Source organism: Variovorax paradoxus (genome assembly GCF_009498455.1).
In the GTDB taxonomy this organism is placed as follows: domain Bacteria; phylum Pseudomonadota; class Gammaproteobacteria; order Burkholderiales; family Burkholderiaceae_C; genus Variovorax; species Variovorax paradoxus_H.
The window spans coordinates 5,283,416-5,341,086 of record NZ_CP045644.1; the positions used below are offsets into that span (position 1 = coordinate 5,283,416).

Here is a 57,671-nt window from a genome sequence, read left to right on the forward strand (position 1 = left end):
CGCGCCTCCCGCATCGCGCGCGCGCGCGCTGTCGGTCGGAAAGTAGGGCGACGCTTTCTGGTTGAACGACTGCACGCCCAGCGAGGCATTCAGGCGCCACGACAGGCGATCGCTGCGCCCGCTCCAGTCGACCGGGAAGGCCACGCTCACGAAGCTCTGCGGACTGAAGTAGCCGCCTTGCCCGAAGGTGTAGTAGCTCAGGTTCTTGTCGTAGCCCATGAGGCCCAGGTTCATGCCCAGCGTGAGCTTGGAACCCGGGTTGTTGACCAGGTGCAGGTAGGCGCCGCCGCCGGTCTCGAAGCGGCTGTTGCTCGCGACGTTCTTGCCCGTGATGCCGTGCATCGCGGCATAGCCGTACACGCCGTAGGTGCCGTCGTCGTAGCCGATGTCGCCGCGCACGCCGGTGGCGACCACGCCGCCCCAGCGCTCGTTGGTGCGCTGGTCCTTGGCGCCCGCGAACGACAGCAGGCTGTCGGTGACCGCGCGGCGCGACACGTCGACCTTGGCGTTCCACGAATCGCCGAACGAGCCGGCATACGACACGTTGCCGACCACGTTGGTCTCGGGAAAGCCCAGCGGCGTGGTGCCGATGCTCGCGCCGAAGTTCTTGCCTTCGTAGCCCACGCTCAGCCCGACGCCGGCCGCATTCTGCTGGCCTGCGCTGGTGCCGGCCAGCAGGCCGTTGATCGCGGCACCGGGGCCGCCCCCGAAGCGGCTGCCCGTGGCGTAGTCGACGGACGGCGTACCCGCATCGAGCACCGTCGGCGTGACGCCCACGACGACCTTGCCTTCGCCGACCGGGAAGCGCGCCTGGATCGGAATCTGGAAGTCCGACAGCTGGCTCAGCCCGGCTTCGCCGGCGCGGTTGCGGTAGACGGTGCCGGCGGTCAGGTCGATCGAGCGCTGCGCCTGCAGTTCGCGCAGTTCCGCCGCCACCGTGTCGGCGGGCGCGGCGGTGCGCAGCGGCGCGTTCCAGCCCGAAGCGGACGTGCCGGGAACCGGCAGCGGGGCGATGCCGCCGGCCTGCGCGTACGGATAGGTCGGCGAAGGATAGGCGCCGGCCGGCGCGTTCGCGACCGGGTACTGCTGCACCGGCGTCGCGATGTAGGCCGTGGCCTGCGGCGTGTTGCGTGCCTCGGCGTTGGCGTTGCGCGATGACGCCGTGCCCGCCGCCGTGCGTCGGCCCTTGCTGCCGGTGGCCGGGGCCGGCGCCGCGCCTGAGGTCCAGGGCAGCGCACCCGGCGCCGCGCCTGCGACCGGGTAGCCAGGGCTTGCGGGCGCGGCGGCATAGGCCGGCGCCGCCGCATAGGCCATCGGCTGCATGCGCGGCTGCGCAAAGGGATTGCCGCCCGCGCCGGGATGGCTGGCCGGCACGACCGCGCCTGGCGCGCCGCCCGTCATGCCCGCAAACGGATTGGCCGCGGGCAGGCCCGCCGGCGCCGCGCCGGGCATGCCGCCCGTGGCCACGCGACTGTCGGCTTCCACGGCGGCGCGCAGGTACTGCTCCGCCTTGCGGCTGTCGCCGGCATTGCGGTAGACGCGGCCCGCGGCGGCCAGCACACGCGACTGGTCGGGCGCCTGCTTCAGCGCGGCCATCACGTAGTTCTCGGCCTCGCTGTGCTGGCGCAGCGCGCTGGCGCTGGCGGCCGCGGCGAGCAGCGCGTCCAGGTCGGTGGGGCTGCGCTGCAGCACGCGCTGGTAGAGCGCCAGCGCCTGGGTTTCGTCGCGTGCGGCCGAATACAGGCGCGCGAGCGCCGCAAGCGCGCGCGGATCGTCCGGCCGCTCGGCCAGCACCGGGGCCATGGCGTTGTAGGCGGCCTCGAGGTTGCCGGCCTCGCGCAGCGCATCGGTCTGGCGCAGCGCGAAGGCGATGCGCAGGCTGTCGAAGTCGCTGCGTTGCGCGGCGGTCATGCCGGCAGGCTGCAGCTGGCGCAGCACCGCCGACAGCTCGACGTCCTGCTTCGTCTTGAGCAGCACCGATGCATAGAGCAGCCGGTCGCCGATGCCCGGGTTGGGGCTGCGCGCGAGCAGCTGGCGGCTCATGGCGAGCGCGCGCGGCGCATCGCCGATTTCCGCATACGCGCCGGCGAGCTGGCCCCAGATTTCGGCGGGCATGTCGCTGCTCAGCGCCGCCTCGGCCTGGCCGAGCACCTGCCGCGCGGCATCGACCTGGCCCTGGCGCGCCAGCGCCTGTGCGCGCTGGGCCTGCGATTGCGCCCAGAGCCGGCGCTGCAGGGCCGCCATGTCGCGCGTTCTCGAGGCGGCGGGAATGCGCTCCAGGTACTGGATGCCGCCGGCCGCGTCGCCGGTCTCGGAGGCGAGCAGGGCGCTCGCGTAGAGCGCGTCGGGCATGTCGGGCTGCGACATCAGCAGGCCTTCCATCACGCCGCGCGCCTCGGCCACCAGGCCCTGGCGGCGGTAGATGTTGGCGAGGTCCAGTCGTACCCACGGGCTGTCCGGCGCGGCGAGCATCGCGTCTTCGAGCGTCCGCTGCGCACCGGCGGCGTCGCCGGCATCGGCCTGCTGGCGAGCCTTGGCGCGCGCCTGCTCGACCTGGATGTCGCGCAGGCCGCCGAGCTGGCCGGCCTGTTCGGGCGGGAGCTGGCGCGCCAGCGCGAGCGCGTCGTCGGCGCGGCCCTGGCGACCGTACACGGCGATGAGCCCGCGCAGCGCCTGCGCATTCGACGGCTTGCTGTCGAGCACGCGCTTGTAGCCCTGTTCGGCCCGCGGCAGGTCGCCGGCGGCGGCGCGCAGGTCGGCCAGCGCGATCTGGCCGACGCTCTCGCGCGGGTCGATGCGCACGGCGCGCTCGAGCAGCGCCTGCGCGCCGCGCGTGTCGTTCTTCTCGCGCGCCGTGCGCGCCTGGCCGACCAGGCTCCAATAGGTGGCGCTTTGCAGCGCCGAATTCCACTTGCTGCCGCCCGCGCCGCGTGCGGCGCGTTCCAGCAGTTCCTGTGCTTCGCCGAAACGCTCCTGACGCAGCCGCACCAGGCCCAGGCCGCCCAGCGCTTCAGGGTCGTCGGCCTTCGCGCGCAACGCCTGCTGGAAGCGTTGTTCGGCGGTGGCCGGGTCGCCGCGGTCCAGCGCGCGGAAGCCTTCGCCGAGCGGCACGCCGGGCGAGGCGGCTGCGGCGGCCTTGCCGGCGGTCAGCGTTTCCAGGCGCGCCGACACGGCGGCATCGTTCGGGTTGCTCGCCAGATAGTCCTGGTAGAGCGCAATGTCGGGCGCGCGCGCATCGAGCCAGATGAGGGCCTGGCGCCAGCTCGCGCGCGCGGCGGCGCCCACGGTGGGTTGCTTCGCCAGCTCCACGAGGCTGCGGATGCCTTCGCGCCGTGTCGATTCGCTGTAGGTGCGCAACTGGGCGAGCGCGAGCTTGTAGCTCGCGTTGTCGGGCTGGTCCTTCACCAGCTGCTCGATGCCCTTGCGCGCTTCGTCGGCGCCTTGTGGCGTGGCGCTGAGCACCTGGTAGTACTCCAGCGCCAGCGCTTGCGGCGGCGGGCGGTTGTCGAACTGACTGCGGTACAGCTCGACCGCCTCGGCGCTGCGGCCCGCGCGGGCCGCAGCGCGGGCACGCTGCAGCGTGCTGCCCTGGCCGGGTTGCTGGGCCTGCTGCTGCAGGCGCGCGATGCGGCCGTCGTTCGGGTGCGCGGTGCGCAGTCGCGAGATCCACGTGCGCGCTGGCTCGGCATTGCCGCGCGACAGCTCGACCTGCGCCATGCCGTACATGGCATCGGCCGACTGCGGATCGACGCGCAGCAGCTTGCGCCAGCTTTCCTCCGCGAGGTCCGCGCGCCCTTGGGCCTGCCAGTAGTTGCCTTGCTCGACGAGCGCAGCGCTGGCGCTCGCCTGCGCCCGCGCGGGGTCGCTCGCGCAGACCGCTGCGAGCAGGCCCAGGCAGGCCATCCATTGCGCGGCGGGAATGCGTCCCGGGCCCCGGCGCAGCGCCGGTGGACACAACGGCTTCATGCCGCTCGGGTGGATCGACATAGCAGTCTCCAGGAGGTTTGCAACTGGCCGTCGCGATCGAATTCGTAACGGCCGTCGAGCCAGGCCTGGCCGAAGACCGCCAGCACCTGCTCGTAATACGGCAGCGGCGGGGTTGGCGCCGCCGGGGAAGATGTTTCGGCGCGACCGCCCGGCAGCCGGGCCGATTCGGTGGCCAGCGCCTCGGGCAGCTCCTGCGCCTTCAGGTACGGCAGCAAGGCGCCGCCAAAGCCAGCCGGGCCCGTGCCGCGCCCGGCGCCGGTGGCGGTGTCCACCGATTCGGGCATGGGATGGCGATCCGCAAGCAGTTGGCGCGGGCCGTTCAGGCGCTGCAGCAGCGCCTTGCGCTCGGGGGTGCGCGGCGACAGCATGCCGGCCCAGAGGTAGACACGGATGGCGTCGTAGCTGCCCACCGTGCCTTTCTCCGGATCGGCGACGAAGGCGTTGGCCGTTTGCGACCAGGCACACCAGTCCGGCGCGAAGCCCTTGGGCGCCACGGCGTCAAGCATGCGCACGGTGTTGTCCGCCACTTCGCGCCACGGGCCGCGCGGGTCGGCCTGCTGAAAGTAGCGCAGCAGCTGCAGCGGCATGTAGCTCGGGTTGAGCCGCCACAGTGGCCCGCTGGCCACCGAGGCAGGCCACGGCAGCAGCATGCGGCCGAGTCCCGGCAACGCCACCACTTCGTCGCGCATCACCAGCGCCAGCAGGCTGCGGCCGAGCTTCGCGTAGCGCGGCTCGTTCCAGAGGCGGCCGGCTTCCATGAGCGCATAGGCGATCCACAGGTCGGCGTCGGAGGCGGCGTTCGCATCGAGCACGCCCCAGCCGCCGTCTGCTTTCTTGCCCCACTGCCAGGCCGGCAGCTGGGTGGCCAGGCTGCCTTGCGCGAGGTTGGCTTCGGTCCAGGCGAGCACGCGCGCGAAGGTCGGCTTGTCGTTGTGAACGAGCGCGAAGAACAGGCTGTACGACTGGCCTTCGGAGGTCGATTGCTGCTGCGGCGTGTGGAAGTCGATCACGCGCCCGTCGCGCTGGATATGCCGCGCGGCGAAGGTGGCCCAGTCGGAGGCGGGATGGCACGGTGCGGCGGCCGGCGCTGCCGAGGCGGCGCGCGAGGCGGCCCAGCCCAGCGCGGCTGCCGCGAGCAGGGGGCGTCGGCCGATGTGCGAGGGGGATGGCGGTGCGGTGCGTGTCATGGGCAACCTCCTCAATGCAAACGGCGCCGCGCCCGCAACTGCAGGCTGGCAAACGCCACCGCCGCGGTCAGCAAGGCCAGCGCCACGACCAGCCCGGCGAGCAGCAGCGGGCTGCGCGACAGGTTCCATTTCAGCCAGGCGATCGGCGGCAGGCTGCCCACGTAGTAGGTGTCCTGGCCGAGCACGCTGTGCACCTGCGCGTCGCGCACGATGGTCATGCTGCCCTGCACGCGCTTGAGCAGGTCGGGCGTCATCAGCGCAGCCAGCAGGGCTTCTTTCGAGGCCGCGCTGGTGACGGCGGCGACCACGCTGCGCCCACTGCGCAGCGGCGACTCGAAGCCCGCCAGCACCGCGTCGCGGCCGTCGTCGCTCATGGCGATCTGCATCGCGCCGGGCAGGTCTTCGCGCTGGCGCGCCCCGATGACGAAGTCGACGGCGGTGTCCAGCCAGCTGTTGAGTTTCAGCTGCGGCGACGTGCCGTTGCGCTGCAGCGGCATGTGGGCGGACCACTGCGCGAACAGCGGCTGGTTCTGCAGGTTGCCGATCACCAGCAGGTCCTTGTCGGCCCACTGCGCAACCTCTGCCGGGCGCCCGACCTTCACGCGCAGCGCGGGGTAGCCGGTGGCATGCCCGATCTGCCCGAGCAGGCCCAGGTAGGTTTCGGTGTCGGCGGCGTCGGGCGCGTTCGGCAGGATGACGGCCGTTTCCGAAAGGTCGGCCATGCGCGAGAACGGAAAGCCGCCGTTGGCGTAAGCCGCCAGGTCGGGCATCGCGATGTAGTGCGCAAAGCCCGACACGTCGATGGTCGAGGTCGGGTCGATCGCGCCGCGCACGTTGTCCAGCAGCGGCTGGCACCGACCGCCCGAGGGTTCGAAGTAGTAGTGCAAACGCAGCTGGCTGCGCGGGCCCAAGGCCAGCGGCGGCAGCATGACCTGCCGGTTTTCGGCCACCGTGCCGTCGGGCATGACCTTCACGGCCAGCGGGTTCCACCAGCGGTCGCCGGCCGGGTTGGCCGCGCGCAGCGGCAGTGCGCCGATGAAGTTGTTGTCGACGTTCACGTTGAGCGTCGACTGGTCGGGCCGCACGCGCGGCGTGTAGCGGTACTGCAGGTCGAGCGGAATGCCGCGGCTGCGCCAGGTGAAGAGGTCGGGCGGCAGCTGCAGGTTCACGCGCACCACGTCGGGCGTGTAGCCCGACACCGAGAGGTCGGCGGCGGCGGTGAGTTCGCCCAGCTGCAGCGGACGGTCGCTCGGCACCCAGCGCGGTGCGTCGTAGGGCTTGCGCGGCGGCGGCTCCTGGAACGCGCTGATGCCGGTGCGTTCGCCCGAGAACGCGCGGCTGTTCAGCGCCAGCGCCGCCGCGGCGGTGCGCAGCTCGGCGGCGTCGCGGCCCATCACCAGCAGCAGCTTCGACGCCGCGTCCTGCGGGTGGTCGACCACCGCCAGCGCCGGGCCCTGCACGGCCGGCAGCGCGAGGTTGGCGATGCGCGTGTCGGGCAGCACGAAGACCACGGCGTGCCCGGCCGGCAGTTCGCCGCGCGTCACCGGGAAGGTGGCGCCGCGGTAGTCGGCGAGTGCGCCGAACCAGGACGACACGATGCCGGCCGCCTCGAGCAACGGCGGCGATTCGGCGTCCCCGAACACGAACGGAATGCGCGCGCGCCGCACGTCGCGTCGGTCGAAGAAGGGCTGCGGCAGCGTGGCCAGGTCGCTCGTGAGCTTGAGCGGCGACACATTCAGCCGCAGCGTGCTCGACGCATCGATGCGCGCCCACAGGCTGGTGTGGGCCGGGTCTTCGCATTCGCGCGTGTAGTGCCCGACCAGCTCCACGTTGATGCGGTTGAACTCGGTGATCAGGCGCCGGTCGATCGGGATGTCCTGCGTCTGGGGCTTGCCGGCCTCGGCGCGGCTCACCGGCAGCGTGGCGACGAGCACGTCGTTCACCGTGACCTTCAGGTGCGAGAGCTCGGGGATGAGCGACGGCGAGTAGGCGTAGTTGAGCTTGAGCGACGCGGCGGTGACCAGCTCGTCGGCGCGCACGTTGAACGGAATGCCCACGGTGCCGCTGATGCCGCGCAGCTGCACGGCGTAGTCGATGCCCAGCTGCGTGAGGTTGAGCTCGCGCACCGCGCCGCCGGGGGCGGCCGCGGTCGCCACCGGCGTGGCCGGCCGTGCCGGTGCGGGTGAAGGGGCCTGGGGCTGTTGCGGTTGGGCCCACGCGCCGCCCGATGCCGCGGCAGCCAGCGCGAGCGCCACCAGGGTGGCGCCGCGGCGCGATGCCGGCCGCGGAAGGGTCGCCATGCCGCCGGGCACATGCAGGGAGGTCGTCACACAGGGTCCTTCGCTTCGACAGGCGGCTTCGGGGACGAAGCCGCGGAGGGGCGCAGCCGGGAGGTGGCGGCGCGGTAGTAGTGGGCGAACATGTTGCGAAAGCCCGTCGCGCTGATGCGCACGAGGTGGCTGAGCACGCGGTGAATGCCCACGCGCGGGTAGTTGCCCCAGCGCGCGGCCCAGATGTCGGCGCGCGCCATCGTGCATTGCACCAGCGCGCGTTCCTGCACGAGCGTCATCGGCGCAAAGCGCAGGCCCAGGCGTCGTCCGCTGCTGAAGCGCACAGTGGCGGCAAAGCGCGACTCGGTCTCGCCGCGGTACAGCGCCACCCCCACCTTCGCGTCCTGCGCGAGCGGGACGTCGGCCGGCAGCGCGATGCCCAGGCCGCCGCTGGAAAAGTCGAAGGTGCTGCAGCGCATCGAGGTGCCGTCTTCGAGGTACAGCGTGGCCGGCACCTCCAGCGCCACGCGGTGCGCGCTGCGCACCTGGCGCGACTCGTTGGCCGCGGCCACGCAGGCGCCCAGGATCATCAGGTTGTAGACGGTCCAGGCCAGCGTGAGCCACACGGTCGCGATGTTCTGCGGATCGACCCAGGTCAGGCGCCAGACGCCCGCGCACACGCCCAGGAAGTTCAGCATCAGCAGCACCAGGCTGGCGCGGGCGATCTGGGTGTCGAAGTACGCCTCCTGCACCAGGCCGCCCTTGGCCGTCACGTTGAAGCTGCCGAGCTTGGGGTTGATGAGCGCCACCAGCGTGGGCCGGAAGATGTACCAGGCCAGCACCGCCTCGTAGACCTCGTTCCACAGCAGGTAGCGAAAGCGCCCCTGGATGCGGCTGTTGGTGAGGTTCGCATGCAGGATGTGCGGCAGCGCGAAGGCGAAGATCATCGACGCCGACGCGTGGATCACGCTCGCGCCGAAGAACAGGTAGGCCAGCGGCGCCGTGAGGTAGATCAGGCGCGGCAGGCCATACAGGAAGTGCAGCATCGCGTTCAGGTAGCACAGCCGCTGCGCCCAGTGCAGGCCACGCCCGAACAGCGGGTTGTCGATGCGGAAGATCTGCGCCATGCCGCGCGCCCAGCGGATGCGCTGGCCGACGTGGCCCGAGAGGCTCTCGGTGGCCAGCCCGGCCGCCTGCGGCAACGCCAGGTAGGCGGTGTTGTAGCCGCGGCGGTGCATCTTGAGCGCGGTGTGGGCGTCTTCGGTGACGGTCTCCACCGCGATGCCGCCGACCTCTTCGACGATGGTCCGGCGCAGCACCGCGCACGAACCGCAGAAGAAGGTCGCGTTCCACAGGTCGTTGCCGTCCTGGATCAGTCCGTAGAACAGCTCGCCTTCGTTGGGCACGCGGCCGAAGGTGTCCAGGTTGCGCTCGAACGGGTCGGCCGAGAAGAAGTAGTGCGGCAGCTGCACCATGCCCAGCTTCGGGTCGCGGCCGAACCAGCCCATGGCGATCTGCATGAACGAGCGCGTCGGGATGTGGTCGCAATCGAAGATCGCGACGAACTCGGCCGTGGTGTTCTTCAGCGCCGCGTTGATGTTGCCGGCCTTCGCATGGCGGTTGTTGTCGCGCGTGACGTGGGTCACGCCGAGCTCTTCGCAGAACGCGCGGAACTCCTCGCGCCGGCCGTCGTCGAGCACGAAGATCTTGATCTTGTCGCGCGGCCAGTCGATCGACTGGGCCGCCAGCACCGTCGGGCGCACCACCGAGAGCGGCTCGTTGTAGGTCGGAATGAAGAGGTCGATGGTCGGCCAGAGCGCCGTGTCTTCCGGGAGCGGGACCGGCTTGCGCTCCAGCGGCCAGGCGGTCTGCACATAACCCAGCAGGAGCACCACGAACGCGTAAAGCTCGGCCATCAGCAGGCCCACGCCCAGCACGAGGTCCAGCAGGTTGTCCATGTACATCGTCTCGGTCACGCGCCAATAGGTGTAGCGCGAGGACACGACGACCGACAGCACGATCATCACCAGCCCGGCAAAGCGGCCGCGGAAGCGGTTCGTCACCAGCGCCGCGGCGAAGATGCCGACCGACAGCACCAGCTGCTGCTCGAAGGTCATCGGTGCGATGACCAGCGCCGGCAGCACGGCCAGCGCCACGAGCCAGCCCAGCAGGCGCACCGGCCACAGGCGCAGGAAGCCGGGCGCTTCGCGCGGCACGTAGCCGGTGTCGCCGGTATTGCTTTTCATCGGGTCGGTTCCTGGCGTGGCGCAAAGGCCTGCGCGGACGAGGGCAAGGGCGAGGCAAGGCGCGCGAGGAGCCGCTCGGCGATCACCGACACGTCCTCGGCCGCCTGGCTCAGGGGCGCGTAGTGCCGCACGGGCAGGGCCGAGGCGAGCGCCTCCGACACCGAGGCGTCCAGGTGCAGCACGCCGAGCAGCTCCTGCTGCAGGCGCGCGCGCAGCATCGCGAAGACGTCGTGGTTCAGGCGCCGGCCGGGATCGACCTGGTTGATGACATAGGCGCTGCCGCGGTAGCCGGCGCGGGCGCGGCAGTACTTGTCGACCATGCGCTCGACGATCGGCAGCGTGGCGAACGAGCCGGCGTCGGCGAGCACCGGGATCACGCAGACGTCGGCCGCACGCAGCGCCTGCTGCAGATAGACGGTGGGACCGGGCGGCGTGTCGACGATCACCAGCATGTCGGGCGGCAGCCCGAAGCGCGCCAGCGTGTCGCCCAGCCAGCCGGGGCGGCGGGACAGCTCGTGCTCGAAGCCGATCAGCCGCTCGTCGTCCACCGTGCCGAAGGGCAGCAGCACCACGCCGCCGTGCGCGGGGCACATCGCCTGCGTCCAGGGCAGCTGGCCGGCCGCCGCAGCCAGCAGGCCATCTTCACCGCCGTGGTGCGGGTCGTTCGCCACATGAAAGCGCAGCGCGTTCTGCGGATCGAGGTCGATGGCCAGCACCTGGCGTCCGCGCGCCGCGAGGGTGGTGGCGAGGTTCGCGGCAATGGTCGTCTTGCCGACACCGCCCTTGGAGGAAATGACAGGGATGACGACCATCGTCACGTCGGCCGGCGCCAGCGTGACATGGGACCCGGCGGCACCGCGGTGCGCGCGGGCTCCGCGAGCCGGGCAAACAACGCCTGCAGTTCGTTCGGCGCAGGGCCGGCAGCCGCGGAAAACAGCGGCGCCACCGGCGCGGCAAAGGGCGCCGGCGGAACGGACGGAGCGGGTGGCATGGGCGCCATCGCGGGCGCCGCCGCCGGCGTGCGATCGATCGGCCCGCCCGAGAGCAGCGGCCAGGGGCTCGCGGCCTGCGCCTGTGCCTCGGGGGGCTCGAACTCCTTGTACGCGTGGGCGTCGCCGCCGAACTTGCGAAACAGGCCGGCGACGTCTTCGGCAGAGCGGTCGTCGGGGTTCATGGCGAGCTCCTCGCGAGGCGCAGCGCGACGACGGGGCCTGCCGGCGCATGGCGTTCGAGCGCCGTCACGCGCAGCGAGGGCGGCATGCGCTGGGCGTCGAACCAGGCCTGGTAGACGCCTTCGAAGAAGCCGCTGCTCCAGCCCAGTGCCTCGGGGCCGAAGGCCATGGCCAGGGGGCTGCACGCGTGCGTGATGGCGAGGCAGTCGGCCTCTTCGCGCAGGCTGCTGAAGCCCCAGTCGATGCCGTCCCAGCGCGCATTGAACTGCGACTGCAGGTCGGCCAGCGTGTCGCACGGGGACACGGGCAAGGCGTTGGCCACGCGCTGGCCGATGCGGAAGAAAAGCTGGCGAATGTCTTCAGGCGGCAGACCGGCACTCAGTTCGGCGGCTATGCCCCGGTTGAATGCCAACCACTGTGCGCTGCACGCGCGCCGTTCGTAGTGCTGAAAAACGGGCTCTGCGATGTCCATATCGGGGCATTGTGTTGGAGCTGTTAATAATCGACAACAAATGTCGAACGGCGTTCACAATCGGAAACCGTTTAACTCACCCCTACGCAACACCTGCCGCGCTGGATCTTGGGAAAAGCGAATTTTTGTGCGCCGCTCAGGCGAGCGCGGCCATCAGTTCGGTCTCGATGGCCAACTGCGTCTTCTGGCCCTGCAGCTCCGGCCCGCTGATCAGGAAGGTGTCTTCCACCCGTTCGCCCAAGGTCGTCACCTTCGCCAGTTGCAGGTTCAGGTGATGCCGCGCGAGCACGCGCGCCACCGAATACAGCAGCCCCGCGCGGTCGCTGGCCGAGATGCTGAGCAGCCAGCGCTGCGCCTTGTCGTCGGGCACGAGGCTGATGCGCGGCTTGATCGGAAAACTGCGCACCCGGCGTGACACGCGTCCCATGCTCGGCGCGGGCAGGGCGCCGGCCTCGGTGAGCGTTTGCGCCAGGCCCGTCTCGACCATGCTGATCAGGTCGCGGTAGTGGTCGGGCTGGAAGGTTGTCACCACCTGGAAGGTGTCGAGCGCATAGCCGTTGCTCGTGGTGTGGACCTTGGCGTCCAGGATGCTGAACGACGACTGATCGAAGTAGCCGCAGATGCGCGCGAACAGGTCGGACTGGTCGGGCGTGTAGACCACCACCTGCAGCCCTTCGCCCACCGGCGACAGGTGCGCGCGCACGATGGGCAGCGCCTTCGGGTCGATGGGCACGTTCTTCGGCGGCACGAAGCGCGAGAGTTGCTTGGCGTGCCAGGCGATCTCGGTGGCGTCGTGGCGCATGAAGTAGCCGACGTCCAGCGTGTCCCACAGCGCCTTGTGCGCCTCGAAGCGCTGCGCATGCAGGGCGAGCAGCACCAGCGCCTCGCGCTTGCGTGACTCGACCTCGGCGTCGGGATCGGGCATGCGCCCGCCGAGCGCGCGCAGCGTGAAGCGGTACAGGTCTTCGAGCAGCTTGCCTTTCCACGCATTCCACACGCGCGGCGAGGTGCCGCGGATGTCGGCAATGGTCAGTAGATACAGCGCGGTGAGGTAGCGCTCATTGCCCACGCGCTTGGCGAAGGCGCCGATGACTTCGGGGTCGCTCAGGTCCTGCTTTTGCGCGACCTGGCTCATCACCAGGTGTTCGGCCACGAGGAACTCGATGAGCTTCGCGTCTTCGCGTGCGATGCCGTGCTGCTTGCAGAACCGTTGCACGTCGCGTGCGCCGAGCGTGGAGTGATCGCCGCCGCGGCCCTTGGCGATGTCGTGGAAGAGGGCGGCGACGTAAAGAATCCAGGGCTTGTCCCAACCGGCCGCGAGCTGCGAGCAGAACGGGTACTCGTGCGCATGCTCGGCAATGAAGAAGCGGCGCACATTGCGCAGCACCATCAGGATGTGCTGGTCGACCGTGTACACATGGAACAGGTCGTGCTGCATCTGCCCCACGATGCTGCGGAACACGCGCAGGTAGCGCCCCAGCACCGAGGTCTGGTTCATCAGCCGGAAGGCATGCGTGATGCCGTAGGGCTGCTGCAGGATCCGCATGAAGGTCACGTGGTTGACCGGGTCGTTGCGGAACTTGCTGTCCATCACGTGGCGCGCGTTATACAGCGCGCGCAGCGTGCGCGCCGACAGGCCCTTCACGCCGATGGTCTTCTGGTACAGCAGGAAGGTCTCGAGCACCGCATGCGGCTCGCGCTCGTAGAGGTCGTCGCTGGCAATCTCGATGAGGCCGGCGCGCTCGTAGAAGCGCTCGTTGATGGTCGTGGGCTGCTCGTCGATGGGCTGCAGCCGCTCGGAAATGTTGAGCAGCAGGATCTGGTTGAGCTGCGACACCGCCTTGGCCGCCCAGTAGTAGCGGCGCATCAGCGCTTCGCTCGACTTGCGCTGCGACTCGCTCTCGTAGCCGAAGCTCGCGGCCACGGCGGTCTGCAGGTCGAACACCAGCCGGTCTTCGCGGCGGTTGGCAATCACGTGCAGGCGGGCGCGAATCAGCGAGAGCAAGGCTTCGTTGCGCTTGATCTGCTGTGCCTCGAAAGGCGTGGCCAGACCGTTTTTCGCCAGGTCGTCCCAGCGGCTGCCGAAGCCGGCGGCCTTGCTCATCCAGAGGATGGTCTGCAGATCGCGCAGGCCGCCCGGCGATTCCTTGCAGTTGGGTTCGAGCGCGTAGGGCGTGTTGTCGAACTTCTGGTGGCGGTGCCGCATTTCCTGCGACTTGGCCACGAAGAAAGCCTGCGGGTCGATGGCCTGCGTGAACTGGCGGCGAAAGGACGCAAAGAGCTTCTTGTCGCCCGTGATGAGGCGCGACTCGAGCAGCGAGGTCTGGACCGTGATGTCCTTGGCGGCCTCGTCCAGGCACTCGTCGAGCGTGCGCACGCTGGAGCCGATCTCGAGGCCGGCGTCCCAGCACTGGCCGATGAAGGCCTCGATGCGCGCCGGGTCGATGCCGCTGTCCTGCCCGTCGGGCGGCAGCAGCAGGAGCACGTCGACGTCGGAGTAGGGGAACAGCTCGCCGCGCCCGAAACCGCCGACCGCGGCCAGCGCGAAGGCGTCGCCGAAGCCGGCTTCGTTCCAGAGCGCCGTGAGTGTCTGGTCGGCCAGCGCCGAGAGCTGGCGCAGCACCGTGTGGACGCTGCGGGTGGGCGCGCGTGCGAAGCGCAGGGTGTCGAAAAGGGCGAGCTTTTTCGCGCGATAGGCTTCGCGCAGCATTGCCACGTCGATCTTGGCTGCTTCGATCACGGCGGGGGCGCGCTTGGGCGCGTCAGGTTTTGGTCGAGGTGACGAAGGCCGGCAGCGGCGGGCTGCCTTCGGAAAGGGTCAGCACCTCGTAGCCGGTTTCGGTGACGAGCACGGTGTGCTCCCACTGGGCCGACAGCGAGTGGTCGCGCGTGACGATGGTCCAGCCATCGTACTGGCCGCCCTTGAAGTCTTCCTTCACGTCGCGTTTGCCGGCGTTGATCATCGGCTCGATGGTGAAGATCATGCCGGGCTTGAGCTCTTCCATGGTGCCCGGGCGGCCGTAGTGCAGCACCTGGGGTTCTTCATGGAAGCGCTGGCCCACGCCGTGGCCGCAGAACTCGCGCACGATCGAGAAGCCCTGGCCTTCGGCGAACTTCTGGATCGCATGGCCCACATCGCCCAGGTGAGCGCCAGGGCGCACCTGCAGGATGCCGTGCCACATGGCTTCGAAGGTGACGCTGCACAGGCGCTTGGCCGCAATGGAGGCGTCGCCGATCACGAACATGCGGCTGTTGTCGCCGAACCAGCCGTCCTTGATGACGGTGACGTCGACGTTCATGATGTCGCCCTTCTTCAGGGGCTTGTCATTGGGGATGCCGTGGCACACCACGTGGTTCACCGAGGTACACAGCGACTTCGGGAACGGGACGCTGCTGGCGCCCATGTAGCCCACCGTGGCCGAGGTGGTGCCCTGCTTGACCATGTATTCGGCGGCCAGCCGGTCCACGTCGTTGGTCGTGATGCCGGGCTTGATGAAGGGCGTGAGGTAGTCCAGCACCTCGGAGCCGAGGCGGCAGGCGACCCGCATGGCTTCGATGCCTGCGGCGTCTTTGTAGGTAATGCTCATGCCCCGAATTATCCCATTGACCCGGCTAAAATCCCGGGTTAACGCGGATGACCCCAGTCAGCGGCCCTCCGCCCAGATTCCTTGATTCCCAACGCGGCCCCCAGGCCCCCCATCGACCGTGACGCAGCCCGCATCCCAAGCCCTTCCTGTCGTAACCCTGTTCGAGGGCGGCAGCGCACTCAGCGATTTCCGTGCACGGCAGCTGCTGCCGAAACTGCAGGCCATCGAGCCGCGCATCGAGGGCATTTCGGCCCGTTTCGTCCACCTGGTGGTCACTGATGGGTCGCTGGATGCGGCCGACCGCGAACGCTTTGCCGCGCTCCTGACCTACGGCGAGCCCTTCGAGGCCGTGGCGGCCAAGGCGAGCGCCTCGGTCGTGGTCACGCCCCGCCTGGGCACCGTGTCGCCCTGGGCTTCCAAGGCCACCGACATCGCCCACAACTGCGGCCTGGCGCTGCGCCGCGTGGAGCGCGTCACCCAGTACCACCTGAAGCTCAAGGCCCCGCTGATCGGCAAGGCCCCTGTGCTCGAGGGCGACGCCCTGGCCGCCGTGGCCGGCCCGCTGCATGACCGCATGACCGAATCGGTGCTCGCCGCGGTCGAGCAGGCGGCCAGCCTGTTCAGCGAACTGCCGGCCCAGCCGATGGCGCAGGTCGACGTGCAAACCGGCGGCCGCGACGCCCTGGTGGCGGCCAACACGGGCTTCGGCCTGGCGCTGGCGGAAGACGAAATCGACTACCTCGTCGAAGCCTTCACCCGCCTGGGTCGCAACCCCAGCGACGTCGAGCTGATGATGTTCGCGCAGGCCAACAGCGAGCACTGCCGCCACAAGATCTTCAACGCCAACTTCACCATCGATGGCGTGGCCCAGCCCCAGAGCCTGTTCTCGATGATCCGCCACACCGAGAAGCAGAACCCGCAGCACACGGTGATCGCCTATGCGGACAACGCCTCGGTCATGGAAGGCGCGACCATCGAGCGCTTCATTCCCGTCGAAGGCTCGCAGAGCTATCAAAAAGATAGCGCTCTGAGCCACGTGCTGATGAAGGTCGAGACGCACAACCACCCGACCGCCATTTCCCCGTTCCCCGGCGCCTCGACCGGCGCGGGCGGCGAGATCCGCGACGAAGGCGCCACCGGCCGCGGCTCCAAGCCCAAGGCCGGCCTGACCGGCTTCACGGTCTCCAAGCTCTGGCCGGAAGAGGGTCATTACGGCAAGCCCGAGCACATCGCCAGCCCGCTGCAGATCATGACCGAGGGCCCGCTGGGCGGCGCCGCGTTCAACAACGAATTCGGCCGTCCCAACCTCCTGGGCTACTTCCGCGAGTACGAGCAGGCCGTGGCGAGCGACCTCGACACCGTGCAGCGCGGCTATCACAAGCCCATCATGATCGCGGGCGGCCTGGGCAGCATCGACGCCACCCAGGCCAAGAAGATCCTGTTCCCGGCCGGCTCGCTGCTGATCCAGCTCGGCGGCCCCGGCATGCGCATCGGCATGGGCGGCAGCGCCGCCAGCTCGATGGCGACCGGCGCCAACGCGGCCGAACTCGACTTCGACTCGGTGCAGCGCGGCAACCCCGAAATCGAACGCCGTGCGCAAGAGGTCATCAACCACTGCTGGCAGCAGGGCGCGGCCAACCCGATCCTGGCGATCCACGACGTGGGCGCGGGCGGCCTGAGCAATGCGTTCCCCGAGCTGACCAACGACGCCGGCCGCGGCGCGCGCTTCGACCTGCGCGCCGTGCCGCTCGAAGAATCGGGCATGGCGCCCAAGGAAATCTGGTGCAACGAAAGCCAGGAGCGCTACGTGCTGGCCATCGCGCCGGCATCGCTCGAACAGTTCAAGGCCTTCTGCGAACGCGAGCGCTGCCCGTTCTCGGTGGTCGGCGTGGCGACCGAAGAGCGCCAGCTGCTGGTGGCCGACGAAGGCGCCGCAGTCCAGCCGGTCGACATGCCGATGGACGTGCTGCTCGGCAAGCCGCCCAAGATGCACCGCGACGTCAAGACCGTGGCGCGCAGCTTCAAGCCCCTCGACCTCACGGGCGTCGACCTGCAGAAGGCCGCCATCGACGTGCTCGCGCACCCGACTGTGGCCTCGAAGCGCTTCCTCATCACCATCGGCGACCGCACCGTCGGCGGCCTGACGCACCGCGACCAGATGGTCGGCCCGTGGCAGGTGCCCGTGGCCGATTGCGCCGTGACGCTGGCCGACTACAAGGGCTTTGCCGGCGAGGCGATGAGCATGGGCGAGCGCACGCCGCTGGCTGCGCTCGATGCGCCGGCCTCGGGCCGCATGGCCGTGGCCGAGGCCATCACCAACCTGCTGGCCGCGCCGATCGAGCTGTCGCGCGTCAAGCTGTCGGCCAACTGGATGGCGGCCTGCGGCGAACCCGGCGAAGACGCCGCGCTGTACGAGACCGTCAAGGCCGTGGGCCTGGAACTGTGCCCGGCGCTGGGCGTGTCGATTCCGGTCGGCAAGGATTCGCTGTCGATGCGCACGCAGTGGAAGGACGATGGCGAAGCCAAGAAGGTCACGTCGCCGGTCAGCCTGATCGTCACCGCCTTCGCGTCGCTGGCCGACGTGCGCGGCACGCTCACGCCGCAGCTTGACGCGACGGAAGACGACACCACGCTCGTGCTCATCGACCTCGGCCGTGGCCAGCACCGCATGGCCGGCAGCATCCTGTCGCAGACGCTCAACCAGAGCGGCGACACCGTGCCCGACCTCGACGACCCGGCGCAACTGGTCGCGCTGGTCAACGCCGTGAACGCGCTGCGCGCCGACGGCAAGATCCTCGCGATGCACGACCGCAGCGACGGCGGCCTGTTCGCCACCGCCTGCGAAATGGCCTTTGCCGGCCATGTGGGCGTGGCGCTGAATGTCGACATGCTCGTCACCGAAGGCGACGGCATTTCCGACAGCCGCATGGAAACCGGCGACGCCAAGAACTGGGCCCAGCAGGTCAGCGCGCGCCGCGAAGAACTCACGCTCAAGGCGCTGTTCAACGAAGAGCTGGGCATGGTGCTGCAGGTGCGCACGGCCGAGCGCAACGACGTCATGCAGGTGCTGCGCGCCCACGGCCTCAGCGCGCACAGCCATTTTGTCGGCAAGACGCGGCCCGCAAGTTCCACGATGGACGCCGGCAAGGGCAAGCTCGAAGTCTGGCGCGATGCCAAGTCGGTGTTCAGCGCCAGCCTGCACGACCTGCACCAGGTGTGGGATTCGGTCAGCTGGAAGATCGCCCGCGAGCGCGACAACCCGGCCTGCGCCGATGCAGAGCACGCCGCCGCCGGCGTGCCGAACGACCCGGGCATGCATGTGTTCCTGCCGAACGCACAGCCTGCAGCGCCGGCCATCCTGCAATCGCGCCCCAAGGTCGCGATCCTGCGCGAGCAGGGCGTCAACTCGCATGTCGAGATGGCGTATGCCTTCACCGAAGCCGGCTTCGAGGCCTACGACGTCCACATGACCGACCTGCAGACGGGCAGGGCGGACCTCGCCAACTTCAAGGGCGTGGTCGCCTGCGGCGGCTTCAGCTACGGCGACACGCTGGGCGCCGGCATCGGCTGGGCGCGCAGCATCACCTTCAACCCGAAGCTGGCCGAGCAGTTCAAGACCTTCTTCGGCCGTGACGACACCTTCGGCCTGGGGGTGTGCAACGGCTGCCAGATGTTCGCCGAGCTGGCCGACATCATTCCGGGCGCCGACGCCTGGCCGCGCTTCACCACCAACCAGAGCGAGCGTTTCGAGGCGCGCCTGTCGATGGTCGAGGTGCTCGAGTCGCCCAGCATCTTCTTCGCGGGCATGGCCGGCAGCCGCCTGCCGATCGCAGTCGCGCACGGCGAGGGCTATGCCAACTTCAAGCACCGCGGCGACGCCGCCAAGGCCATCGGCGCAATGCGCTTCGTGGACAACCACGGCCAGCCGACCGAGCAGTACCCGTTCAACCCGAACGGCAGCGCGGGTGGCCTGACCTCGGTGACCACGCCGGACGGTCGCTTCACCGCCGTGATGCCGCACCCCGAGCGCGTGTTCCGCAACATCCAGATGAGCTGGACGTCGGGCGACAAGAGCGAACTGAGCCCGTGGATGCAGATCTGGCGCAACGCGCGCAAGTGGGTGGGTTGATCGGGCACCCTCAGGCCGTGCGAGCGGCCTGAATCAGGTCAACAAGAAATGCCCTCCAGGCTTTTGGTCTGGAGGGCATTTTTCATGGGGGTTGGTGCGCCCGAAGCGCTGTCGATCAGCGCTGGCTGTTCAGCATCGACGCCTTGAACGACAGCACATGGGTCTTCGCCGCTTCGGCCGCCGCGTCGGCATCGTGCCGCTGCAGCGTGGCGACGATGGTGCGGTGCTCTTCGATCACCTCCGCCAGGTGTCCCTCGGCGGCCAGTGAAATCGCCCAGAAGCGCTGCGAGCGCGCGTGCAGCACGCTCAGGATGTCCTGCAGCATCGCGTTGCGCGCCGCTGCAGCGATCTTCTCGTGGAAGAGGCGGTCGAGGTTCATCACCGACATCGCATCGCGCCGCCGCGCCGCCGCCTCGAACTGCTCGGCAATGGCCTGCAGCTCGGCCAGTTCGCCTTCGGTGATGGCCGCCGCGGCCAGGCGCATGCACAGCACTTCGTTCACCAGCCGGACCTCGATGAGCTCCAGCGCGTCGTTGATCGACAGCGGCGAGGCCATCGCGCCCTTGCGCGGAATGATGCGGACCAGGCCCTCGGCCGACAGGCGGTGCAGCGCCTGGTTGACCGGCGTGCGGCCCACGCCCAGCCGCTCCATCACCTGGGCAGTGTTGAGGTACTCCCCGGGCTTGTAGGCCAGGGTCACCAGGGCTTCCTTCAGGCGCAGGTAGGCCGTCTCGTTGAGGGAGATGGCTGCTTCGGGCCGCCGGGCGGGGGCTTTGCGGGCGGGCGTGGCTGCTTTCATCGGCGCGAGGTCTTCATGGTGGGGTGCCCTGATGGTACCTGTGGGAAATCCCTTTGAAGTTTTTGTGGACTCACTGTAATATCGTTGTGAAATTTCACTGAAACTTCAACAGAGCACCGCCATGAACCTGTCTTTCGAACTTCCCCAGGGGAATGCCCCGCACACGCTGAGCTTCGAGGCCAGGCACCTCGTGATCGCCGGCTGGACCGGGCGCGACACCGCCGCCATCGAGCACCACATCGAGGAACTTGCCGAGCTGGGCGTGCCCGCGCCCAGCGCCGTGCCGCTGTTCTACCGGGTGGCCACCCAGCAGCTGAGCCAGGCCGACGTCGTGCAGGTGGTGGGGGCCGACACCTCGGGCGAGGTCGAACCGCTGCTGTTCCTGCACGGGGGCGAGTTCTTCGTCTCGATCGGCTCGGACCACACCGACCGCGCGCTGGAAGCGCACAGCGTGGCGCTGTCCAAGCAGATCTGCGTCAAGCCCGTGGCGCGCAGCGCCTGGCGGCTGGCCGACGTGCAGGAGCGCTGGGACACGCTGGTGCTGCGTTCGTGGATCGAGGAGGGCGGTGAATGGCGCCTGTACCAGGAAGGCACGCTGGCCGCGCTGCGCCCGCCGGCCGATCTGCTGGCGCGCTGCGCCGCGGCCGACGGTGAACCGGCCGACGGTTTCGCGATGACCTGCGGCACGGTCGGCGCCATCGGCGGCATTCGCCCGGCCGCGCGTTTCCGCATGGAACTGGTGGACGAGCACACCGGCCGCCGCATCGCGCACGAGTACCGCGCGGTCTCGCTGCCCATCGTCGCCTGACGCGCAAGGACCGCACATGCCCGCCCCGATCTCCCTCGCAGCCGCCCGCGCCGATCTGGCCGCGGGCCGTGCCACCTCCGCCGAACTGACTGCATCGGCGCTGCAACGCATCGCCGATCCTTCCGGCGAAGGCTCGCGCACCTTCACCCGTGTGCTGGCAGACCGCGCCCGGCACCTGGCGCGCGCCTCCGACAGCTTGCGCGCAGGCGGCCTCGTGCGCTCGCCGCTCGAAGGCTTGCCGGTCTCCGTCAAGGACCTGTTCGACGTGGCCGGCGAAACGACGACCGCCGGCTCCGTCGTGCTGCGCGATGCGCCGCCTGCCGCGCACGACGCCGAGGCCGTGCAGCGCCTGCTGGCGGCGGGTGCGGTGCTGGTCGGCAAGACGAACATGACCGAGTTCGCGTACTCCGGCCTCGGCCTCAATCCGCACTACGGGACGCCGGCCAATCCGTGGCAGCGCGGCGAACGGCGCATTCCCGGCGGCTCGTCGTCGGGCGCGGCGGTGGCGGTGGCCGACGGCATGTGCGTCGCGAGCGTCGGCAGCGACACCGGCGGCTCGGCACGTATTCCGGCGGCGCTGTGCGGCATCACCGGTTTCAAGCCGACGGCGCGTCGCATGCCGGGCACCGGGCTCGTGCCGCTCTCGCACAGCCTCGATGCGGTCGGCGTGATGGCGCTCGACGTGGCCGGTTGCGCGGCGATGGACGCGGTGCTGTCCGGCGTGTCCGAGGTACCCCGGGCGCAGCGCCTGCGCCAGGCGCGCTTCGCGGTGCCGACCACGCTGGTGCAGGACGACATGGACGCGCACGTCGCCGCCACGTTCCGGCGTGCGCTGCAGCGCCTCTCGGCCGCCGGTGCGGAACTGGTCGAGCTGGTGGTGCCCGAGTTCGACGAGCTCGCCGCCATCAATGCCGCAGGCGGCTTCAGCGCCGCGGAGTCATGGGCGTGGCATGCCGAGCTGATCGAACGCAGCGGCAGCGGCTACGACCCGCGCGTGCTCAACCGCATCCTGCGCGGCAAGGACTTCACGGCGCGGGCCTACCTCACGCTGCAGGCGCAGCGGGCCGACTGGCAACGCCGCGTGGCGATGCGCCTGGGCGAGGTCGACGGCTGGCTCATGCCGACCGTGCCGCTGGTGGCGCCGCGCATCGAGGCCCTCGAAGCCGACGAGGCGCAGTACTTCGCGGTCAACGCCGCGATGCTGCGCAACCCCTCCATCGTCAACTTCATGGACGGCTGCGCCATCTCCTTGCCCTGCCATGCGGCCGGCGAAGCGCCCGTGGGCCTGAGCCTTGCAGGCCTGCCGATGCGCGATGCCGCGCTGCTCGCGTGGGCTGCCGACATCGAACGCGCCCTGCGTGCCACCGCCGATTGACCCGTCTGCCAACCCTCAAGAAACTCCGGAGAACTCCATGACCCAGCGCTTCCGTTTCCCGCTCGCCTCGTTCGCCTGTTTTGCCGCCGGCCTGGCGTGCATCGTGCCCGTCGCCCACGCGCAGGACGCCTATCCGTCCAAGCCGATCCGCATGGTGGTGCCGTTCCCGCCGGGCGGCAGCATCGACATGACGGCGCGCCTGGTCGGCCAGAAGCTCTCGACGGCGCTGGGCCAGCCCGTGCTGGTGGACAACCGTCCCGGCGCCAGCGGCAACATCGGCATGGACTACGTCGCCAAGGCGCCCAAGGACGGCTACACCTTGTTGATGGTGCACACCGGCCTGGCTTCCAACGCCCACATGTTCGCGAAGCTGCCCTACGACCCGATCAAGGACCTGGCGCCCGTGATCCGCGTGGCCGACCAGCCCAACGTGCTCATCATGAATCCCAAGTGGTCGTTCAAGAACGTCGGCGAACTGGTGGCCTACGCCAAGGCCAACCCCGGCAAGCTCAGCGTCGGCACCTCGGGCGTGGGTGGCCCGCAGGACGTGGCCGCGCGCCGCTTCATGCAGATGACCGGCACCGACTTGCTCAACGTGGCGTACAAGGGCGGGGCGCCTGCGCTGTCCGACCTGATCGGCGGGCAGATCGACATGATGTTCGAGACCTCGCCGACCGCCGTTCCCTACGCCAGGAGCGGCAAGCTGAAGGCGCTGGCGGTCACGGGCGACAAGCGCGTTTCGACCTTGCCCGACGTGCCGACGGTGGCCGAGTCCGGCGTGCCGGGTTACCGGTTCATGGGCTGGGTCGGCCTGGTGGCCCCGGCCGGAACCCCGGCACCGATCATCGCCAAGCTCAACGAACAGGTGCAGGCGCTGCTCAAGAACGCCGACACGCAGAAGCAGTTCACCGACCTCAGCCTCGAGGTCATCGGCGGCTCGGCGGCGGACTTCACGGGCTTCGTGCGCAAGGAGTCGAACGACTACGCCCGGTTTGTCAAAGACTTCAACATCACGCCGCAATGAAAAAAGCCCCGCGACTGCGGGGCTTCTTCGTTGGGCGATGGGCCGAGGCTTACTCGACCTTGGCCTTCGCGCGCAGCTCTTCCTGGTACTTCTGCAGGCGCTGCTGTTGCAGCTGCTGCGTGATCTGCGGCTTCACTTCTTCCAGCTTCGGCAGTTGGGCCTGGCGGATGTCGTCGACGCGAATGATGTGATAACCGAACTGGGTCTTGATCGGGGCAGGGGTGGTCTCGCCCTTCTTGAGCTTGATCATCGCCTCCGAGAACTCGGGCACGAAGCTGGCGGGGTTGGCCCAGTCGAGGTCGCCGCCATTGGCGCCCGAACCCGGGTCCTTGCTCTGCTTCTTGGCGATGTCTTCGAACTTGGCGCCCTTCTTCAGGTCGGCCATGATCTTCTTGGCCTGGTCTTCGGTTTCGACCAGGATGTGGCGGGCCTTGAATTCCTTGCCGCCGTTGGCTGCCACGAACTTGTCGTACTCGGCCTTCACGTCGGCGTCGGACACCGCGTTGGTCTTGCGGTAGTTCTCGAACAGCGCGCGGATCAGGATGGCCTGGCGGGCGAGTTCGAGCTGGTTCTTGTAGTCCTCGGTGGCGTCGAGGCCTTGCTTCTGCGCTTCCTGCATGAACACTTCGCGCGCCACGATTTCCTCGCGCAGCTGGTTTTGCATTTCAGGCGTCACCGGGCGGCCGGCGGCAGCCAGCTGCTGGGCCAGGACGTCCATGCGGGCCTTGGGCACCGCCTTGCCGTTGACGATGGCGGCGTTCTGCGCCAGAGCTGACAAGGGGAGTGCACTGATCAGCGCTGCGGCCGCAACGGCCTGCAAGATGTGTTTTTTCATGAAATGAATATCAGGCTGGAGAGGAAATGCGCGTGTAGGAAAAGGCGCGGGAAAGAAAGCAGGAATCAGGAGGAAAGAAGGAGAGGGTGGGCGGCCGCGGCGAACGCGGCAAGCAACCGATTGGACGACTCAGAGCACCTCGATGGCGATGGCGTGCAGACCCTGTGCGATAAAAACTTGGAGGGCATCATACACAAGCCGATGCCGCGCCACGCGGGGCTTCCCGTCGAACAGCGGGGAGGCGATGCGCACCCGGAAATGGGTGCCGTAGCCCTCGGCGTTGGCGCCCGCATGGCCCGCATGGGACGCGCTTTCGTCGATCACTTCAAGCTGCGTGGGCGCCAGCGATGCGCGCAACGCCGCTTCGAGCGCGGCCACGGTGGGCAGGGGAAAGGTGGTGGCGTCGGTCATGCGGTCGGCTTGTCTTCCTTGAGGTGCGGCGCGATGTACAGGCCCTGCGCCACCAGGAAGACGATCGGGAACACATAGCCCCAGAGCTTGAAGTTGACCCAGGCCTCGGTCGTGAAGTACGCCGCCACGTAGCCGTTGATGAGTGCCATGAAGAGGCAATAACCGATCCACGCCACATTGAGCCGGGCCCAGATGCGCTCGGGCAGCTCGAGCTGCGCGCCCAGCAGCATCTTCAGGAAGTTCTTCTTCAGCGCCCACAGCGCTACCGCCAATGCGATCGCCATGGCGCCGTACAGCACCGTCGGCTTCCACTTGATGAAGCGGTCGTCGTGCAGCACCAGCGTGAGCGTGCCGAACAGCAGGATCAGCACCAGCGTGGCCTTCTGCATCGCCTGCAGCTTGCGTTCCATGGCGTAGATGACGGCCATCTGCACCACGGTGGCGGCCATGAGCACGCCGGTGGCGGTGTAGATGTCGGCGAACTTGTAGGCGCCGAAGAACAGCAGGATCGGGAAGAAGTCGAGGAGCAGTTTCATTTCTTTTGGAAGTCGAGCGACGCCGAGTTCATGCAGTAGCGCAGGCCGGTTTCGGTGGGGCCGTCGGGGAACACGTGGCCCAGGTGGGCGCCGCAATTGGCGCACACGTTTTCGGTGCGCACCATGCCGTGCGAGCGGTCGACGATGTTGCGGATGGCGCCGGGCACGGCTTCTTCGGAGAAGCTGGGCCAGCCGCAGCCGGCGTCGAACTTGGTGGCCGCTTCGAACAGCTTGGCGCCGCAGCAGATGCAGTGGTACGTGCCGTCGTCCCAGTGGGCTTCGTACTTGCCGGTGAAGGGGCGTTCGGTGGCGGCGTGGCGCGTCACCTCGAAGGCGGCGGGTTCGGCGCCCTTTTCAGCGAGCAGGGCTTTCCATTCGGCGTCGGTTTTCTGTACGGGCGTGGTCATGATGAGCAACTGATTTCGATCGTGGAGGCCCAGTCGGGCGGGAAGCCGGCGTAATCGTCGGCACCGGGGTGTTCTTCACATGGGGTTTGGAGCAGCGTCAGCAAGGTTGCCACACCCGTGTGGTCCTTTTGCTGACTGGCTTCGATGGCCTGCTGGCCCAGGTGGTTGCGCAGTACGAACTTGGGGTTCGTCCGCAGCATCAATTTTGCCGCCGCGGCCCGCGGCAATGGCGCATGCCGCTCTGAAAAAGAGAGCATCCAGGCGTCGAAGCCGGGCCGGTCGAGGAACAGGTCGCGCACCGGCTCGACATTGCCGTCGGCCATGTGGTTCGACAGGCGGCGCCAGAAGATGGTGTGGTCGACCTTCTCGGCCGCCAGCAGCTTGAGCACGCCTTCGATGAGCGCGCGGTCGCCCTCGGCGGGCGTGGCCAGGCCCAGCTTGGCGCGCATGCGGTCCTCGAACGCGTTGGGGAACACGGTCTTGTACGACTCCAGCGCGGCCACGGCGACTTCCTGGTCGCCGATGAGCGGCAGCAGTGCCTGCGCCAGGCAGAACAGGTTCCAGTAGGCGACGTTGGGTTGCTGGTTGAAGGCGTAGCGGCCCTGGGTGTCGCTGTGGTTGCAGATGTGGCGCGGGTCGAAGCCATCGAGGAACTGGAACGGCCCGTAGTCGATGGTGAGCCCGAGGATGCTCATGTTGTCGGTGTTCATCACCCCGTGGCAGAAGCCCACGGACTGCCACTGGGCGAGCAGGGCGGCGGTGCGCTCGCTCACGGCTTCGAGGAACGCCGCGTAGGCGTTGCCGTTGAAGCGCGCGGTATTGCGGCATTCGGGGTAATAGCGGTCGATGACGTAGTCGGCCAGCGCGCGCAGCTCGTCTTCGCGCTGGTTGGCGGCGAAGTGCTCGAAATGCCCGAAGCGCACGAAGCTCGGCGCGACGCGGGTCACGACAGCGGCGCTTTCGGCGGTTTCGCGGTAGATGGGCGCGTCGGAGCCGGTCACGCACAGTGCGCGCGTGGTCGGAATGCCCAGGCCGTGCATGGCTTCGCTGCACAGGAACTCGCGGATGCTCGAGCGCAGCACGGCGCGGCCGTCGCCGCCGCGCGAGTAGGGCGTGCGCCCCGCGCCCTTGAGCTGCACTTCGAGCCCGCCCTCGGTCTCGCCGAGCAGGATCGCGCGGCCGTCGCCCAACTGCCCGGCCCAGACGCCGAACTGGTGGCCGCTGTAGACCGTGGCGATGGGGCGCGTGCCAGCGACCGGCAGGCTGCCGGTGAGTGCGGCGAGCGTGGTGTCCGAGTCGCGCCAGCCAGGCGGCAGGCCCAGCTGGCGCGCCACGGCGTCGCTGTGGCACACCCAGTACGGGTCGGGCAGCGGCGTGGGGCGCAGTTCGGTGAAAAAGGCGGAGCCCAGCGTCGAGAAGCCGGGCTTCCAGCGCAGGCCCAGGTCGGCGACCGGGGTGTCTTCGGCTAGCAAGCTCATGCCCGGATTGTCCGGCAGCCCACGAAACCCCGGGCCGCAGAGGCCATCGGCGACGTGGGGTGGTTGGGGTGGCGGCTGCGGCCGATCAGTTCAGCAGCGCGCCGCGCAGCGCCCCGGCGCCGCCGAGCGCGAGGCTGGCGCGGTACTGGGCCGGCGGCAGGCCGAACCAGCGTTTGCAGGCGCGGAAGAAGTTGCTGACGTCCACGAAGCCCAGCCGGTCGGCCACGTCCGCGAGCGTGTGGCGCTGCTCGGCCAGGTACTGCTTGGCGAGTTCGCGGCGCGTACGGTCGAGCAGGGCCTGGAACGACACCGACTCTTCCTGCAAGCGGCGCTGCAGGGTGCGGTCGGCCAGCCCGAGGCCCGAAGCCACGTCCTGGCGGCGCGGCTCGCCGTGCTGCAGCCGGCGCGCGATCTCGGCGCACACCAGGCTGGCGGTGGTGGTCTGGCCCAGCAGGTTGAGCTGGTCGTCGAGCAGGTGCTCCTGCATCTCGCCCAGCGCCGCGTGGTGGGTCGGCAGCGGCATCGTCATGTCGGCCGACGACAGCAGCAGGCGGTTGGCGGGCGCGTTGAAGCGGATCTCGCAGCCGAAGGCTTCGCGGTGCAGCCGGTCGTCGGCCGGCGGCGGGTAGACGAACTCCATGGCCAGCGGCTGCAGCTCGCGGCGCGTGAGCCACTGGCACTGCATGAAGACGGTGAGCAGGGCGTACTCGACGCGCTGGCGCGGAATCGGCAGCGTGCCGCCGGTGTGCTCCATGACCATCCAGCAGCCGCGCGCGTCGGACTGCAGCGAGAAGGCGGTGGCGTCGGAGATCACGGCCATGTAGCGCGCAAGCCGCGTGAGCGCCGCGCCCAGGTGGGGGCTGCAGGCCATGGCGTGGCCCACGGTGCCCAGCTTGCTGTGCGTGGCGGCCAGGTCGCGGTCCAGGCCCAGCGTGGGCCGTCCGGCGTGCGCCACGGCCACCTGCCAGAGCACCGAGATTTCGTCGACCGGGAAGCGCGCGTTCTGGCGGTGCAGCGATTCAGGGTCGAAGCCGGCGTCGCGCAGCAGCGCAGGCACGTTCAGCCCCTCGGCCTGGAACATCGACAGCACGCCTTCCAGCCACGCGGCCGAACTGGTGCGCAGCTCCGGCTGCGGGCAGCCGGGGCGGCGCGGCGGCCGGCGCGAATGGCGTGGCAGGGAGGCTTCTGAAGTCATTCGATTGGCTCGCTTGCGATAGCGGTGAAAACGGCGCCGGTTCCTAGAATTTTTCCAGTGCACAGCGGCCCCGCAGTATGGGCGGCGCGCACCGAGCCAGGAATTCCGATTAACCCGGTGTGGAGACAAAACATGAAGACAACGACAACGGCACAAAACCAGGGTGCGGCAGGACAGACGGCGATGGCGCGCGCCATTGCAACGGTGGCCACGCTGGCCGCCGCGGCGGCGCTCGCGGCCTGCGGCGGTGGCTCGTCGGGATCGCCAGGCTTCCCGATCCTGCCGCCCGCACCGGCACCGGCACCTGCCCCCGCTCCGGCGCCCGCCGCCGACGGCCCCATGGTGCGCCAGACCACGGCCGGCAAGGTCGAAGGCGTGGACGACAGCGCCAAGACCGGCACCTGGTCCTGGAAAGGCGTTCCGTTTGCCCAGCCCCCGGTCGGCGCGCTGCGCTGGCGCGCACCGGTCGAGCCCGAGGCGTGGACCGGCATCCGCCCGGCCAAGGCCTTCGGCAACGCCTGTCTGCAGATCGGTCGGCTCTTCAGCCCCGGCACCAGCAACACCTACGACGCAACCATCGGCACCAACCTGGGCAAGCCGGTCGGCAGCGAAGACTGCCTGTTCGTCAACATCTGGCGCCCGGCCACCACCGACAAGAACCTGCCGGTGCTGCTGTTCATCCACGGCGGCAGCAATATTTCAGGCTACACGGCCGATCCGCTGTACGACGGCGCGGCGCTGGCCAAGGCCACCAACGCGGTGGTCATCACCGCCAGCTACCGGCTGGGCATCCTGGGCTTCCTGAACATGCCGCAGCTGCGGCCGGGCGGCAGCGCGGGCGACGATTCGGGCAACTTCGCGCTGCTGGACAACATGGCGGCGCTGCGCTTCATTCAAGGCAATGTCGCCAACTTCGGTGGCGACCCGGGCAACGTCACGCTGTCGGGCGAATCGGCCGGCGCGACCAACCTGCTGGCGGTGATGACCTCGCCGATGGCCAAGGGCCTGTTCCACAAGGCCTTCGAGATGAGCGGCGGCATTTCGCTCGCGACCAACCTGCCGGCAAAGACGCTGCCGACGCTGCAGCCGGTGTCGGTGTCGCTGACGCAGGGCCAGACGATCCTCGAAAAGCTGCTTGTCGCCGACGGTACTGTGGCCGATGACGCGGCGGCCAAGGTGTACATCGGCACGCGCACGCCGGCGCAGATTGCCGAGTACCTGCGTGCGCAGGAGGGCGGGGCGCTGCTGACCAAGGTCGCTGCAGCCGGCCTGGGGGCCGTTGCGCCCATTCCCGACGGCACGGTACTGCCGGCCGACCCGATCGGCGCCATCGCAGCCGACAAGTACGTCAAGGTGCCCATGCTCGCGGGAAACACGCGCGACGAAGGCAAGCTCTTCGCGTCGCTGCTGAAGACCATCGGCTACCCGGACCCCGGCTGGATCGTCACCGACGCCCAGCGCTTCTCGATGATGTTCGGCTTCAACCCCGATGCCGCGCCCACGCTCACGGTGGCCGACATCATCCACCCGACCTACCTGCCGGTAGGTGCGGTTGGCCTGGGCTACAACGCGGCCACGGACACCATCACGCAGGGCCTGTTCGGCGCCAACCGCGACAACCTGCTCAACACCATGAAGACGCGCCAGTCGAACATCTGGCACTACCGCCTCGACTGGTCGCAGGAGGCCGCACCGTGGAACGACGTGTACGGCGCCGCGCACGCCTTCGACCTGCCGTTCGTGTTCGGCAATTTCGAAGGCTCGCTGCTCAGCAACGTGATGGGCGGCAAGGCCAACGAGAAGGGGCGCGTGGCGCTGTCGAAGGCCGTCATGGCCAGCGTCGGCGCGTTCATGCGCAACGGCGATCCGAACACGCCCGAACTCGGTGCAACCTGGGGCACGTGGCCTTCGCAGATGCTGCTCGACGCGACGCCGACGGCCGCCAAGATCACGCCGGTGACGGTCCCTTGAAGAGCCGCTTCGTTCAATCATGCAGTGCGGGTTTGTGTCATTGTGCAAGTGGCCGAAGCTTGCGTGAATCTCTCGTTCGCAAAGCTTTTTGAAGTCATTTCACATAGGAGTCCGTAGATGCTGGGTTTGATGCAAGACCAACCGCTTTTGATCTCGTCGCTGATCGAGTTCGTCGAGCGCCACAACGGCGACGGCGAGATCGTCTCGCGTCGTGTCGAGGGTGATATCCACCGCTGCACCTGGAGCGACATCGCATCGCGCGCCCGGCAGGTGGCCAACGCGCTGGACGGCGAGCAACTGCTGTTCAGCGACCGCATCGCCACCCTGGCCTGGAACGGCTACCGCCACCTGGAGCTGTACTACGGCGTGAGCGGCAGCGGCCGCGTGCTGCACACCATCAACCCGCGCCTGCACCCCGACCAGATCGCGTGGATCGCCAACCATGCCGAAGACCAGATCCTGTGTTTCGACCTGAGCTTCCTGCCGCTCGTGCAGGCCGTGCATGCGCGTTGTCCCACGATCCGGAAATGGGTTGCACTGTGTGACGCCGACAAGCTGCCGGCCGACAGCGGCGTGCCCAATCTCGTGAGCTACGAAACCTGGATGGGCGCGCAGTCCACCGACTACGACTGGCCCACCTTCGACGAGAACTCGGCCTCGAGCATGTGCTACACGAGCGGCACCACGGGCAACCCGAAGGCTGCGCTGTACAGCCACCGCTCGACCATGCTGCATGCCTACGCTGCCGCGCTGCCCGACGTCATGCGCATCTCGGCGCAAGACTCGGTGCTGCCGGTGGTGCCGATGTTCCACGTCAACGCCTGGGGCATTCCGTACTCGGCCGCGCTGGTGGGCTGCAAGCTCGTGTTCCCGGGCCCGTCGCTCGACGGCAAGTCGGTGTACGAACTCATCGAAGCCGAGGGCGTGACCTTCGCGGCCGGCGTGCCTACGGTCTGGCAGATGATGCTGGGCCACATGCAGGCCAACGGCCTGAAGTTCAGCAAGCTGAACCGCACCGTCATCGGCGGCTCGGCCTGCCCGCCGGCCATGATCACGGCGTTCCAGGAGAACTACAACGTCGAGGTGCTGCACGCCTGGGGCATGACCGAGATGAGCCCGCTGGGCACGCTGTGCACGCTGAAGAACAAGCACCTGTCGCTGCCCGCCGACGCGCAGCTGCAGATCCGCATGAAGCAGGGCCGCGCCATCTTCGGCGTCGACATGAAGATCGTCGACGGCAACGGCGACGAGCTGCCCTGGGACGGCAAGGCCTACGGCGACCTGCTGGTCAAAGGCCCCTGGGTCGTCAAGGAGTACTACAAGGGCGAGGGCGGCAACCCGCTGGTCGCCGACGGCGCGGGCCGGGGCTGGTTCCCCACCGGCGACGTGGCCACCATCGACGCCGAGGGCTACCTGCAGATCACCGACCGCAGCAAGGACGTGATCAAGTCGGGCGGCGAGTGGATCAGCTCCATCGAGATCGAGAACATCGCCGTTGCGCACCCGGCCATTGCCATGGCGGCCTGCATCGGCGTGTTCCATCCCAAGTGGGACGAGCGCCCGATCATCGCCGTCGTAAAGAAGCCCGGCGCCGAAGTCACCCGCGAGGAGCTGCTGAAGTTCTACGAGGGCAAGACCGCCAAGTGGCAGATTCCCGACGACGTGGTGTTCGTGGAGGCCATTCCGATCGGCGCCACCGGCAAGATTCTGAAGACCAAGCTTCGCGAACTGCTCAAGGACTACAAGCTGCCGGGCCTTTGAAGCACGGCCAAAGCCCACCCGCACTGTCGCGCACGCGATAGGAAGGCCGCTTCGGCGGCTTTCCTTCCGGGCAATCCCTGTGCGGCGAAGAAAAGGGCGCTTGTACGCTGGCGTCCCCCGGCTCTTTCACTCAGGAGACTCTTCATGCACTTCGGTATCAAGTCAGTGGCAGCCTGTGCCATGTTGGTGAGCGTTTCAGCGTCATTTGCCCAGAAGGGCGAGACCGTCAAGATCGCCTGGCTCGACCCGCTGTCGGGTCTCATGGCCGCCGTGGGCACCAACCAGCTCAAGACCACGCAGTTCCTGGCGGAAGAGTTCAACAAGAAGAATGCCTCGGGCGTGAAGTTCGAGATCATCGCGATCGACAACAAGCTGAGCCCGCAGGAGACCACCGCCGCGCTGCGCTCGGCGCAGGACCAGGGCGCGCGCTACATCACCCAGGGCAACGGCTCGGGCCCGGCGCTGGCGATCATCGATGCCATCGAGAAGAACAACGCGCGCAACCCCGGCAAGGAACTGCTCTACCTGAACTACGCGGCGGTCGATCCCGACCTCACCAACAGCAAGTGCAGCTACTGGCACTTTCGCCTCGATGCCGACACCTCCATGAAGATGGAGGCGCTGACCACCTGGATGAAGGACCAGACCGACATCAAGAAGGTCTATATCCTCGGCCAGAACTACGCGCACGGCGTGCAGGTGTCCAAGTACGCCAAGGAAGACCTGAAGGTCAAGCGCCCCGACATCCAGATCGTGGGCGACGACCTGCATCCGCTGGCCCAGGTGCGCGATTTCTCGCCGTACATCGCCAAGATCAAGGCCTCGGGCGCCGACACCGTCATCACCGGCAACTGGGGCTCCGACCTCTCGCTGCTCATCAAGGCGGCCAACGACTCGGGCCTGGACGTCAAGTTCCTCACGTACTACGCACCGGGCGCCGGTACGCCCACGGCCATGGGCGCCACCTCGGCAGGCAAGGTCTACACCGTGGCCTATGCCCACTACAACATGGGCGGTGAAATCCAGAAGCTGCTGACCGGCTACAAGAAGAAGATGAACGACGACCTGACGCAGTCGTCGATCTATCACACCTTCGCATTGCTCGATGCCGCCTTCGTGCAGACCAAGTCGACCGACCCCGTCAAGGTGGCCGCGGCGCTCGAAGGCATGAAGATCAAGAGCTTCAACGGCGAGGTCGAGATGCGCAAGGCCGACCACCAGCTGCAGCAGGGCCTGTACATCTCGCGCTGGGAGAAGGCCAGCGCCAAGTACCCCTACGACGCCGAGAACACCGGCTACACCAACGTCCCTGTGAAGTATTACGAGTCGTATGTGGCGAGCACGCCCACGACCTGCCAGATGAAGCGCCCCTAGGCGTCTTTGTGAACGCATTTCCTACCCATCGGTAGAAAAAACCTACCGATGGGTAGCAAATCAGGAAATGCACTGTCGCCTGCGCGATAGATACGTGCCCTTGCGGCCCCTTCCTTACGGGCATTCCCTGAGGGGTGGGGTGGCAAAGACTTGTACGCTTGTGCAGCGTTTTTGATATCGGTTCTGACCAGGAGATATAGATTGAAGTTCGCTCTGAAGATCGCTACCGCCGCCGTGCTCGCGGCAACTGCCGCCGGTGCATTCGCCCAGAAGGGTGAGACCGTCAAGATCGCGTGGCTCGACCCGCTGTCGGGCCTGATGGCGGCGGTCGGCACCAACCAGCTCAAGACCTTCCAGTTCCTGGCCGAAGAATTCAACAAGAAGAACGCGGCCGGCGTGAAGTTCGAGGTCATCGGCATCGACAACAAGCTCAGCCCGCAGGAAACCACCGCCGCGCTGCGCTCGGCCATGGACCAGGGCGCGCGCTACGTGGTGCAGGGCAATGGCTCCGGCCCGGCGCTGGCCATCATGGACGCGCTGGAGAAGCACAACGCCCGCAACCCGGGCAAGGAAGTCGTGTACTTCAACTACGCGGCCGTCGATCCCGACCTGACCAACAGCAAGTGCAGCTACTGGCACTTCCGCCTGGACGCCGACACCTCCATGAAGATGGAAGCGCTGACCACCTTCATGAAGGACCAGACCGACATCAAGAAGGTCTACCTGATCAACCAGAACTACTCGCACGGCCAGCAGGTCTCGAAGTACGCCAAGGACAACCTCAAGAGCAAGCGCCCCGACGTGCAGATCGTCGGCGACGACCTGCACCCGCTGGCCCAGGTGCGCGACTTCGCGCCCTACATCGCGAAGATCAAGGCGTCGGGCGCCGACACCGTCATTACCGGCAACTGGGGTTCCGACCTCGCGCTGCTCATCAAGTCGGCCAACGACTCGGGCCTGAACGTCAAGTTCTACACCTACTACGCCGTGACCAACGGCACGCCGACGGCCATGGGCGCGGCCTCGGACGGCAAGGTGTACATGGTGGGCTACAGCCACTACAACGCCCCGGGCCCGATCGCGCCGATGATGAACGAGTTCAAGAAGCGCTTCAACGAAGACCTGTACACGACCTCGCCGTACACCGTGTACGCGATGCTCGCCGAAGCCTTCGTGCGCACCAAGTCGACCGACCCCGTCAAGGTGGCCGCCGCCATGGAAGGCATGAAGTTCAAGAGCTTCAACGGCGACGTCGAGATGCGCAAGTCCGACCACCAGCTGCAGCAGGGCCTGTGGATCACGCGCTGGCAGAAGGCCGACGCGAAGAGCCCGTACAGCCCGGAAAACACCGGCTACACGCTGGCACCGGTGAAGTACTACGAGCCCTACGTCTCGAGCACGCCCACGTCGTGCCAGATGAAGCGACCCGGCGGCGCCTCCTGATCGGCGTCTGATCGCCCCCTGACCGGTCGAGGCCCGACTTCAACACTCGGGCCTCTTTCTTTTTCAACCGACACGGAAGACCGATGAACGTCGAATTCTTCGTCATCTCACTGCTCAACGGCGTCAGCTACGGCTTGCTGTTGTTCATGCTGAGCTCTGGCCTTACGCTGATCTTCAGCATGATGGGTGTGCTCAACTTTGCACACGCCAGTTTCTACATGCTGGGCGCCTATTTCGCCTACACCCTGTCGGGCGTCGTCGGCTTCTGGCCTGCGCTCTTTCTCTCGCCGCTGCTGGTGGGCGCACTGGGTGCGGCCTTCGAGCGCTACAGCCTGCGCCGGGTCCACAAGTTCGGCCACGTGCCCGAGCTGCTGGTGACCTTCGGCCTTTCGTACCTCATCCTCGAGCTGGTCCAGCTGGTCTGGGGCCGCTCCACGGTGCCCTACGGTCTGCCCGAGGCACTGCAGGGGCCGCTCTTCACGCTGTACGGCACGCAGTTCCCCAAGTCGCGCTCGTTCATCATGCTGGTGGCGCTGCTGATGCTGGTGTCCGTGTGGCTGCTGCTCACGCGCACGCGCATCGGCCTGGTGATCCAGGCGGCGCTCAAGCACCCCGACATGGTCGAGGCGCTGGGCCACAACGTGCCGCGCGTGTTCATGCTGGTGTTCGGCGGCGGTGCCGCGCTCGCCGGCCTGGCGGGCGTGGTCGGCGGCAACACCTACGTCACCGAACCGGCCATGGCGGGTTCGGTCGGCTCCATCATCTTTGTGGTGGTGGTGGTCGGCGGCATGGGCTCGCTGGCGGGCGCCTTCCTGGCGTCGCTGCTGATCGGCATCATCCAGACCTTCGCCGTGGCGCTGGACCACTCGCTGGCCACCGCGCTGCAGGCGCTGGGCGTGGCCGTGACCGACCAGACCTTCGGCTACGAGCTGCTCAAGCTCACGATCTCGCAGGTCGCGCCGATCCTGCCGTACCTGTTCCTCGTGCTGATCCTCATCTTCCGCCCGAAGGGTCTTCTGGGCACCCGGGAGGACTGACACCATGACCACCGCAACCACCACTTCCCCGACCCCGACGCGGTACTACCGCTTCAAGCCCTGGAACATCGGGCGCTACCTGATCTGGGCGCTGTTCGCGCTGGTGCTGATCATCTCGCCGATGCTGTTCAAGAGCAGCCTGGCGCTGACGATGCTCTCGCAGATGGGCTACCTGATCATCATCTGCCTGAGCTACAACATCCTGCTGGGGCAGGGCGGCATGCTGAGCTTCGGCCATGCCGTCTACACCGGCCTGGGCTCGTTCATCGCCATCCATGCGATGAACCTGGCGACCAAGGGAGGCCCGACGATTCCGCTGGTGCTCATTCCGCTCGTCGGCGGTCTGGCGGGGATGTTCTTCGCCATCCTGCTGGGCTTCGTGACCACCAAGAAATCGGGCACCACCTTTGCCATGATCACCATGGGCATCGGCGAGCTCGTGGCCTCGATGGCGCTGATGTTCCCGAGCTTCTTCGGCGGCGAGGGCGGCATCACCACCGACCGCGTGTACGGCCCGACCTTCTTCGGCTTCAACTTCGGTTCGCAGATCCAGGTGTACTACCTGATCGCCGCGTACTGCTTCGTGTGCACCGCCCTGATGTATGCCTTCACCGGCACGCCGCTGGGCCGCATGCTGAACGCGGTGCGCGACAACCCGGAGCGCGTCGAGTTCATCGGCTACAACACGCAGCGCGTGCGCTACTTCGCGTTCATCATCGCGGGCTTCTTCGCTGGCATCGGCGGCGGCCTGGCCTCGATCAACTTCGAGATCGTGAACGCGGCCGACAGCCTGAACGCCATCCGCTCGGGCGGCTACCTGCTGTTCACCTTCCTGGGCGGCGCGGTGTTCTTCTTCGGTCCGATCATCGGTGCGGTGCTGCTGGTGTTCGCCTCGATCCTGCTGTCCGAACTGTCGAAGGCCTGGCAGCTGTACTTCGGCCTGGTGTTCGTGTTCATGGTGATGTTCGCCCCGGGCGGCATCGCGAGCCTGGTCATGATGAACCTGCGCGTGGCCAAGTTCGGCAAGTTCAACCGCTTCTGGGGCCTGTACGCCGCGCTCGCCGTGGCACTGGTGCCGGTCGTCATCGGTGCGGCTGCGCTGATCGAGATGATCTATCACATCCAGCTCAATGCGGCGATGGGCCCGGACCTGAAGTTCTTCGGCACCACGCTGAACACGGCGGGCATGAGCAGCTGGCTCGGCGCCATCGCGATCCTGGCCGTCGGCCTGGGCCTGCTCGAGGTGGCCCGGCGCCGCTTCGTGCGGGTCTGGGGCCAGGCGCAGGAAGAGATCGAAGCAGAAATCAAACGTCGGGAGGCGGCGTAAATGAGCGCGCAATACGCATTGGAACTGAAGGCGCTGCGCAAGAATTTCGGCAAGACCGAAATCATCCGCGGCGTGGACCTGGCGGTGAAGGCCGGCGAACGCATCGCCGTGATCGGACCGAACGGCGCGGGCAAGTCGACGCTGTTCAACCTGATCAGCGGGCGGCTCACGCCCACCAGCGGCGAGGTGCTGCTCAACGGCCAGCGCATCGACGGCAAGAAGCCTTACGAAATCAACCGCCTGGGGCTGTCGCGCAGCTTCCAGATCACCAACATCTTCCCGAAGCTCAGCGTCTTCGAGAACCTGCGCTGCGGCGTGCTGTGGAGCCTGGGCTACAAGTACACCTTCCTGCGCTTTCTCTCGAACCTGGACGACGCCAACGCGCGCACCGAAGAGCTCATCAAGCAGATCGGCCTGGAGCGCAAGCGCGACGTGCATGCGGTGAACCTCACCTATGCCGAACAGCGCGCGCTCGAGATCGGCGTGACGATTGCCGGCGGCGCCGGCGTCATCCTGCTGGACGAGCCGACGGCCGGCATGAGCAAGACCGAGACTTCGCACTTCATCTCGCTCATCAAGCACGTCACCGTCGGCAAGACGCTGCTGACGGTGGAGCACGACATGGGCGTGGTCTTCGGGCTGGCCGACAAGATCGCCGTGGTGGTCTACGGCGAAGTCATCGCCTTCGATACGCCGGCTGCCGTGCGCGCCAATGCGCGCGTGCAGGAGGCTTACCTCGGTTCCTCCGTGGCCGATGCACAGGGGGCGGGACACTGACATGCTGAAGCTTCACGACATCCACGCCTACTACGGCAAGAGCCATGTGCTGCATGGCGTTTCCTTCGACGTCCGCCCGGGCGAAATCGTGGCCCTGCTGGGACGCAACGGCTCGGGCCGCTCGACCACGGCCAAGGCCATCATGGGCCTGGTGCATGCCGAAGGCACGCTGCAGTGGAAGGGCAACGACATCCTGCGCCGCAAGGCCTACGAGATCGCGCACATGGGCATCGGCTACGTGCCCGAGAACCGCGAGATCTTCCCCAAGCTCACGGTGCACCAGAACCTGCTGCTGGGGCAGAAGGGCACGGGCAAAGGCAGCCGCTGGCAGTTCGACGACATGTACACGATGTTCCCGCGCCTGAAGGAGCGCCAGCACACCGAGGCCGGCGTGCTCTCGGGCGGTGAGCAGCAGATGCTCACGCTGTGCCGCACGCTCATGGGCGACCCCGACCTGATCATCATCGACGAGCCGACCGAAGGCCTTGCGCCCAAGATCGTCGAGCTGGTGGGGCAGTACCTGCGCACGCTGAAGGATAAGGGCATCTCGGTGCTCCTCATCGAACAGAAGCTCACCATCGCGATGCAGATTTCGGACCGCGCGCTCGTCATGGGCCACGGCAGCATCGTGTTCGACGGCACGCCCGACAGCCTGCGCGCCGACGGCAACACCCGCAGGGAATGGTTGGAAGTCTGATCCAGCCGGGAGTCCGGGCTGCGCCCCGGATTCCCCTTGTCCCGACAGCGACTGCGTGCCATTGTTGCGACGCGCAAAACGCCTAGAATCTTCGAAAAAGAACACTCGTGCTTTTTCTTCTTTTTCTTCACACACCAAGGAACGCAGCATGACGGCTGAATACAAAGTGCTCGGCGATGTCGCCGTGATCACCCTGACCAACCCGCCGGTCAACGGTCTCGGCTTCTCGACACGCATCGGCATCACCGACGGCCTGTCCAAGGCCAATGCCGACAGCGCCGTCAAGGCCATCGTCATCACGGGCGCCGGCAAGGCGTTCTCGGGCGGTGCGGACATCAAGGAATTCGGCACGCCCAAGGCGCTGCAAGAGCCCAACCTGCTGAGCGTGATCCTCTCGCTCGAAGCCTCTCCCAAGCCCATCGTCGCAGCCATCCACTCCGTGTGCATGGGCGGCGGCCTCGAGCTGGCGCTCGGCTGCCACTACCGTGTGGCCGCTCCCGGCACCAGCGTGGCACTGCCTGAAGTCAAGCTCGGCCTGCTGCCGGGCGCCGGCGGCACGCAGCGCCTGCCGCGCGTGCTCGGCGTGGAAACGGCCCTCAACATGATCGTCAGCGGCGAGCCGGTGAAGAGCGAACTGCTCGCCAGCCTGCCGGGCCAGAAGCTGTTCGACAAGCTGGCCGTCTCGGCCGAGTCGGTGTTCGACGAAGCCGTCGAGCTCGCCAAGTCGGTCGCAGCCAAGGGCGGCGACCTGCCGCTGGTGCGCAACCTGCCGTGCAAGCACCCGCAAGGCGATGCCTACTTCCAGTTCGCCAAGAACATGGTCGGTGGCATGTCGAAGAACTACCCCGCGCCGCTGAAGTGCGTCGACGCTGTGCAGGCCGCAACGAAGATGAAGTTCGACGACGGCATGGCCGAAGAGCGTCGCCTCTTCACCGCGCTGATGTTCACGCCCGAATCGCTGGCGCTGCGCCACCTGTTCATGGCCGAGCGCGCTGCAAGCAAGATTCCCGACGTGCCCGAAGACACGCCCCAGCGCGACATCAAGGCCGTCGGCGTCATCGGCGCCGGCACCATGGGCGGCGGCATCTCGATGAACTTCCTGAACGCGGGCATCCCCGTCAAGATCCTCGAGATGAAGCAAGAGGCACTCGACCGCGGCATTGCCACCATCAAGAAGAACTACGAAGCCCAGGTCAAGAAGGGCAAGCTCAAGCAGGACAAGTACGAGCAACGCATGGCGCTGTTGAGCACCACGCTGAGCTACGACGACCTGAAGGACGCCGACCTCATCATCGAAGCCGTGTTCGAAGAAATCGGCGTCAAGGAAAAGGTCTTCAAGGAACTCGACCGCGTCGCCAAGAAGGGCGCCATCCTGGCCTCGAACACCTCGACGCTCGACGTCGACAAGATCGCCTCGTTCACCGACCGTCCGCAAGACGTGGTCGGCATGCACTTCTTCAGCCCCGCCAACGTGATGAAGCTGCTCGAAGTGGTGCGCGGCAAGGCCACGTCCAAGGACGTGCTGGCCACCGTGATGGCCATCGGCAAGAAGATCAAGAAGACCTCGGTCGTGTCGGGCGTGTGCGACGGCTTCATCGGCAACCGCATGATCGAGCAGTACAGCCGCCAGGCCGGTTTCCTGCTGGACGAAGGCGCCACGCCGCAGCAGGTCGACAAGGCCGTCGAGAAGTTCGGCTTTGCCATGGGCCCGTTCCGCATGGGCGACCTGGCCGGCAACGACATCGGCTGGGCGATTCGCAAGCGCCGCGCCACCGAGCGCGCCGACATGAAGTACAGCCGCACCGCCGACAAGCTCTGCGAACTGGGCCGCTTCGGCCAGAAGACCGGGGCAGGGTGGTACGACTACCAGGCCGGCAAGCGCGACGCCATTCCGTCGGAACTCGTCAACAAGATGATCGAGGACCACCGCAAGGAACTGGGCATCACGCCGCGCAAGATCTCCGACACGGAAATCGTGCAGCGCCTGGTGTTCGCCCTCGTCAACGAAGGCGCGCACATCCTGGAAGACGGCATTGCCTCCAAGTCGGGCGACATCGACATGGTGTACCTCACCGGCTACGGCTTCCCGATCTACCGCGGTGGCCCGATGCACTACGCCTCGCAGGTCGGCCTGTACAACGTGGCCGAGACGATGAAGCGCTTTGCGCAGAACCCGCGCGACGACGCCGAGTTCTGGCAGCCCGCACCGCTGATCCAGAAGCTGGTGGCCGAAGGCAAGTCCTTCAGCTGACACGACTGAACCCGGATCAAGACCGCCCATGTTGAAACGCATCTTCCTCGGGCTGCTGCTGGTGCTGCTGGCACTCGTGGCGGCCGTGGCGGTCAAGACCTGGACCACGCCATCGCAACAGCTTGCGGTGGCGCCCGCACCGAAGCTCGAGATCGACCTGCAGGCCGCTGCGAAGCGGCTGGCCGGTGCGATCCCGATCCGCACGGTGTCGAGCCTGGACGATCCGGCCGCCAACCTGGCCGAGTTCGACAAGCTGCACGCCTACCTGGCGCAGCAGTACCCGAAGGTCCACGCCACCCTCAAGAAGGAAGTGGTGGGCCAGAAGGCCTTGCTCTACACCTGGACCGGCACCGAACCGTCGGCCAAGCCGATCGCGCTCATGGCGCACCAGGACATGGTGCCCATCGCGTCCGGCACCGAAAAGGCCTGGTCGGTCGACCCCTTTGCGGGCGAGATCAAGGACGGCTTTGTCTGGGGCCGCGGCACGCTCGACAACAAGGGCAACCTCTTCGCGCAGATGGAAGCCATCGAACTGCTCATCGGCAGCGGCTTCCAGCCGAAGCAGACGGTCTACCTCGTGATGGGCGACGATGAAGAGGTGAGCGGCCTGCGCGGCGCGCAGCCCATCGCCGAACTGCTCAAGTCGCGCAACGTGCGCCTCGACTGGGTGCTCGACGAAGGCCTGCTCGTGCTCGACGGCGTGCTGCCGGGCCTGAGCAAACCCGCGGCGCTGATCGGCCTGGCCGAGAAGGGCTACGGCACTTTCTTCCTGTCGCTCGACACCGCGCCCGGCCATTCGTCGATGCCGCCGCAAAAAAGCGCCATCGGCCGCATGAGCGCCGCGCTCGCGCGGCTCGAAGCCAACCAGATGCCCGGCGGCATCCAGGGCGTGGCGGGCCAGATGTTCGGTGCGCTCGCCCCCGAGATGGGCGGCGTCAACCGCGTCATGCTGTCGAACCTGTGGCTCACCGAGCCGCTGGTGCGTGGCCAGCTCGAGAAGAGCCCGAGCAGCAACGCCATGCTGCGCACGACCACTGCATTGACCATCGTGCGCGCCGGCAACAAGGACAACGTGCTGCCCGGCCGCGCCGAGGCTGCCGTCAACTTCCGCGTGCTGCCCGGCGACACGCTCGCCAGCGTCGAGGCGCACCTGCGCAAGGCTTTGGGCGACGACGAGATCAAGATCAAGCCGTATCCCGGCAACTCGGAGCCCTCGCCGGTGTCGCCCACCGACAGCACCGGCTACCGCGCGATCCAGCAAGCCGTGCGCCAGAGCTTCCCCGACGCCGTGGTGGCGCCCGGCCTCATGACCGCCGCCACCGACTCGCGCCACTTCAGCCTCGTGAGCGATGCCGTCTTCCGCTTCTCGCCGTTCCGCGTGAAGGGCGAAGACCTGGCGCGCTTCCACGGCAACAACGAACGCCTGGCCATCTCGAACTACGGCGAGATGATCGGCTTCTACCACCAGCTCCTGCGCAACACGAACGCTGCCGCGCCGGCGCAATGACGACCCCGTCTTCTTCCTCTTTTCCCTTCCATCTTCAAAGGACCTCACCATGACCAGCGCCGTCATCGTTTCCACCGCCCGCACGCCGCTCGCGAAGAGCTGGAAGGGTGCCTTCAACATGACGCACGGCGCCACGCTGGGCGGCCATGCCGTGCAGCACGCGGTGCAGCGCGCCGGCATCGACCCGGCTTCGGTCGACGACGTCATCATGGGTTGCGCCACGCCTGAAGGCGCCACCGGCTCCAACATCGCGCGCCAGATCGCACTGCGCGCCGGCCTGCCGGTCACCACCTCGGGCATGACCATCAACCGCTTCTGCTCGTCGGGCCTGCAGACCATCGCCACCGCCGCCCAGCGCATCATCGCGGGCGAGGGCGAGGTGTACGTGGCCGGCGGCGTCGAGAGCATCTCGTGCGTGCAGAACGAAGCCAACACGCACATGCTGGCCGACCCGTGGCTCGTGAAGCACAAGCCCGAGATCTACTGGAACATGCTGCAGACCGCCGAGCAGGTCGCCAAGCGCTACAACATCGGCCGCGACGCCATGGACGAGTATGGCGCACAGAGCCAGCAGCGCGCCACCGCCGCGCTCGAAGCGGGCCTGTTCAAGGCAGAAATCGCCCCCATCACCGTGCTGGCCGGCGTGGCCGACCCCGTGCTGGGCCTGCGCACCAAGGAAGTCACGATCGAGAACGACGAAGGCATTCGTCCCGGTACCACCAAGGAAGGCATCAGCGGCATCCGCCCGGCCATGCCCGGCGGCCTGATCTCGGCCGGCAACGCCAGCCAGTTCTCGGACGGCGGCGGCGCCTGCGTGCTGGTCGACGAGAAGTACGCGCAGCAGAAGGGCCTGGCGCCCATCGGCCGTTTCCTCGGCTTTGCCGTGGCCGGTTGCGAGCCCGACGAAATGGGCATCGGCCCGGTCTTCGCCATCCCCAAGGTGCTCAAGCGCCTGGGCCTCACGGTCAACGACATCGACCTGTGGGAACTGAACGAAGCCTTCGCCGTGCAGGTCATCTACTGCCGCGACAAGCTGGGCATTCCGGGCGACCGCCTGAACGTGAACGGCGGCGCCATCGCCGTGGGTCACCCCTACGGCGTGAGCGGCCAGCGCCTCACGGGCCACGCGCTCATCGAAGGCAAGCGCCGCGGCGCCAAGAAGGTCGTGGTCACGATGTGCATCGGCGGCGGCATGGGCGCTGCGGGCGTGTTCGAGGTCCTGTAACCATGTCCGGCTTGGGCATTGACCAGGAGGTCTCGCCCGAAGCCGTCCTGGAATATGGGCGCAGCGTGCTCGCTGCGCAGCCCTTCAGCGTGCTGATCGGCGCCGAGCTGCACGCCCTCGCGCCGGGCCATGCCGAGCTTCAGCTGCCGCTCACCGCGCAGCTGAAGCAGCAGCACGGTTTCGCCCATGGCGGCATCGTGAGCTACATGGCCGACAACGCGCTGACCTTTGCGGGCGGCAGCGCCTTGCGTGTGCCGGTCGTGACCTCCGAATTCAAGATCAACTACGTGCGGCCCGCCATCGGCCAGCGGTTGATTGCGCGCGCCCGGGCCGTGCACACCGGCAGCTCGCAGGCCGTGTGCACCTGCGAGGTGGTGGCGGTGGCCGACGACGGCACCGAGAAGCTCTGCGCGCTGGCGCAGGGCACCATTGCCACGCTGCCCGATTCCCCGAAGAAGAAGACTTCGTCACCCGCGAAGTCGTAGCCTGAAGAAGACATCACCATGAGCCTGCGTCCCACCCTCGACTTTCTGCTTTACGACTGGCTCGACGCCGAGAAGCTCAACCAGAGCGAGCGTTTTGCCGACCACTCGCGCGAGACCTTCGACGCCGTGCTCGACACCTGCGAGCGCATTGCGCGCGAAAAATACGCGCCGTTCAACCGCACCGTCGACACGCAGGAGCCGCATTTCGACGGCGAAAAAGTCATCCTGCCGCAGGCCACGCACGATGCGCACAAGGCCTTCGTCGAGTCGGGAATGATGAGCGCCGCGCAAGACTACGACATTGGCGGCATGCAGCTGCCCTACACGGTGCAGGCCGCCGCCAACAGCTTCTTCGCGATGGCCTCGGTGAGCATCGGCTCAAACATGCTCACCAGCGGCAATGCCAACCTGCTCATGGTGCACGGCACCGAGATGCAGAAAGAGGTGTTCGCCAAGAACGAATTTTCGGGCCGCTGGGCCGGCACGATGTGCCTGTCGGAGCCGCAAGCCGGCTCGTCGCTGAGCGACGTGGCCACGCGCGCCGTGCCCGATGGTGCCGACTACCAGAACGATCCGCTGGGCCCGCGCTATCGCCTCACCGGCAACAAGATGTGGATCTCGGCCGGCGACCACGAACTGACCGAGAACATCGTGCACATCGTGCTCGCCAAAATCCCCGACGAGAACGGCAAGCTGGTGCCGGGCACGCGCGGCATTTCGTTGTTCATCGTGCCCAAGCGCATGGTCGACACGCAGGGCGCACTCACGGGCGAGCGCAACGACGTGGCGCTGGCCGGCCTGAACCACAAGCTCGGCTGGCGCGGCACCACCAACACGCTGCTGAACTTCGGCGAAGGCAAGTACCCGGTCGGCGGCAAGGCCGGCGCGGTGGGCTACCTGGTCGGCTCGCCCGGCAAGGGCCTGCACTGCATGTTCCACATGATGAACGAGGCCCGCATCGGCGTCGGCACCGCCGCCACCATGCTCGGCATGGCCGGCTACTACGCCTCGCTCGACTACGCCAGGAGCCGCCCGCAGGGCCGGCTGGTGAAGAAGCCTGAAGCGGCCGGCGCCGCCGTGGTCAAGGACTCCGCCGCGCCGCAGGTGCGCATCATCGAGCACGCCGACGTGCGCCGCATGCTGCTCGCCCAGAAGGCGTACTGTGAGGGCGCGCTGGCGCTGGAGCTGTACTGCGCCCGCCTGGTCGACACGCAGAAGACCGGCGATGCGCAGACGGCCGACGACGCGCGCCTGCTGCTCGAAGTGCTCACGCCCATCGCCAAGAGCTGGCCCAGCGAATGGTGCCTGGAAGCCAACTCGCTGGCGATCCAGGTGCACGGCGGCTACGGCTACACGCGCGACTTTCCGGTGGAGCAGTACTGGCGCGACAACCGCCTGAACATGATCCACGAGGGCACGCACGGCATCCAGGCGGCCGACCTGCTGGGCCGCAAGGTGCTGATGGAAAAAGGCCGCGGCCTGCAGCTGCTGGCTGGCCGCGTCACCGAGACCATCGGCCGCGCCGCCCAGGTGCCCGCGCTGGCGCCGCACGCCAAGGCGCTGGGCGCCGCGCTGCAGCGCATCGGCAGCGCGACCGAGGCCGCCTGGTCCACCGGTGATCCGGCCGACGCGCTGGCCAACGCCGTGCCCTACATGCAGGCCTTCGGCCACACCGTGCTGGCCTGGCTCTGGCTCGACGTGGCCCTGCGGGCGCTGGAAATCGACGCGCAGAAGGAGAGGGCGGTAACAGCTGGCAAGATTGGCGCCACGGACTACTTCTTCCACTACGAGCTGCCGAAAATCGGTGCCTGGCTCAACGTGGTGGAGAGCCGTGACCCGACCTGTACCGCTTTGCCTGAGGACGCTTTCTGACAATGGCCAACGCCGCCCCGAACTCACCCCCGCCCGCCGCCCAGCCGCCGAAACCACCCAAGCCGCATGCGCGGCTCGAGAAGTGGATCTGGATCCTGATCTACGGCGGCCTGTTTCTCGTGATCCTGGGCGTGGCCACGGGCCGCACCGAGCCCGCACTGGGCTGGTCGATGGCCGTGCCCGGCGGCGTCGTCACCGCGGTGGGCATCGTGCTCATCTACGTGCGTTCGCGGCTCAAGTAAAAAAACAAGGCAAGGACCCAGACCATGCTCAAGCACATCGTGATGTGGAAGTTCAAGGAACACGCCGAGGGCGCCGACAAGGCGACCAACCTGCGCAAGGCCAAGGCGCTGCTCGACGCCTGCGCGAAGCTCTCGCCCGGCACGCACCGTTTCGAGGTGGCCATTGCCCAACCCGGGCTCGAGGCCACCTACGACCTGATCCTCAACTCGGAGTTCACCGACGCCGCCGCGCTCGCGGCCTATGCGGACCATCCGCAGCACGTGGCGCTCAAGCCCTTCATCGGCGCCGTGCGAGAGGCCCGCCAGTGCATGGACTATGAGCTCTGAACCCCACGCGCCCGACGCCACGGCCTCACCGGCCGAGCGGCGGGCGTTCGGCCGTGCACAGCGCACGCGTTGCGCGCTCGGCCAGTGGGCGCAGGCGCCCCGGCCCGACGCCAAGGACCGCGACCCGCTCGGCTGGCTGAAGGCCTCCAACCGTGGCCGCGTGCCCGAACTGGTGCCGGTGCGCCACGGCCGCATGCTGGTCAGCCCCTTCACCTTCTACCGCGGCGCCGCGAGCCTGATGGCGAACGACCTGGCCAGACTGCCGCACAGCGGCATCGCGACGCAGCTGTGCGGCGACGCGCACCTCGCGAACTTCGGTTTCTTTGCCAGCCCCGAGCGCGCGCTGGTCTTCGACATCAACGATTTCGACGAGACCCTGCAAGGGCCTTTCGACTGGGACGTGCGCCGGCTGGCCACCTCCTTCGTGGTGGCCGCGCGCGACCGGGGTTTCAAGCCGCGCGTCGGGCGCGAGGCCGTGGAGCACCTGGCCGAGGCCTACCGCGATCGCATGCGTGCCTTTGCACGCATGGACACGCTGGAGGCCTGGTACGCGCGGCTCACGTCGCAAACCCTGCTGAAGCTCGGCGCCGAAGACGCGACCGAGCTCGCGGTCATCAAGAAGGCGCGCCGCAGCACCTCGCGCGTGTTTGCTGACAGCGCGACCGAGATGGTCGACGGCCGCCTCATGATCCGCGACCAGCCGCCGTTCGTGTACCACGACGCCCGCGCAACGGCGCGTGAAATCAAGCGCTTTCGCGCCGGGCTGCCGGCCTTCCTGGCGCAGTACCGCGCCAGCCTGCCGCCCGAGCGCCAGCGGCTGTTCGACCGCTACGAACTGCACGACGTCGCGGTGCTCACGCCCGGCGTCGGCTCGGTCGGCCGGCGCTGCTTCCTGCTGCTGTTCGTGGCCGACCGCGCGCACCCGCTGTTCCTGCAGTGCAAGGAGGCCGGAGATTCGGTGCTTGAAGCCCCGCTGGACGCGGCACCGGGCACGGCGTCGCCAGGCCAGCGCGTGGTGCAGGGCCAGCGGTTGGCACAGGCCGCCAGCGACGTCTTCCTGGGCTGGGCCCAGGGACCGGGCGGGCGCGGCTTCTATGTGCGGCAGCTGCGCGACATGAAGGCCTCCTACAAGCTCGAAGACTTCAAGCCGGTCGACCTGCTCGAGTTCGCCGAAGCCTGCGGCTACAGCCTGGCCCGCGCGCATGCCAAGGGTGGCGACGCCTGGGCCATCGACGGCTACCTGGGGCGCTCCAAGACCTTCAACACAGCGCTCGCGGACTTCGCGGAAGGCTATGCCGACGTGAACCAGGCCGACTGGCGCCGGCTGAAAAAAGCCGTGGCCGCCGGCAAGGCCGCCGCCGTCGAAGCCGACGACGCTGCGTCCTGACGGGCCCGAAGCACTGCCAACACCATCCTCTTCTTTCATCATCCACATCGGAGACACCGACATGACGAAGCCCCGCACCACCCAACAACTGTTCGACCTCACGGGCCAGACCGCCCTCATCACCGGCGGCTCGCGCGGCCTGGGCCTGCAGATGGCCCATGCGCTCGGCGAAGCCGGCGCGAAGATCATGCTGAGCTCGCGCAAGGCCGAAGACCTGGAGCAGGCCGCCGCCGAGCTGCAGGCCGCCGGCATCGACGCGCGCTGGATCGCCGCCGACTGCTCGAAGGAAGAAGACACCCGCCGCCTGGCCGACGAAACGCTGCAGCGCATGGGCGGCATCGACATCCTCATCAACAACGCCGGCGCCAGCTGGGGTTCGCCCGCCGAGAGCCACCCGGTCGAGGCCTGGGACAAGGTGATGAACCTCAACGTGCGCGGCTACTTCATCCTGGCGCAGCACGTTGCCAACGGCTACATGATCCCGAAGAAGCGCGGTCGCATCATCAACATCGCCTCGATCGCGGGCCTGAACGGCAACCCGCCCGGCATGCAGACGCTGGCCTACAACACTTCGAAGACCGCGGTGATCGGCTTCACGAAGACGCTGGCCGCCGAATGGGGCAAGTACAACATCAACGTCAACGCGATCTGCCCGGGCTTCTTCATGACGAAGATGGCGGCCGGCCTGATCAAGTCGCTGGGTGAAGAGCACATGGCCGCCTCGGCGCCGCTGGGCCGCCTGGGCGACGACGAAGACCTGAAGGGCCTGACGCTGCTGTACGCGAGCGATGCCGGCAAGCACATCACCGGCCAGTGGGTCGCGGTGGACGGTGGCGTGAGCGTGGTGCTGGGTGCGGCCTGACATGTCCGATTCGCCCGAAACGTCCAGCGACATCAACATCCGCTCGTACACGACCCAGATTCCGTTCGCGCGCCACCTCGGCTTCGAGCTCACGAAGTTCGAGGGCGGTGAATCGGAGATCCTGTACACGGCCAAGCCCGAGCACCTGAACACCTTCGACGTGACGCACGGCGGCGCCTGCATGACGCTGCTCGACATCGCCATGGCCGCCGCTGCACGCAGCGTGACGCCCGAGACCGGCGTGGTCACCATCGAGATGAAGACCAGCTTCATGCAGCCGTCGGTCGGCCCGCTGCATGCGCGCGGCACGCTGCTGCATCGCACCGCGACGCTGGCTTTTACCGAAGCCAAGATCTACGACGAGCAGGAGCGCGTGTGCGCCCATGCCACCGGCACCTTCAAGTACGTGAAGCGCCGGCTGCCGACCGGCCCCGCGAGCGCGAACGCGATGCGTCCGCCATCGACCGACTGACCGACTCACATTCCCTTTCCGGAGACACCTTCATGCCTACCAACAAGCAGATCCACCTCGACAACCGCCCCGAGGGCGAAGCCGTTGCCAGCAACTTCAAGCTCGTGACGAGCGAGACGCCTGCGCTGCAAGACAACCAGGTGCTGGTGCGCCACCACTTCATGAGCCTCGACCCGTACATGCGCGGGCGCATGAACGACGCCAAGAGCTACGCGCAGCCGCAGCCGCTGGGCCAGGTGATGCAGGGCGGCACGGTCGGCGAAGTGGTCGAGAGCAAGCACCCCAAGTACGCCGTCGGCGACAAGGTCGTCGGCTTCGGCGGCTGGCAGGAATACAGCGTGGTCGATGGCTCGCAGCCCGGCGCGCTGAAGAAGGTCGACACCACGCACGTGCCGCTTTCGCACTACCTCGGCGCAGTCGGCATGCCCGGCGTGACGGCTTGGTACGGCCTCGTGAAGATCATCGCGCCCAAGGCCGGTGAAACCGTCGTCATCACCGCCGCCAGCGGCGCCGTGGGCAGCGCTTTCGGTGCGCTGGCCAAGGCACGCGGCTGCCGCGTGGTCGGCATTGCGGGCGGCCCCGACAAGTGCAAGTACGTGACCGACGAGCTCGGCTTCGACGCCTGCATCGACTACCGCCAGCACCCCGACGTGAAGACCATGAGCGCCGCGCTCAAGGAAGCTTGCCCGCATGGCATCGACGGCTACTTCGAGAACGTCGGCGGCTACATCTTCGACGCCGTGCTGCTGCGCACCAACGCGTTTGCGCGCGTGGCGCTGTGCGGAATGATCGCGGGCTACGACGGTGCGCCGCTGCCACTCGCGAACCCCGCGCTGATCCTCATCAACCGCCTGAAGATCGAGGGCTTCATCGTCAGCGAGCACATGGAAGTGTGGCCCGAGGCGCTGACCGAACTCGGCACGCTGGTGGGCACGGGCAAGCTCAAGCCGCGCGAGTCGGTGGCGCAGGGCATCGAAGCTGCCCCTGAGGCCTTCCTGGGTTTGCTCAAGGGCAAGAATTTCGGCAAGCAACTGGTGAAGCTCATTTGATGTTTTGAAACGCACGGCAAGGAGGCCGGTTATGGACACGACACACGAGGTCTTCAACCAGCCCGCGCCGCTGGTCGGCTACAACCTCTTCGACACCAACCGCCCCCTGCGCGATGCGCTGACGTTCAACGCGCCCGCGCTGCAGACCACGCAGCTGCACGAGCTGGGCGCCACCCTCGGCTCGACCGCCATGCAGACGCATGCGCGGCTGGCCAACATCCACACGCCGCAACTGCACACGCACGACCGCTTCGGCCGGCGCATCGACGAGGTGGAGTTCCATCCGAGCTACCACGCGCTGATGCAAACGGCCGTGGGCGCGGGCCTGCACGGCACGCCGTGGACCGGCCTGTCGGCCTCGCCGCACGTGCTGCGCGCGGCGGGCTTCATGCTTTTCACCGAGCTGGAGCCGTCGGTGCTGTGCCCGATCTCGATGACCTACGCCGTCACGCCCGCGTTGCGCGGCAATGCGGGCGTGCATGCCGAGTGGGGCCCGAAGCTCGCCAGCCTCTGGTACGACCCCGTGCTGAAGCCGCTGCACGACAAGCCCGGCGTGACCATGGGCATGGGCATGACCGAGAAGCAGGGCGGCTCCGACGTGCGGGCCAACACCACGCAGGCCGTGCGGGACAACAGCTCAGGCAGCGACGCCTGGGGCGAGCGCTACGCCATCACCGGCCACAAGTGGTTCTTCTCGGCGCCCATGTGCGACGCCTTCCTGATCCTTGCGCAGGCGCCGGCGGGGCTGTCGTGCTTTTTCCTGCCGCGCGTGTTGCCCGATGGTTCGCGCAATGCCATCCACATCCAGCGCCTGAAGGACAAGCTCGGCAACAAGGCCAACGCCAGCTCCGAGGTCGAGTTCCACGGCGCGAGCGCGTGGCTCGTGGGCGAAGAGGGGCGCGGCATTCCGCAGATCCTCGAGATGGGCACGATGACGCGGCTCGACTGCTCGCTCGGCACCAGCGGCCTCATGCGCCAGGCGCTGGGCATTGCGCTCAACCACACGGCGCAGCGCAACGCCTTCGGCAAGCCGTTGATCGAACAGCCGCTCATGAAGAACGTGCTGGCCGACCTCGCGCTCGAAAGCGAAGCCGCCACCGCGCTGGCCATTCGCCTGGCCCGCGCCTTCGACCAGCAAGGCAACGAACACGAGCGCCTGATGGCACGCCTGCTCACACCGGTCGCCAAGTTCTGGATCTGCAAACGCGGCAGCCATTTCGCGCAGGAGGCGATGGAGTGCCTCGGCGGCAACGGCTACGTGGAAGAGGGCGGCGAGGGCGTCATGGCGCGCATCTACCGCGAGATGCCGCTCAACTCCATCTGGGAAGGCGCCGGCAACATCATGGCGCTCGACCTGCTGCGCGGCCTGCGCAAGGGCGATGCCGTGGCCGCGCTGGCACACGAACTGGCCCCGGCGCGCGGCCAGCAAGCCGCCCTCGACCGCCTGGCAGACGCCTTGCCCGCACGCATCGAGGCCATGGCCTCCGAGACCGAGGCGCGCCGCCTCGCGCAAGACGTGGCACTGGCCGTGCAGGCCGCCTTGCTGGTGCAGACCGCACCCGCGGCCGTGGCCGACGCCTTCTGCGCTTCGCGCCTGGGCGGCGACTGGGGCCAGGCCTTCGGCACGCTGGGCGCGGGCACCGATTTCGATTCGATCATCCAGCGCGCACAGCCGTGCTGACCACAACCAAGAACACCTCCACGAAAGACACCATGGCCGACCTCATCCTTCACCACTACACCACCTCGCCGTTCTCGGAAAAGGTGCGCCTGATCCTCGGCGCCAAGAAGCTGCCGTGGAAGTCGGTCTTCATTCCGCCGATCATGCCCAAGCCCGACGTGGAAGTGCTCACGGGCGGCTACCGCAAGACGCCGTTCCTGCAGATCGGCGCCGACATGTACTGCGACAGCGCGCTCATCGCCGACGTGCTGGAGCACCTGCAGCCCGAGCCCACGCTCTACCCCGAACCCGAGAAGGGCATGTCGCGCATCCTCGCGCAGTGGGCCGACACCAGCCTGTTCTGGGCCGCGATGGCGTGGAACCTGCAGCCCAAGGGTGCGGCCGAAGTGTTCGCCAAGGCGCCGCCCGAAGCCATCAAGGCCTTCGGCGAAGACCGCGGCAAGATGAGCGCAGGCAACATGACCCGCCTGCGCCCGGCCGACGCCACCAGCGCCTACAAGTCGTACCTGCGCCGCCTGTCGGACATGCTCGACGACAAGCCCTTCCTGCTCGGCGAGATGCCCAGCATTGCCGACTTCTCGGCCTACCACCCGCTCTGGTACACGCGCCGCATCGAGGCGGTGAAGGGCATCCTGGAGCTCACGCCCGCGGTGCTCGACTGGATGGACCGCATGGCGGCCATCGGCCACGGCACATCGTCGAAGTTCTCGAGCGACGAAGCCGTCGCCGTCGCCAAGGCTGCCACGCCGCACACGCTGCTGACCGACAGCACCTTCCAGGACGACCACGGCATTCCGTTGGGCAGCGCCGTCACCTTGCGCGCCGAGAGCTTCGGCCTCGAAGAGACGCCGGGCCTTCTGGTGGCCGCCACGCGCACGCACTACACGCTGGAGCGCAACAGCGAGCGCACGGGCCGGGTGCATGTGCACTTTCCGCGCATTGGGTATGTGTTGAAAAAAGCAGAAGCCTGATGACCGAAAGATCCGCGCGCGACGGGCACCTTCGTGACTGCGCGCGCGGCGGTTCCGTATTTCAATAGCGGCTTCCGCTTCAACGTCAGACACATTCAGCAAGAAGGACACCGGCAAATGATCCAGGACTTCAAGGGCAAGACCGCCGTACTCACCGGCGCAGGCTCGGGCTTCGGCCTCGAATGCGCGCGCATCGGCGCCGCCCGCGGCATGAACCTCGTGCTGGTCGATGTGCAGCAGGACGCACTCGACAAGGCCCAGGCCGAGATGGAGGCCCTGGGCGTCCAGGTGCTGGCGCGCAAGGTCGACGTGTCCGACGCGGCCCAGATGGAAGCGCTGGCCGCGGCCGTCAAGGAACGCTTCGGCGCGCCGCACTTCGTGTTCAACAACGCAGGCGTCGGCGCCGGCGGCCTCGTGTGGGAAAACACCGTGGCCGACTGGGAATGGGTGCTGGGCGTTGACCTGTGGGGCGTGATCCACGGTGTGCGCCTGTTCACGCCGATGATGCTCGAGGCCGCCGCCAAGGACCCGGGCTACCGCGGCCACATCACCAACACCGCCAGCATGGCGGGCCTGCTCACGCCGCCCAACATGGGCATCTACAACGCGGCCAAGGCGGCTGTCGTGAGCCTGACCGAAACCATGTACCAGGACCTGAACCTGGTGACCGACCAGATCGGCGCCAGCCTGCTGTGCCCGTACTTCGTGCCCACCGGCATCACGAGCAGCGAGCGCAACCGCCCGAATGCGCCGAAGGACACCGAACTCACCAAGAGCCAGCTCATCGGCCAGGCCATGAGCAACAAGGCGGTGAGCAGCGGCAAGATCACCGCGGCCGAGGTGGCGGCGAAGGTGTTCGACGCCATCAGCGACAACCAGTTCTACGTGTTCAGCCACCCCAAGGCGCTGGGCAATGTGAAGAGCCGCATGGAGAGCATCGTGTCGATCACCAACCCGGCCGACCCGTTCCTGGAGCGCCCCGAGATCGGCCAGAAGCTGCGCGAGCAGCTGCGCTCTGCCTGATCTTTTCCCGATGAGGCGGCCCATCGCGGGCCGCGCTCAGCCGACCTGCACCTTCGCCTGCAGGTCGCGCACCAGTTGCTCGATGCCCGACAGCGCCTCGGCCATCGAGCGGTCCAGCAGATGGCCGCGGTCTTCGGCGTGCTCGACCGCGATGTCGTGCACCTCGCGCAGCCCGACCAGGCCCAGTGCGGCCTTCGCGCCCGGCACCAGAAAATTCAGATGCGCCTGCATGCCGCCGGGCCCGAAGCCGCTGCTGCCGTGCGCGGTGAGCAGTACGGTGCGGCGCGGGCGCTCGGCCAGCAGCGGCACGTAAGGGTCGTCCAGGCGCGGATCCATGTCGAAGGTTTCGCCGACGCGCACGATGTTGTCGATCCATGCCTTCACGGTGGCCGGTGCGCCGTAGTTGTACATGGGCGTGCCCATCACGATCACGTCGGCGCGGCGCAGCTCGGCGATGAAGGCATCGCTCTCGGCCAGCACCTCGTGCATCCAGGCTTCGCGCGCTTCGGCGGGCGTGTAGGCGCTGTGAATCCAGTCTCCGGTGACCGCCTGTGGCGGCGCGGTGCCGAAGTCGCGGTAGATCACTTCGTCGTGCGGGCGGGCCGCTTGCCACGTGCTGACGAAGTGGTGGCTCAGGCGGCGCGAATGCGAGCCGTGGACGACTGCGCCCGAACGGCCGGAACGGGGGCTGGCATCGATGTGGAGCAGGGTGGTGGTGGTCATGGCGTGGTCCTCGGTTGGATGAAGGGAATTCAGCTGTCTGCTTGACACGGTTCTTAATTTATCGAAGCATCCAGCGCCGGACAAACGACGAATTTTTCTCGACGCAGAAAATTCAATTCATCTATTCGCCACGCCGAACACCATGGCCCTCCTGCATTCCCTGCCTCCGCTGGCCTCGCTGCGCGCCTTCGAGGCCGCCGCGCGCCATTGCAGCGCCAAGCTCGCGGCGAACGAGTTGTCGGTCACGCCCACGGCCATCAGCCACCAGGTGCGCCAGCTCGAAGAATCGCTGGGCGTGGCGTTGTTCATCCGGCAGCCGCGGCAACTGGTGCTCACGCCGCAGGGGCGCGAGCTGCAGGCGGTGCTGAGCGAATCGTTCGGCGCCATGGCCCATGCGGTCGCGCGGCTGCGTGCACCGCCTGCGCGGCAGGCCATCACGCTGTCGGCCACGCCGGCTGTCGCGGCACGTTGGCTGCTGCCGCGTGTGAGCACGCTGCGTGCGCTGCACCCCAAGCTCGACCTGCGCATCCATGCATCGCACGACGCGGTGGCGCTCGACGGTGTCACGGCCGACATCGCCATCCGCTACGGCCGCGGCCAATGGCCCGGCATGGTGGCCGAGAAGCTGTTCGACAACGTCTTCGCACCGGCCTGCAGCCCCGCGCTCAAGCTGCGTCGCCGCGCCGACCTGACGCGGCACACGCTGCTGCATTTCTCGGCGCCCAACAGCAAGAGCCCGCCGGGCACCTGGCTCGAATGGCAGCAGCAGGCGCAGGTGCCGGGCCTCGACGTGTCGGCCGGCCCGGTGTTCTCGGACGAGACGCACACCGTGTCCGCTGCGCTGCAGGGGCAGGGCGTGGCGTTGATGAGCCTGGCGCTGATCGCAGACGAGCTGCGCGCCGGCAACCTCGTGCAGCCCTTCGGGCCCGAGCTGCCGGGACTGCCGTTCTATCTGGTGTGCCAGGAAGGGCGGCGCGCGGAGCCGGCGGTGGCGGCGGTGTTCGAGTGGGTGAGAGGGTTGCAGCCGTTGGACGGCGCCACGCCCTGAGCCACGGCGGCGACACAATCGCATTCACTGCTGTTTCGAAGTGCCATTCCCTATGAGACTTTCCCCGACTTCTTCCCTCCTTCAGATCGAGAACCTGCACTTCGCCTACCCCGACCAGCCCGCGCTGGCCGATGGCTGGTCCGCCGCCGTCGGCGAAGGTGTCACGCTGCTGTACGGCGACACCGGCAGCGGCAAGTCGACCTTGCTGCGCGTGCTGGCGGGCCAGCAGCCTGCATCGGCCGGGCAGTTGCGCGTGGCTGGCGTGGCGCTCGACGTCGAACCCGAGGCCTACCGGCGCCAGGTCTTCTTCTGCGAGCCGGCGTTGGAAGCCTTCGATCAGCTCAGCGTGCAGGCCTGCACGGCCTTGCTGGGCGAGGGCGACGCGGGGTTCGACAAGGCCGAGTGGCAGCACCTCGTCGAGGCCTTCTCGCTCACGCCGCACCTCGAAAAGCAGATGTTCATGCTGTCGACAGGCTCCCGCCGCAAGGTCGGGCTGGCCGCCGCGCTGGCATCGGGCCGGCCGGTGGTGCTGCTCGACGACCCGGTGGGCGCGCTCGATGCGCGTTCGATCCATGGCCTGTGGCGGGCGATCGAGCGGCGCATGGCGCAGCCGGGGCGGGCGGCGGTGGTGGCGAGCAGCGAGCGCATCACCGAGGTGCCGCTGGCGGCGTGCATCGAGCTGCCGCTGGGCTGATCAGCTGCGCGGCGTGGCCATCACGTGGTTGTCGTGTCGTTCGTCGCCGAGCACGAACTGCGTCAGCCCCGTCACGGCGAGCCCGTGCTTTTCGTAGAACGCGCAGGCGCGCAGGTTCTTCACGTTCACGGTGAGCCACAGGCCGTCGCTGCCTGTGCGCGCATGTGCGGCGTTGCGGGCTTCGCGCAGCAGCATTGAACCGACGCCGCTGCGTGCGAACGGTGACTGCACATAGAGCGTGCGCAGCTCGGTGTCACGGCCAGGCGCGAGCGGCTGTACGGCGCCGAATTGCAGCAGCGCGTAACCGACGAGATGGCCATCGACTTGCGCCACCCGCAGTGCGACACCAGGCGCCTCGGCCCACGCAGTGAACGCAGCCGGCGTGAAGGTCGAGAGCACGTAGCGTCCGAGCAGGTCGTTCACACCGTCGGTCGCGTAGGTGTCGAGCCACACCTGGATTGCGAGCGCGGCCAAGGTGTGCGCATCGGCTGCGGTGGCGGGACGAACGGTGACAAGCGGACGGTTCATGGTGCGGCGCATTCTGCGACAGCCGCGTCACGCCGTCTGCAAGGCCGACCGGAATCGACTCGGGGGCGCGCCGGCTGACTTGCGCATCAGCCGCCGCAGCGCCGTGGCGTCTTCATAGCCGACCTGCGTCGCGACCTGTTCGATGGTCATGCGGCTGCTCTCGATCAGCATGCGCGCGCGGTTGAGTCGCACGCTCTGCACCAGCGCCAGCGCACCCAGGCCGGTGGCGGCGCGTACGCGCCGGGCCAGCGTGCGCTGCGACATCGCGAACTCATCGGCCAGCGCGGCCACGCTGGGCGGCGTGGGCAGCGCGGCTTCGATGCGCTGCGTGAGGCGCGAGATCAGTTCGTTGCCGTTGGACAGCATCGACGGCACGACGAACGGAGCCTGCGCCTGGCGGCCGTCGATCAGCAGCACCTTGCTCACGGCCTCGGCCAGCGCGGGGCCGAAGCGCGTGCGCAGCAGATGGAGCATGAGGTCCGACTGCGCGAAGGCCGCGCCGGCGGTGCTGACCGGTCCGTCGGCACACACCATGCGGTCGGCATCGACATGGCAATCGGGCTCCAGACGGCGCAGCTCGGGCGCCAGCCACCACGAGGTCGTGACGCGGCGCGCGTGCAGCAGGCCCGCCGCCTGCAGCAGGAACACCGCCGAGCACGAGGCCGCGACCGCACCGCCGCGCGCGGCATGACGTCGGACCGTGTCGATGGCGGCACGGGCGTTGTCGTCGGTGAGGCGCAATGCAAGGTCGGCGGGCTTGTCGACGCCGAGCCCGGGCACGATCCACGTCGAGCCGTCGGTGCGCGCGCGGCGGGGCATGGCGAGGGTGTCGATCTGCAGCCCGTTGCTCAGCGGCACCACGCCGCCGCCGGGCGACACCACGCGCCAGGTGGGGCGGGGCATTTTGTGGCGCGGTGCGAGCGTGGCGGCTGCGGCGAGCACGTCGAGCGTGACGGCGGTGCTGGTGCCGAAGCTGCCCGGAAGGACGAGAACGGTGAAATCGTGCATGGCTGAAAACG

The 57,671-nt window shown here is 67.9% G+C and carries 47 protein-coding genes (1 of these 47 cut by a window edge); 28 read left to right on the top strand and 19 right to left on the bottom strand.

Annotated features, from left to right (window positions below; genetic code table 11):
- The 9 genes from GFK26_RS24390 to map all read right to left on the bottom strand — a co-directional run.
- On the bottom strand, positions 1-3,987 hold the 5' portion of the coding sequence (locus GFK26_RS24390; RefSeq protein WP_153284239.1) for a cellulose biosynthesis protein BcsC. It extends 285 nt beyond the left edge of the window; 3,987 of the gene's 4,272 nt are visible here — the first part of the coding sequence; the start codon lies at positions 3,985-3,987; its stop codon lies off the left edge, out of view.
- Complete coding sequence (bcsZ, locus tag GFK26_RS24395; protein ID WP_153284240.1) at positions 3,963-5,174, bottom strand: cellulose synthase complex periplasmic endoglucanase BcsZ; 1,212 nt, start codon at positions 5,172-5,174, stop codon at positions 3,963-3,965. The genes GFK26_RS24390 and bcsZ overlap by 25 nt, the downstream gene beginning before the upstream one ends.
- A gap of 11 nt (positions 5,175-5,185) precedes the next feature.
- Positions 5,186-7,504, bottom strand: coding sequence for a cellulose biosynthesis cyclic di-GMP-binding regulatory protein BcsB (bcsB, locus tag GFK26_RS24400; protein ID WP_153284241.1), 2,319 nt, complete (start codon positions 7,502-7,504; stop codon positions 5,186-5,188).
- Positions 7,501-9,690, bottom strand: a complete 2,190-nt coding sequence (gene bcsA, locus GFK26_RS24405; RefSeq protein ID WP_153284242.1) for a UDP-forming cellulose synthase catalytic subunit — start codon at positions 9,688-9,690, stop codon at positions 7,501-7,503. Before bcsA ends, bcsB begins: the two co-directional genes overlap by 4 nt.
- Positions 9,687-10,502 carry a cellulose biosynthesis protein BcsQ gene (gene bcsQ, locus GFK26_RS24410; RefSeq protein ID WP_153284243.1) on the bottom strand — a complete coding sequence of 272 codons (816 nt, stop codon included), beginning with the start codon at positions 10,500-10,502 and terminating at the stop codon, positions 9,687-9,689. The genes bcsA and bcsQ overlap by 4 nt, the downstream gene beginning before the upstream one ends.
- A gap of 2 nt (positions 10,503-10,504) precedes the next feature.
- Entirely contained in the window at positions 10,505-10,864 is a 360-nt protein-coding gene (gene bcsR, locus GFK26_RS24415; RefSeq protein ID WP_153284244.1) for a BcsR/BcsP family cellulose biosynthesis protein, read from the bottom strand.
- Positions 10,861-11,334 (bottom strand): cellulose biosynthesis protein BcsD, encoded by a 474-nt coding sequence (gene bcsD, locus GFK26_RS24420; RefSeq protein ID WP_153284245.1) that lies wholly within the window; start codon positions 11,332-11,334, stop codon positions 10,861-10,863. The genes bcsR and bcsD overlap by 4 nt, the downstream gene beginning before the upstream one ends.
- A 136-nt stretch (positions 11,335-11,470) precedes the next feature.
- On the bottom strand, positions 11,471-14,074 hold the full coding sequence (locus GFK26_RS24425; protein WP_153284246.1) for a [protein-PII] uridylyltransferase: 2,604 nt from the start codon (positions 14,072-14,074) through the stop codon (positions 11,471-11,473).
- Positions 14,075-14,096: 22 nt separating this feature from the next.
- Positions 14,097-14,921, bottom strand: a complete 825-nt coding sequence (gene map / locus GFK26_RS24430) for a type I methionyl aminopeptidase (RefSeq protein WP_099789155.1) — start codon at positions 14,919-14,921, stop codon at positions 14,097-14,099.
- Between the two features lie 118 nt (positions 14,922-15,039).
- Between map and purL the strand changes: the two genes are divergently transcribed.
- Positions 15,040-19,050, top strand: coding sequence for a phosphoribosylformylglycinamidine synthase (gene purL, locus GFK26_RS24435; RefSeq protein ID WP_153284247.1), 4,011 nt, complete (start codon positions 15,040-15,042; stop codon positions 19,048-19,050).
- Positions 19,051-19,165: 115 nt separating this feature from the next.
- On the opposite strand, the gene GFK26_RS24440 is transcribed toward purL, so the two are convergent.
- Positions 19,166-19,849 carry a GntR family transcriptional regulator gene (locus tag GFK26_RS24440; RefSeq protein WP_153284248.1) on the bottom strand — a complete coding sequence of 228 codons (684 nt, stop codon included), beginning with the start codon at positions 19,847-19,849 and terminating at the stop codon, positions 19,166-19,168.
- 121 nt (positions 19,850-19,970) lie between these two features.
- Here GFK26_RS24440 and GFK26_RS24445 point away from each other — a divergent pair, with 121 nt between their 5' ends.
- Genes GFK26_RS24445 through GFK26_RS24455 form a run of 3 tightly spaced genes read left to right on the top strand, consistent with a single transcriptional unit; the run spans position 19,971 to position 23,056 of the window.
- On the top strand, positions 19,971-20,657 hold the full coding sequence (locus GFK26_RS24445; RefSeq protein WP_153284249.1) for a DUF2848 domain-containing protein: 687 nt from the start codon (positions 19,971-19,973) through the stop codon (positions 20,655-20,657).
- Between the two features lie 16 nt (positions 20,658-20,673).
- Positions 20,674-22,032 (top strand): amidase, encoded by a 1,359-nt coding sequence (locus tag GFK26_RS24450; protein WP_153284250.1) that lies wholly within the window; start codon positions 20,674-20,676, stop codon positions 22,030-22,032.
- A gap of 37 nt (positions 22,033-22,069) precedes the next feature.
- Positions 22,070-23,056 (top strand): Bug family tripartite tricarboxylate transporter substrate binding protein, encoded by a 987-nt coding sequence (locus GFK26_RS24455; RefSeq protein ID WP_153284251.1) that lies wholly within the window; start codon positions 22,070-22,072, stop codon positions 23,054-23,056.
- 49 nt (positions 23,057-23,105) lie between these two features.
- Here GFK26_RS24455 and GFK26_RS24460 read toward each other — a convergent pair whose 3' ends face one another.
- From GFK26_RS24460 to GFK26_RS24485, 6 genes are all read right to left on the bottom strand, one after another.
- Positions 23,106-23,891 carry a foldase protein PrsA gene (locus GFK26_RS24460; protein ID WP_153284252.1) on the bottom strand — a complete coding sequence of 262 codons (786 nt, stop codon included), beginning with the start codon at positions 23,889-23,891 and terminating at the stop codon, positions 23,106-23,108.
- A 129-nt stretch (positions 23,892-24,020) separates the two neighbouring features.
- Positions 24,021-24,302: a BolA family protein gene (locus GFK26_RS24465; protein ID WP_099789140.1), complete on the bottom strand. Its 282-nt coding sequence runs from the start codon at positions 24,300-24,302 to the stop codon at positions 24,021-24,023.
- Positions 24,299-24,838 (bottom strand): septation protein A, encoded by a 540-nt coding sequence (locus GFK26_RS24470; protein WP_153284253.1) that lies wholly within the window; start codon positions 24,836-24,838, stop codon positions 24,299-24,301. Before GFK26_RS24470 ends, GFK26_RS24465 begins: the two co-directional genes overlap by 4 nt.
- Positions 24,835-25,245, bottom strand: coding sequence for a peptide-methionine (R)-S-oxide reductase MsrB (msrB, locus tag GFK26_RS24475; protein ID WP_062471289.1), 411 nt, complete (start codon positions 25,243-25,245; stop codon positions 24,835-24,837). The genes GFK26_RS24470 and msrB overlap by 4 nt, the downstream gene beginning before the upstream one ends.
- On the bottom strand, positions 25,242-26,723 hold the full coding sequence (locus tag GFK26_RS24480; RefSeq protein ID WP_153284254.1) for a protein adenylyltransferase SelO: 1,482 nt from the start codon (positions 26,721-26,723) through the stop codon (positions 25,242-25,244). Before GFK26_RS24480 ends, msrB begins: the two co-directional genes overlap by 4 nt.
- An 85-nt stretch (positions 26,724-26,808) precedes the next feature.
- A complete protein-coding gene (locus GFK26_RS24485; protein WP_153286092.1) occupies positions 26,809-27,900 on the bottom strand; it encodes an AraC family transcriptional regulator in 1,092 nt (363 codons plus the stop codon).
- Positions 27,901-28,050: 150 nt separating this feature from the next.
- On the opposite strand from GFK26_RS24485, the gene GFK26_RS24490 reads away from it, so the two are divergent.
- The 22 genes from GFK26_RS24490 (at position 28,051) to GFK26_RS24595 (ending at position 53,659) form a co-directional block, all read left to right on the top strand.
- Positions 28,051-29,889, top strand: coding sequence for a carboxylesterase/lipase family protein (locus GFK26_RS24490; protein ID WP_153284255.1), 1,839 nt, complete (start codon positions 28,051-28,053; stop codon positions 29,887-29,889).
- Between the two features lie 117 nt (positions 29,890-30,006).
- Positions 30,007-31,650, top strand: coding sequence for a 3-(methylthio)propionyl-CoA ligase (locus GFK26_RS24495; protein WP_153284256.1), 1,644 nt, complete (start codon positions 30,007-30,009; stop codon positions 31,648-31,650).
- Positions 31,651-31,794: 144 nt separating this feature from the next.
- On the top strand, positions 31,795-33,024 hold the full coding sequence (locus GFK26_RS24500) for a branched-chain amino acid ABC transporter substrate-binding protein (RefSeq protein WP_153284257.1): 1,230 nt from the start codon (positions 31,795-31,797) through the stop codon (positions 33,022-33,024).
- A 201-nt stretch (positions 33,025-33,225) separates the two neighbouring features.
- Positions 33,226-34,467, top strand: coding sequence for a branched-chain amino acid ABC transporter substrate-binding protein (locus GFK26_RS24505; RefSeq protein WP_153284258.1), 1,242 nt, complete (start codon positions 33,226-33,228; stop codon positions 34,465-34,467).
- Between the two features lie 83 nt (positions 34,468-34,550).
- On the top strand, positions 34,551-35,504 hold the full coding sequence (locus GFK26_RS24510; RefSeq protein WP_056580816.1) for a branched-chain amino acid ABC transporter permease: 954 nt from the start codon (positions 34,551-34,553) through the stop codon (positions 35,502-35,504).
- 4 nt (positions 35,505-35,508) lie between these two features.
- Positions 35,509-36,831, top strand: coding sequence for a branched-chain amino acid ABC transporter permease (locus GFK26_RS24515; protein ID WP_153284259.1), 1,323 nt, complete (start codon positions 35,509-35,511; stop codon positions 36,829-36,831).
- The gene (locus tag GFK26_RS24520) at positions 36,832-37,608 is read left to right on the top strand and encodes an ABC transporter ATP-binding protein (protein ID WP_062471315.1); all 777 of its coding nucleotides are present in this window, start codon (positions 36,832-36,834) and stop codon (positions 37,606-37,608) included.
- A 1-nt stretch (position 37,609) separates the two neighbouring features.
- A complete protein-coding gene (locus GFK26_RS24525; protein WP_101491595.1) occupies positions 37,610-38,305 on the top strand; it encodes an ABC transporter ATP-binding protein in 696 nt (231 codons plus the stop codon).
- 148 nt (positions 38,306-38,453) lie between these two features.
- Positions 38,454-40,556 (top strand): 3-hydroxyacyl-CoA dehydrogenase NAD-binding domain-containing protein, encoded by a 2,103-nt coding sequence (locus tag GFK26_RS24530; RefSeq protein WP_153284260.1) that lies wholly within the window; start codon positions 38,454-38,456, stop codon positions 40,554-40,556.
- Positions 40,557-40,584: 28 nt separating this feature from the next.
- Positions 40,585-42,063 carry a M20 family peptidase gene (locus tag GFK26_RS24535; RefSeq protein ID WP_153284261.1) on the top strand — a complete coding sequence of 493 codons (1,479 nt, stop codon included), beginning with the start codon at positions 40,585-40,587 and terminating at the stop codon, positions 42,061-42,063.
- Between the two features lie 49 nt (positions 42,064-42,112).
- A complete protein-coding gene (locus GFK26_RS24540; RefSeq protein ID WP_153284262.1) occupies positions 42,113-43,288 on the top strand; it encodes an acetyl-CoA C-acyltransferase in 1,176 nt (391 codons plus the stop codon).
- A gap of 2 nt (positions 43,289-43,290) precedes the next feature.
- The gene (locus tag GFK26_RS24545; protein ID WP_153284263.1) at positions 43,291-43,773 is read left to right on the top strand and encodes a PaaI family thioesterase; all 483 of its coding nucleotides are present in this window, start codon (positions 43,291-43,293) and stop codon (positions 43,771-43,773) included.
- An 18-nt stretch (positions 43,774-43,791) separates the two neighbouring features.
- Entirely contained in the window at positions 43,792-45,645 is a 1,854-nt protein-coding gene (locus tag GFK26_RS24550) for an acyl-CoA dehydrogenase (RefSeq protein WP_153284264.1), read from the top strand.
- Between the two features lie 2 nt (positions 45,646-45,647).
- The gene (locus tag GFK26_RS24555) at positions 45,648-45,887 is read left to right on the top strand and encodes a hypothetical protein (protein ID WP_153284265.1); all 240 of its coding nucleotides are present in this window, start codon (positions 45,648-45,650) and stop codon (positions 45,885-45,887) included.
- 24 nt (positions 45,888-45,911) lie between these two features.
- Complete coding sequence (locus GFK26_RS24560) at positions 45,912-46,214, top strand: Dabb family protein (protein ID WP_153284266.1); 303 nt, start codon at positions 45,912-45,914, stop codon at positions 46,212-46,214.
- Positions 46,204-47,601, top strand: coding sequence for a DUF2252 domain-containing protein (locus GFK26_RS24565; protein WP_194273948.1), 1,398 nt, complete (start codon positions 46,204-46,206; stop codon positions 47,599-47,601). Before GFK26_RS24560 ends, GFK26_RS24565 begins: the two co-directional genes overlap by 11 nt.
- Before the next feature lie 61 nt (positions 47,602-47,662).
- Entirely contained in the window at positions 47,663-48,463 is an 801-nt protein-coding gene (locus GFK26_RS24570) for an SDR family oxidoreductase (protein ID WP_153284268.1), read from the top strand.
- 1 nt (position 48,464) lies between these two features.
- A complete protein-coding gene (locus GFK26_RS24575) occupies positions 48,465-48,935 on the top strand; it encodes a PaaI family thioesterase (protein WP_099797028.1) in 471 nt (156 codons plus the stop codon).
- 32 nt (positions 48,936-48,967) lie between these two features.
- Positions 48,968-49,984: an NADP-dependent oxidoreductase gene (locus GFK26_RS24580; RefSeq protein WP_153284269.1), complete on the top strand. Its 1,017-nt coding sequence runs from the start codon at positions 48,968-48,970 to the stop codon at positions 49,982-49,984.
- A gap of 31 nt (positions 49,985-50,015) precedes the next feature.
- A complete protein-coding gene (locus GFK26_RS24585) occupies positions 50,016-51,665 on the top strand; it encodes an isovaleryl-CoA dehydrogenase (RefSeq protein WP_153284270.1) in 1,650 nt (549 codons plus the stop codon).
- Positions 51,666-51,697: 32 nt separating this feature from the next.
- Positions 51,698-52,636 (top strand): glutathione S-transferase family protein, encoded by a 939-nt coding sequence (locus GFK26_RS24590; RefSeq protein WP_153286093.1) that lies wholly within the window; start codon positions 51,698-51,700, stop codon positions 52,634-52,636.
- A gap of 117 nt (positions 52,637-52,753) precedes the next feature.
- The gene (locus GFK26_RS24595) at positions 52,754-53,659 is read left to right on the top strand and encodes an SDR family oxidoreductase (RefSeq protein ID WP_153284271.1); all 906 of its coding nucleotides are present in this window, start codon (positions 52,754-52,756) and stop codon (positions 53,657-53,659) included.
- 36 nt (positions 53,660-53,695) lie between these two features.
- Here the strand turns inward: GFK26_RS24595 and GFK26_RS24600 are convergent, their stop codons facing one another.
- Positions 53,696-54,382 (bottom strand): FMN-dependent NADH-azoreductase, encoded by a 687-nt coding sequence (locus GFK26_RS24600; RefSeq protein ID WP_153284272.1) that lies wholly within the window; start codon positions 54,380-54,382, stop codon positions 53,696-53,698.
- A gap of 142 nt (positions 54,383-54,524) precedes the next feature.
- On the opposite strand from GFK26_RS24600, the gene GFK26_RS24605 reads away from it, so the two are divergent.
- Together GFK26_RS24605 and GFK26_RS24610 are read left to right on the top strand one after the other, a co-directional pair.
- Positions 54,525-55,430, top strand: coding sequence for a LysR substrate-binding domain-containing protein (locus GFK26_RS24605; RefSeq protein ID WP_153284273.1), 906 nt, complete (start codon positions 54,525-54,527; stop codon positions 55,428-55,430).
- Positions 55,431-55,482: 52 nt separating this feature from the next.
- Positions 55,483-56,124, top strand: coding sequence for an ABC transporter ATP-binding protein (locus GFK26_RS24610; RefSeq protein ID WP_153284274.1), 642 nt, complete (start codon positions 55,483-55,485; stop codon positions 56,122-56,124).
- Here the strand turns inward: GFK26_RS24610 and GFK26_RS24615 are convergent, their stop codons facing one another.
- Complete coding sequence (locus GFK26_RS24615; RefSeq protein WP_228121770.1) at positions 56,125-56,652, bottom strand: GNAT family N-acetyltransferase; 528 nt, start codon at positions 56,650-56,652, stop codon at positions 56,125-56,127.
- Between the two features lie 27 nt (positions 56,653-56,679).
- Positions 56,680-57,660, bottom strand: a complete 981-nt coding sequence (locus GFK26_RS24620; protein ID WP_153284276.1) for a GlxA family transcriptional regulator — start codon at positions 57,658-57,660, stop codon at positions 56,680-56,682.
- Positions 57,661-57,671 lie beyond the last annotated feature (11 nt).

Coding starts and splice junctions, on each gene's coding strand:
- GFK26_RS24495 (WP_153284256.1), top strand. CDS start 30,007: ATGCTGGGTTTGATGCAAGACCAACCGCTTTTGATCTCGTCGCTGATC.
- GFK26_RS24560 (WP_153284266.1), top strand. CDS start 45,912: ATGCTCAAGCACATCGTGATGTGGAAGTTCAAGGAACACGCCGAGGGC.
- bcsZ (WP_153284240.1), bottom strand. CDS start 5,174: ATGACACGCACCGCACCGCCATCCCCCTCGCACATCGGCCGACGCCCC.
- GFK26_RS24450 (WP_153284250.1), top strand. CDS start 20,674: ATGCCCGCCCCGATCTCCCTCGCAGCCGCCCGCGCCGATCTGGCCGCG.
- msrB (WP_062471289.1), bottom strand. CDS start 25,245: ATGACCACGCCCGTACAGAAAACCGACGCCGAATGGAAAGCCCTGCTC.
- GFK26_RS24520 (WP_062471315.1), top strand. CDS start 36,832: ATGAGCGCGCAATACGCATTGGAACTGAAGGCGCTGCGCAAGAATTTC.
- bcsD (WP_153284245.1), bottom strand. CDS start 11,334: ATGGACATCGCAGAGCCCGTTTTTCAGCACTACGAACGGCGCGCGTGC.
- bcsQ (WP_153284243.1), bottom strand. CDS start 10,502: ATGGTCGTCATCCCTGTCATTTCCTCCAAGGGCGGTGTCGGCAAGACG.
- GFK26_RS24575 (WP_099797028.1), top strand. CDS start 48,465: ATGTCCGATTCGCCCGAAACGTCCAGCGACATCAACATCCGCTCGTAC.
- GFK26_RS24530 (WP_153284260.1), top strand. CDS start 38,454: ATGACGGCTGAATACAAAGTGCTCGGCGATGTCGCCGTGATCACCCTG.
- GFK26_RS24535 (WP_153284261.1), top strand. CDS start 40,585: ATGTTGAAACGCATCTTCCTCGGGCTGCTGCTGGTGCTGCTGGCACTC.
- GFK26_RS24590 (WP_153286093.1), top strand. CDS start 51,698: ATGGCCGACCTCATCCTTCACCACTACACCACCTCGCCGTTCTCGGAA.
- GFK26_RS24585 (WP_153284270.1), top strand. CDS start 50,016: ATGGACACGACACACGAGGTCTTCAACCAGCCCGCGCCGCTGGTCGGC.
- GFK26_RS24605 (WP_153284273.1), top strand. CDS start 54,525: ATGGCCCTCCTGCATTCCCTGCCTCCGCTGGCCTCGCTGCGCGCCTTC.
- GFK26_RS24525 (WP_101491595.1), top strand. CDS start 37,610: ATGCTGAAGCTTCACGACATCCACGCCTACTACGGCAAGAGCCATGTG.
- GFK26_RS24595 (WP_153284271.1), top strand. CDS start 52,754: ATGATCCAGGACTTCAAGGGCAAGACCGCCGTACTCACCGGCGCAGGC.
- GFK26_RS24555 (WP_153284265.1), top strand. CDS start 45,648: ATGGCCAACGCCGCCCCGAACTCACCCCCGCCCGCCGCCCAGCCGCCG.
- GFK26_RS24565 (WP_194273948.1), top strand. CDS start 46,204: ATGAGCTCTGAACCCCACGCGCCCGACGCCACGGCCTCACCGGCCGAG.
- GFK26_RS24510 (WP_056580816.1), top strand. CDS start 34,551: ATGAACGTCGAATTCTTCGTCATCTCACTGCTCAACGGCGTCAGCTAC.
- GFK26_RS24470 (WP_153284253.1), bottom strand. CDS start 24,838: ATGAAACTGCTCCTCGACTTCTTCCCGATCCTGCTGTTCTTCGGCGCC.
- GFK26_RS24610 (WP_153284274.1), top strand. CDS start 55,483: ATGAGACTTTCCCCGACTTCTTCCCTCCTTCAGATCGAGAACCTGCAC.
- GFK26_RS24445 (WP_153284249.1), top strand. CDS start 19,971: ATGAACCTGTCTTTCGAACTTCCCCAGGGGAATGCCCCGCACACGCTG.
- GFK26_RS24545 (WP_153284263.1), top strand. CDS start 43,291: ATGTCCGGCTTGGGCATTGACCAGGAGGTCTCGCCCGAAGCCGTCCTG.
- GFK26_RS24550 (WP_153284264.1), top strand. CDS start 43,792: ATGAGCCTGCGTCCCACCCTCGACTTTCTGCTTTACGACTGGCTCGAC.
- GFK26_RS24465 (WP_099789140.1), bottom strand. CDS start 24,302: ATGACCGACGCCACCACCTTTCCCCTGCCCACCGTGGCCGCGCTCGAA.
- GFK26_RS24615 (WP_228121770.1), bottom strand. CDS start 56,652: ATGAACCGTCCGCTTGTCACCGTTCGTCCCGCCACCGCAGCCGATGCG.
- GFK26_RS24580 (WP_153284269.1), top strand. CDS start 48,968: ATGCCTACCAACAAGCAGATCCACCTCGACAACCGCCCCGAGGGCGAA.
- GFK26_RS24540 (WP_153284262.1), top strand. CDS start 42,113: ATGACCAGCGCCGTCATCGTTTCCACCGCCCGCACGCCGCTCGCGAAG.
- GFK26_RS24480 (WP_153284254.1), bottom strand. CDS start 26,723: ATGAGCTTGCTAGCCGAAGACACCCCGGTCGCCGACCTGGGCCTGCGC.
- map (WP_099789155.1), bottom strand. CDS start 14,921: ATGAGCATTACCTACAAAGACGCCGCAGGCATCGAAGCCATGCGGGTC.
- GFK26_RS24570 (WP_153284268.1), top strand. CDS start 47,663: ATGACGAAGCCCCGCACCACCCAACAACTGTTCGACCTCACGGGCCAG.
- GFK26_RS24515 (WP_153284259.1), top strand. CDS start 35,509: ATGACCACCGCAACCACCACTTCCCCGACCCCGACGCGGTACTACCGC.
- bcsR (WP_153284244.1), bottom strand. CDS start 10,864: ATGAACCCCGACGACCGCTCTGCCGAAGACGTCGCCGGCCTGTTTCGC.
- GFK26_RS24460 (WP_153284252.1), bottom strand. CDS start 23,891: ATGAAAAAACACATCTTGCAGGCCGTTGCGGCCGCAGCGCTGATCAGT.
- bcsA (WP_153284242.1), bottom strand. CDS start 9,690: ATGAAAAGCAATACCGGCGACACCGGCTACGTGCCGCGCGAAGCGCCC.
- GFK26_RS24500 (WP_153284257.1), top strand. CDS start 31,795: ATGCACTTCGGTATCAAGTCAGTGGCAGCCTGTGCCATGTTGGTGAGC.
- GFK26_RS24490 (WP_153284255.1), top strand. CDS start 28,051: ATGAAGACAACGACAACGGCACAAAACCAGGGTGCGGCAGGACAGACG.
- GFK26_RS24455 (WP_153284251.1), top strand. CDS start 22,070: ATGACCCAGCGCTTCCGTTTCCCGCTCGCCTCGTTCGCCTGTTTTGCC.
- GFK26_RS24600 (WP_153284272.1), bottom strand. CDS start 54,382: ATGACCACCACCACCCTGCTCCACATCGATGCCAGCCCCCGTTCCGGC.
- GFK26_RS24620 (WP_153284276.1), bottom strand. CDS start 57,660: ATGCACGATTTCACCGTTCTCGTCCTTCCGGGCAGCTTCGGCACCAGC.
- GFK26_RS24440 (WP_153284248.1), bottom strand. CDS start 19,849: ATGAAAGCAGCCACGCCCGCCCGCAAAGCCCCCGCCCGGCGGCCCGAA.